This is a genomic window from Puniceibacterium sp. IMCC21224, from assembly GCF_001038505.1.
GTDB lineage: Bacteria > Pseudomonadota > Alphaproteobacteria > Rhodobacterales > Rhodobacteraceae > Puniceibacterium.
Genome location: NZ_LDPY01000007.1, coordinates 1 through 56,868 on the forward strand (window position 1 = coordinate 1; position 56,868 = coordinate 56,868).

The 56,868-nt window shown below is 60.6% G+C and carries 49 protein-coding genes and 6 pseudogenes; 30 read left to right on the forward strand and 25 right to left on the reverse strand.

Annotated features, from left to right (window positions below; translation table 11 throughout):
- Positions 1–285 precede the first annotated feature (285 nt).
- From IMCC21224_RS25490 to IMCC21224_RS25525, 8 genes are all read right to left on the reverse strand, one after another.
- Positions 286–792 (reverse strand): hypothetical protein, encoded by a 507-nt coding sequence (locus tag IMCC21224_RS25490; protein ID WP_156178442.1) that lies wholly within the window; start codon positions 790–792, stop codon positions 286–288.
- A 67-nt stretch (positions 793–859) separates the two neighbouring features.
- Positions 860–2,614, reverse strand: coding sequence for a hypothetical protein (locus IMCC21224_RS25495; protein WP_231582238.1), 1,755 nt, complete (start codon positions 2,612–2,614; stop codon positions 860–862).
- Entirely contained in the window at positions 2,611–4,032 is a 1,422-nt protein-coding gene (locus IMCC21224_RS25500) for a tyrosine-type recombinase/integrase (RefSeq protein ID WP_047998105.1), read from the reverse strand. Before IMCC21224_RS25500 ends, IMCC21224_RS25495 begins: the two co-directional genes overlap by 4 nt.
- A 340-nt stretch (positions 4,033–4,372) precedes the next feature.
- Positions 4,373–4,756: a DUF6878 family protein gene (locus IMCC21224_RS25505; protein ID WP_047998372.1), complete on the reverse strand. Its 384-nt coding sequence runs from the start codon at positions 4,754–4,756 to the stop codon at positions 4,373–4,375.
- Positions 4,757–4,832: 76 nt separating this feature from the next.
- Entirely contained in the window at positions 4,833–5,129 is a 297-nt protein-coding gene (locus IMCC21224_RS25510) for a hypothetical protein (RefSeq protein WP_047998373.1), read from the reverse strand.
- A gap of 114 nt (positions 5,130–5,243) precedes the next feature.
- A complete protein-coding gene (locus IMCC21224_RS25515; protein WP_047998374.1) occupies positions 5,244–5,624 on the reverse strand; it encodes a DUF3768 domain-containing protein in 381 nt (126 codons plus the stop codon).
- Between the two features lie 125 nt (positions 5,625–5,749).
- Positions 5,750–7,921, reverse strand: a complete 2,172-nt coding sequence (locus tag IMCC21224_RS25520) for a ParB/RepB/Spo0J family partition protein (protein WP_047998375.1) — start codon at positions 7,919–7,921, stop codon at positions 5,750–5,752.
- A gap of 242 nt (positions 7,922–8,163) precedes the next feature.
- Complete coding sequence (locus IMCC21224_RS25525) at positions 8,164–8,754, reverse strand: NADPH-dependent F420 reductase (RefSeq protein WP_047998376.1); 591 nt, start codon at positions 8,752–8,754, stop codon at positions 8,164–8,166.
- 110 nt (positions 8,755–8,864) lie between these two features.
- On the opposite strand from IMCC21224_RS25525, the gene IMCC21224_RS25530 reads away from it, so the two are divergent.
- Together IMCC21224_RS25530 and IMCC21224_RS25535 are read left to right on the forward strand one after the other, a co-directional pair.
- Complete coding sequence (locus IMCC21224_RS25530; protein WP_047998377.1) at positions 8,865–9,638, forward strand: helix-turn-helix domain-containing protein; 774 nt, start codon at positions 8,865–8,867, stop codon at positions 9,636–9,638.
- Positions 9,639–9,727: 89 nt separating this feature from the next.
- Positions 9,728–10,756 (forward strand): IS110 family transposase, encoded by a 1,029-nt coding sequence (locus tag IMCC21224_RS25535; protein ID WP_047998378.1) that lies wholly within the window; start codon positions 9,728–9,730, stop codon positions 10,754–10,756.
- A 282-nt stretch (positions 10,757–11,038) separates the two neighbouring features.
- Here the strand turns inward: IMCC21224_RS25535 and IMCC21224_RS25540 are convergent.
- A pseudogene (locus IMCC21224_RS25540) lies at positions 11,039–11,650 on the reverse strand (IS3 family transposase); the annotation flags it as partial.
- Between IMCC21224_RS25540 and IMCC21224_RS25545 the strand changes: the two are divergent.
- Positions 11,649–12,340: pseudogene (locus IMCC21224_RS25545) on the forward strand (IS110 family transposase); the annotation flags it as partial. The pseudogenes IMCC21224_RS25540 and IMCC21224_RS25545 overlap by 2 nt on opposite strands.
- A gap of 390 nt (positions 12,341–12,730) precedes the next feature.
- On the opposite strand, the gene IMCC21224_RS25550 reads toward IMCC21224_RS25545, so the two are convergent.
- The 6 genes from IMCC21224_RS25550 to IMCC21224_RS25575 all read right to left on the reverse strand — a co-directional run bounded on the left by IMCC21224_RS25550 (position 12,731) and on the right by IMCC21224_RS25575 (position 19,377).
- Entirely contained in the window at positions 12,731–13,459 is a 729-nt protein-coding gene (locus IMCC21224_RS25550; RefSeq protein WP_047998379.1) for an ABC transporter ATP-binding protein, read from the reverse strand.
- Positions 13,404–14,180: an ABC transporter ATP-binding protein gene (locus tag IMCC21224_RS25555; RefSeq protein WP_047998380.1), complete on the reverse strand. Its 777-nt coding sequence runs from the start codon at positions 14,178–14,180 to the stop codon at positions 13,404–13,406. Before IMCC21224_RS25555 ends, IMCC21224_RS25550 begins: the two co-directional genes overlap by 56 nt.
- Positions 14,180–15,412, reverse strand: a complete 1,233-nt coding sequence (locus IMCC21224_RS25560) for an ABC transporter substrate-binding protein (RefSeq protein WP_047998381.1) — start codon at positions 15,410–15,412, stop codon at positions 14,180–14,182. The genes IMCC21224_RS25555 and IMCC21224_RS25560 overlap by 1 nt, the downstream gene beginning before the upstream one ends.
- Positions 15,413–15,414: 2 nt before the next feature.
- Positions 15,415–16,416, reverse strand: coding sequence for a branched-chain amino acid ABC transporter permease (locus IMCC21224_RS25565; RefSeq protein ID WP_053079229.1), 1,002 nt, complete (start codon positions 16,414–16,416; stop codon positions 15,415–15,417).
- Positions 16,413–17,273 carry a branched-chain amino acid ABC transporter permease gene (locus IMCC21224_RS25570; RefSeq protein ID WP_047998382.1) on the reverse strand — a complete coding sequence of 287 codons (861 nt, stop codon included), beginning with the start codon at positions 17,271–17,273 and terminating at the stop codon, positions 16,413–16,415. The genes IMCC21224_RS25565 and IMCC21224_RS25570 overlap by 4 nt, the downstream gene beginning before the upstream one ends.
- 85 nt (positions 17,274–17,358) lie before the next feature.
- Positions 17,359–19,377: an FAD-dependent oxidoreductase gene (locus IMCC21224_RS25575; RefSeq protein ID WP_047998383.1), complete on the reverse strand. Its 2,019-nt coding sequence runs from the start codon at positions 19,375–19,377 to the stop codon at positions 17,359–17,361.
- A gap of 391 nt (positions 19,378–19,768) precedes the next feature.
- Here IMCC21224_RS25575 and IMCC21224_RS25580 point away from each other — a divergent pair, with 391 nt between their 5' ends.
- Positions 19,769–20,743 (forward strand): fumarylacetoacetate hydrolase family protein, encoded by a 975-nt coding sequence (locus tag IMCC21224_RS25580; RefSeq protein ID WP_053079230.1) that lies wholly within the window; start codon positions 19,769–19,771, stop codon positions 20,741–20,743.
- A 125-nt stretch (positions 20,744–20,868) separates the two neighbouring features.
- Positions 20,869–21,621 carry a FadR/GntR family transcriptional regulator gene (locus IMCC21224_RS25585; RefSeq protein ID WP_047998384.1) on the forward strand — a complete coding sequence of 251 codons (753 nt, stop codon included), beginning with the start codon at positions 20,869–20,871 and terminating at the stop codon, positions 21,619–21,621.
- Between the two features lie 183 nt (positions 21,622–21,804).
- Here the strand turns inward: IMCC21224_RS25585 and IMCC21224_RS28765 are convergent.
- Positions 21,805–22,013, reverse strand: a pseudogene (locus IMCC21224_RS28765) (IS6 family transposase); the annotation flags it as partial.
- 85 nt (positions 22,014–22,098) lie between these two features.
- Here IMCC21224_RS28765 and IMCC21224_RS25590 point away from each other — a divergent pair.
- The gene (locus IMCC21224_RS25590) at positions 22,099–23,127 is read left to right on the forward strand and encodes an IS110 family transposase (RefSeq protein WP_047998385.1); all 1,029 of its coding nucleotides are present in this window, start codon (positions 22,099–22,101) and stop codon (positions 23,125–23,127) included.
- A 276-nt stretch (positions 23,128–23,403) separates the two neighbouring features.
- Here the strand turns inward: IMCC21224_RS25590 and IMCC21224_RS25595 are convergent.
- The 5 genes and pseudogenes from IMCC21224_RS25595 to IMCC21224_RS25615 form a co-directional block, all read right to left on the reverse strand.
- Positions 23,404–23,655, reverse strand: a pseudogene (locus IMCC21224_RS25595) (DDE-type integrase/transposase/recombinase); the annotation flags it as partial.
- Between the two features lie 6 nt (positions 23,656–23,661).
- Positions 23,662–24,141, reverse strand: a complete 480-nt coding sequence (locus IMCC21224_RS28870; RefSeq protein ID WP_369796076.1) for an IS630 family transposase — start codon at positions 24,139–24,141, stop codon at positions 23,662–23,664.
- 87 nt (positions 24,142–24,228) lie between these two features.
- The gene (locus tag IMCC21224_RS28875; protein ID WP_047998386.1) at positions 24,229–24,609 is read right to left on the reverse strand and encodes an IS630 transposase-related protein; all 381 of its coding nucleotides are present in this window, start codon (positions 24,607–24,609) and stop codon (positions 24,229–24,231) included.
- A gap of 413 nt (positions 24,610–25,022) precedes the next feature.
- Positions 25,023–25,940 (reverse strand): annotated as a pseudogene (locus IMCC21224_RS25610) (IS91 family transposase); the annotation flags it as partial.
- Positions 25,941–25,972: 32 nt separating this feature from the next.
- Positions 25,973–28,870, reverse strand: a complete 2,898-nt coding sequence (locus tag IMCC21224_RS25615) for a Tn3 family transposase (protein ID WP_047998387.1) — start codon at positions 28,868–28,870, stop codon at positions 25,973–25,975.
- A gap of 120 nt (positions 28,871–28,990) precedes the next feature.
- On the opposite strand from IMCC21224_RS25615, the gene IMCC21224_RS25620 reads away from it, so the two are divergent.
- On the forward strand, positions 28,991–29,602 hold the full coding sequence (locus tag IMCC21224_RS25620) for a recombinase family protein (RefSeq protein WP_047998388.1): 612 nt from the start codon (positions 28,991–28,993) through the stop codon (positions 29,600–29,602).
- Between the two features lie 27 nt (positions 29,603–29,629).
- Here IMCC21224_RS25620 and IMCC21224_RS25625 read toward each other — a convergent pair.
- The 3 genes and pseudogenes from IMCC21224_RS25625 to IMCC21224_RS25635 all read right to left on the reverse strand — a co-directional run.
- Positions 29,630–29,905, reverse strand: a pseudogene (locus IMCC21224_RS25625) (transposase zinc-binding domain-containing protein); the annotation flags it as partial.
- Between the two features lie 12 nt (positions 29,906–29,917).
- Positions 29,918–30,787: a tyrosine-type recombinase/integrase gene (locus IMCC21224_RS25630; protein ID WP_047998390.1), complete on the reverse strand. Its 870-nt coding sequence runs from the start codon at positions 30,785–30,787 to the stop codon at positions 29,918–29,920.
- Between the two features lie 520 nt (positions 30,788–31,307).
- On the reverse strand, positions 31,308–31,775 hold the full coding sequence (locus IMCC21224_RS25635; protein WP_047998391.1) for an Lrp/AsnC family transcriptional regulator: 468 nt from the start codon (positions 31,773–31,775) through the stop codon (positions 31,308–31,310).
- A gap of 131 nt (positions 31,776–31,906) precedes the next feature.
- On the opposite strand from IMCC21224_RS25635, the gene mdeB reads away from it, so the two are divergent.
- The 5 genes from mdeB to IMCC21224_RS25660 all read left to right on the forward strand — a co-directional run bounded on the left by mdeB (position 31,907) and on the right by IMCC21224_RS25660 (position 38,419).
- Complete coding sequence (gene mdeB / locus IMCC21224_RS25640; protein ID WP_047998392.1) at positions 31,907–34,585, forward strand: alpha-ketoglutarate dehydrogenase; 2,679 nt, start codon at positions 31,907–31,909, stop codon at positions 34,583–34,585.
- A 12-nt stretch (positions 34,586–34,597) separates the two neighbouring features.
- The gene (locus tag IMCC21224_RS25645) at positions 34,598–35,914 is read left to right on the forward strand and encodes a 2-oxo acid dehydrogenase subunit E2 (protein WP_047998393.1); all 1,317 of its coding nucleotides are present in this window, start codon (positions 34,598–34,600) and stop codon (positions 35,912–35,914) included.
- A gap of 9 nt (positions 35,915–35,923) precedes the next feature.
- Positions 35,924–37,618 carry a dihydrolipoyl dehydrogenase gene (lpdA, locus tag IMCC21224_RS25650; protein WP_047998394.1) on the forward strand — a complete coding sequence of 565 codons (1,695 nt, stop codon included), beginning with the start codon at positions 35,924–35,926 and terminating at the stop codon, positions 37,616–37,618.
- Between the two features lie 314 nt (positions 37,619–37,932).
- Positions 37,933–38,142 (forward strand): helix-turn-helix domain-containing protein, encoded by a 210-nt coding sequence (locus IMCC21224_RS27585; RefSeq protein WP_082135474.1) that lies wholly within the window; start codon positions 37,933–37,935, stop codon positions 38,140–38,142.
- Positions 38,143–38,218: 76 nt separating this feature from the next.
- The gene (locus tag IMCC21224_RS25660) at positions 38,219–38,419 is read left to right on the forward strand and encodes a hypothetical protein (protein WP_047998396.1); all 201 of its coding nucleotides are present in this window, start codon (positions 38,219–38,221) and stop codon (positions 38,417–38,419) included.
- On the opposite strand, the gene IMCC21224_RS25665 is transcribed toward IMCC21224_RS25660, so the two are convergent.
- Positions 38,413–38,991 (reverse strand): hypothetical protein, encoded by a 579-nt coding sequence (locus IMCC21224_RS25665; RefSeq protein ID WP_047998397.1) that lies wholly within the window; start codon positions 38,989–38,991, stop codon positions 38,413–38,415. The two genes, IMCC21224_RS25660 and IMCC21224_RS25665, sit on opposite strands and share 7 nt — an antisense overlap.
- Positions 38,992–39,121: 130 nt before the next feature.
- On the opposite strand from IMCC21224_RS25665, the gene IMCC21224_RS25670 reads away from it, so the two are divergent.
- The 18 genes from IMCC21224_RS25670 (at position 39,122) to IMCC21224_RS25755 (ending at position 56,866) form a co-directional block, all read left to right on the forward strand.
- Positions 39,122–39,436: a hypothetical protein gene (locus IMCC21224_RS25670; RefSeq protein ID WP_047998398.1), complete on the forward strand. Its 315-nt coding sequence runs from the start codon at positions 39,122–39,124 to the stop codon at positions 39,434–39,436.
- Positions 39,396–40,073 carry a lytic transglycosylase domain-containing protein gene (locus IMCC21224_RS25675; protein ID WP_231582240.1) on the forward strand — a complete coding sequence of 226 codons (678 nt, stop codon included), beginning with the start codon at positions 39,396–39,398 and terminating at the stop codon, positions 40,071–40,073. Before IMCC21224_RS25670 ends, IMCC21224_RS25675 begins: the two co-directional genes overlap by 41 nt.
- Before the next feature lie 16 nt (positions 40,074–40,089).
- Entirely contained in the window at positions 40,090–40,371 is a 282-nt protein-coding gene (locus IMCC21224_RS25680) for a TrbC/VirB2 family protein (protein WP_047998399.1), read from the forward strand.
- Between the two features lie 130 nt (positions 40,372–40,501).
- A complete protein-coding gene (locus tag IMCC21224_RS25685; protein ID WP_047998400.1) occupies positions 40,502–40,780 on the forward strand; it encodes a type IV secretion system protein VirB3 in 279 nt (92 codons plus the stop codon).
- Entirely contained in the window at positions 40,755–43,148 is a 2,394-nt protein-coding gene (locus tag IMCC21224_RS25690; protein ID WP_197089339.1) for a type IV secretion system protein B4, read from the forward strand. Before IMCC21224_RS25685 ends, IMCC21224_RS25690 begins: the two co-directional genes overlap by 26 nt.
- Complete coding sequence (locus IMCC21224_RS27590; protein ID WP_082135475.1) at positions 43,145–43,354, forward strand: hypothetical protein; 210 nt, start codon at positions 43,145–43,147, stop codon at positions 43,352–43,354. The genes IMCC21224_RS25690 and IMCC21224_RS27590 overlap by 4 nt, the downstream gene beginning before the upstream one ends.
- Positions 43,351–44,463 (forward strand): transglycosylase SLT domain-containing protein, encoded by a 1,113-nt coding sequence (locus IMCC21224_RS25695; protein WP_047998401.1) that lies wholly within the window; start codon positions 43,351–43,353, stop codon positions 44,461–44,463. The genes IMCC21224_RS27590 and IMCC21224_RS25695 overlap by 4 nt, the downstream gene beginning before the upstream one ends.
- Positions 44,460–45,227 (forward strand): type IV secretion system protein, encoded by a 768-nt coding sequence (locus tag IMCC21224_RS25700; RefSeq protein WP_047998402.1) that lies wholly within the window; start codon positions 44,460–44,462, stop codon positions 45,225–45,227. The genes IMCC21224_RS25695 and IMCC21224_RS25700 overlap by 4 nt, the downstream gene beginning before the upstream one ends.
- On the forward strand, positions 45,224–45,676 hold the full coding sequence (locus IMCC21224_RS25705) for a hypothetical protein (RefSeq protein WP_231582241.1): 453 nt from the start codon (positions 45,224–45,226) through the stop codon (positions 45,674–45,676). The genes IMCC21224_RS25700 and IMCC21224_RS25705 overlap by 4 nt, the downstream gene beginning before the upstream one ends.
- Complete coding sequence (locus tag IMCC21224_RS25710) at positions 45,677–46,690, forward strand: type IV secretion system protein (RefSeq protein ID WP_047998403.1); 1,014 nt, start codon at positions 45,677–45,679, stop codon at positions 46,688–46,690. It abuts the gene before it with no gap.
- A gap of 17 nt (positions 46,691–46,707) precedes the next feature.
- On the forward strand, positions 46,708–47,388 hold the full coding sequence (locus IMCC21224_RS25715; protein WP_047998404.1) for a virB8 family protein: 681 nt from the start codon (positions 46,708–46,710) through the stop codon (positions 47,386–47,388).
- A 5-nt stretch (positions 47,389–47,393) separates the two neighbouring features.
- Positions 47,394–48,116 (forward strand): TrbG/VirB9 family P-type conjugative transfer protein, encoded by a 723-nt coding sequence (locus tag IMCC21224_RS25720; protein WP_047998405.1) that lies wholly within the window; start codon positions 47,394–47,396, stop codon positions 48,114–48,116.
- 2 nt (positions 48,117–48,118) lie between these two features.
- A complete protein-coding gene (locus IMCC21224_RS25725; protein WP_047998406.1) occupies positions 48,119–49,543 on the forward strand; it encodes a TrbI/VirB10 family protein in 1,425 nt (474 codons plus the stop codon).
- Positions 49,543–50,565, forward strand: coding sequence for a P-type DNA transfer ATPase VirB11 (virB11, locus tag IMCC21224_RS25730; RefSeq protein WP_047998407.1), 1,023 nt, complete (start codon positions 49,543–49,545; stop codon positions 50,563–50,565). The genes IMCC21224_RS25725 and virB11 overlap by 1 nt, the downstream gene beginning before the upstream one ends.
- A gap of 81 nt (positions 50,566–50,646) precedes the next feature.
- The gene (locus tag IMCC21224_RS25735; RefSeq protein WP_047998408.1) at positions 50,647–52,938 is read left to right on the forward strand and encodes a sensor histidine kinase; all 2,292 of its coding nucleotides are present in this window, start codon (positions 50,647–50,649) and stop codon (positions 52,936–52,938) included.
- Positions 52,939–52,941: 3 nt separating this feature from the next.
- Positions 52,942–54,048 (forward strand): hypothetical protein, encoded by a 1,107-nt coding sequence (locus tag IMCC21224_RS25740; protein WP_047998409.1) that lies wholly within the window; start codon positions 52,942–52,944, stop codon positions 54,046–54,048.
- Positions 54,048–54,734, forward strand: coding sequence for a hypothetical protein (locus tag IMCC21224_RS25745; RefSeq protein ID WP_047998410.1), 687 nt, complete (start codon positions 54,048–54,050; stop codon positions 54,732–54,734). Before IMCC21224_RS25740 ends, IMCC21224_RS25745 begins: the two co-directional genes overlap by 1 nt.
- Positions 54,735–55,204: 470 nt before the next feature.
- Positions 55,205–56,866, forward strand: coding sequence for an N-6 DNA methylase (locus IMCC21224_RS25755; RefSeq protein WP_047998412.1), 1,662 nt, complete (start codon positions 55,205–55,207; stop codon positions 56,864–56,866).
- The last annotated feature ends 2 nt before the right edge of the window (positions 56,867–56,868 follow it).

A 56,868-nucleotide genomic window follows, 5' to 3' on the forward strand; every position in this document is an offset into this window, starting at 1 on the left:
GGCCTCGAGCCAGGTGCGAAGACGGTAGCGAAACCGTTCGTGGCGGGTCTGGCGCGCATCCTCGGCAATAATCTGGGCAGCGCGGGCTTTAAGGCGATCCAGCTCTTCGCCGCCGCGAGGATATCGGAGCGAAGACATCGACGTATCGCATCGACCAGTGGAGCAGTGCGCCGATGACCGGTTCGGGGATGCGCGGCGTGGTGTTCTCCGAGCTCGTCCGGCTCCGACCGCTGACATTGCTTGCCGTGCGCCCACCCCAGGGCAGGAAGGGAATGCCGCCCCCGGTCACCCATGGGCCAAAATGATGGAGGTCGATGGGGACATCGACATAGAGGCGGATCTGTTGCGATGAACGTGCGCCGTCTGCCCCAGATGCGCCAGATACGCGTCCAGCACTTGCTGGTCGACGCGCGCCAGTTCGACGGAACCGATACGATCGTGCAGGAACTCTCCGAAATGGCGCAGGAACAGCAATGTGCCCTTGGCGGTCGAGGGGCCGCAAGGGCCCGGTAGCTGCGCAGAGGCGCCTGAAGGCGGGCAAGCATATACTCCTTGGCGAGCCGTCGAAGCGCGGGTCTTCGATGGCGCGAAGTCCACGCGAAACGCTGCCGGACGCGCGTTGGCGCGAAACATCGCTGGACTGAGATCCCAGACATCGTCGCCGAAGCGGGACAGCATCGACCGCTCCGATCCCGGTCTGAGCGGTCTGCCTGCGAGGATGTCGGTGTCGTCGGGATGGATTGCCGATGGCAGCGATGGCCTTGCGGTCGTGCAGTCTGGATTTGCTCTCATGCGAGACCCGCCTCCGGGGGAAGGTAGATCTGTGCCGATTGACTGGCCGTGAGGGCACGCGCGGCGGCTAAATCGGGCTCAGAGAATTGCGGCAATATCTGCGCAGAGATCCTGTGGTGGACCCGCCGAACTTCGCCTGCCAATCTGCTTCGGACAAAACCTTGCGCTGGTCCACCACGAAATCCAGAAACGCCATCAGCGCGGGAAGCTTGCGAGTGGTGATGACGCCGTTGCGGCATTCGAGGCAGCCCCAGAACGGCACCGGGCAGGCCTCTCCCGACGTGGCGAACGGGCTGCTGTAGAAGCCGGAACAGCTTGCCAGCCATACATCCTGTTCGCCTGCCAGCAATGCCGGAACATCGGTCGCCAAGCCCTCCGGAAAACCGGGCTGAGCCGAAGACGGAGCTGCCAAGACTTCGACCTCGGCCTCCGGGGTCAACACGGTAGGCTGCAACGCATCTTCGACAGCGTCCATCAGCGCCTCGGCGATGGTAGCTTCGTGTATCGGCCGCAAGGCGGGAATGTCCCCATAGTGGTTCGCAGCAACCTCGACGGTATGTCCAACCGCAAACCGGCGCAGCTGACCGCCGGTCTTGCGATACCACGCAGCCTTGTGGGTCTTGCGCAAACGCGAGAGGCAGAGCTTCAACGGCTTCCCGTAATCATCCTGCAACCCGTGATGTTTGACCCAGACCTTTCTAGCGGATTGCATCGGCAGAACGACATCGGTCAGGCGCCCGCGGCAGTAAAACGTGAAAAGCTGCTCGCTCTTGAGATGACCGCGCGCCGTTGCGGTCCACTGAATTGCGAGGCGCAGGAGGCCGCCCGGGGTGCCTGACCCTCCGTCCCGAACCCGCAGCCGCTTCCACTCGGCATGACGGGCGCGGCGCTTGCAATACTCGATCTCGACATATCCGCTGGACGGGTTCTTGAGGCAGTCGGCACGCAGGGTCTTGATCGCTTCGATCTCGAGACCGGTCTCCAGCGACAGCAAAACAAAAAGGGCAATCAGATCGCCAAGAAGCAGATGCCGCGTGCCATGCATCCTGTCGCTCAGCCCCTCATTCGAAATCCCTGCATAGTTCCGTGCCCCGTAGAGTTGACGAAAAAGGTCGTTCTTGACGGTAATGAAACCGACACGGTCGATCTCCGCGAAGGCGTCCATCTCCAGCCGGTCGATGCGTGTCTCGCACTCCTGTTCAAGCGCCGGACGGAATCGCTGCATGATCGCTGCAACATCGGCACGTGCGGCCACCTTCAAGGCCACCCGGACACTGTCGCTGTAGGCATCGCGCGGGCGCGGTGGAACACCCGGGCGCGTACTGACATAGAATAATCGGCGGGAAGCCTCTTCGGAAAGGCGGCCTGGTTCGCCCGCATCCGCCAACCGCAGCAGCATCACTACATCTCCCATCTGGTGGCGGCGATGGTTGGGATGCTGCCCGCGCTCATCCATCCAGGCGTCGAAGCCTTCGATGGTAGCAACATCAATCTCGGCAAGCGCCTGTACGGATGAGTCTGTCGCATCGAGATAGCGCCAGAACCGATGGATGGCTTCGGCCAATGACATGGCGGTGCGGACGGTGCCGGCAGGGCCACCGACCTGACATGCCTGCCAGAGTGCCAGCGTGAAGGCCCGTGCAAGCGAATTGCGACCCGGCAAACGCGTCAGGTCCATCGTCGCAGTCTGTCCGGCCAAGGCAATCTCGAAACGGCGGGCGGTGATGGCAATGGCGGCCGCGGGACCGGGATCGGAAAGATTGTCAGGAAAACTCGCGCGTCGCCCTGGGCGGGGCTGTGAGACGCGGGCTCTGCCGGTCATCGATCCTCCGCCATGAGTTCGTCGGTCCAGCGATCCGCCGCCGCATCGACGAGTTCCTGCGCCTCGGCAAGGCTGTCGAGATAGATGTAGGTGCTAGCGATGTTCGCGTGGCCGAGGAGGTGCTGGAGATGGCGGAGCGGATCGCCAAGCATCTGCCGATAGGCAGCACCGTGCGCATCGGTCGGGTTGAAGATCCTGCCCACCTGTTCGCGGATCAGCATCGACAACATGTTGACCGCAAAGGTGTGCCGCAACATGTGCGGTGTGACGATGATATTGAGGCCGAAGGCCTGGCACCGCTGGCTTGCCCTACGAAACGCTACCTCCCAAGTACCCGACGACACGGGCTGGCCGCGTTCCGTGAGCCAGAGCGATGCGTGTTCAGGCATCCCATCAGGCGATCGCAGCAGCCGTTGGCGGTCTTGCGCAAGGAGCCTGGTCAGCGCGATGCGCCGACCACTGTCATCAATGGCGTTGCGGCCATCGGGTGACAATACAAAGGGGACGGCCGGACGAGGCGGCGCCTTGGCGGCGGCAATCCGGCGCTCGATATCGACGTAATCCCCGATCTGCTTGAGCACCCGGCGCGGCAACCGGATGCGTCGCGGGCGTTCGCCCTTGGTGATCACGGCCGGCAGATCGAAAGGAAGTATCCGTGGGCTGTCGGAGATCAGCCGGGGCAGTTCGTCTATGATCAGGCTACCGGCCTCGCCGAGGCGCATGCCTGTCGTGACGAGCAGTTCCGCGAAAACGGCATTCCGCTCGCCATTGCGGCAGCGCCAGGCTGGGTCCTCGGACCCGTCCGGCAATTTACCCCTCAGGCCGATATCCCGGAATACGAGGTAGCGCCCGAGATCGACGAATTGCATGTCATGCGGGCGCGCGGCACGTTCCCGCGCCCTGTTCCCCTCAACCACCTTCGGCGTTCCTCGCCCATGACCATGGCGAAAGGACAGGTCATATCGAAACGGCGAGGATGCGATCAGTCCCTCTTCAAGCGCCCACCGATACAGTTTGTCGAGCGCCGCGATCGCCCTGTTCCAACTGGATGCCGAAATCCGGAACGGTGCATCCGACAAACGCCGTGCATGGTGAAACGCGATGACATCGTTGTAATCGGCACGCCAAAGCTGCTTTCCACCACGCCGTTCTTCCAGAAACCGCATCCAGACGAAGATGTCATGGGCGTAGGCGCGCAAACTGTGCCGCGAACGCACCCCCATGGTCGGACAGGCGCGAAAGAACCGGTTCACGTCATGCAAGTAGCTTCCGTCCCGATCCAGTAAGAAGGGCATGCCATCCATCAGGTCGATCTTGCCAGCGGCCTCCGTCAGGGACACGGAAAGATCGGCCGGAACGCCTTCGACCGAAACGGGCGCGCGCAGCGCCGATCCGTCGGTGAAATAAAGCTGCGTCATCCATCCTCCAAAGGCGTTCGCGTCCAGAAAACGACGCCCGCGACTCCAGTCGCGCTAAAACCGAAGCGCCGCCAGCCCCGTCCCTACGGCCCTTTTGATGGAGAGCGGGCCGGGGCTGGCTCATCTCTCAATCCTAAGGTTCCGCATAACCCGCACCATGCACAGGAATAAGACGCTTCCATAGAGTCAGGATAAGGTATGATGTTTTTGGGCTCTGTGAACAAAGAGACTTAGGTGCTCTTTGGATGAATCAAACCAGTCATGCACATGTTGGTAATCATCTGGAACTCCGCCGAATTTTCGGGCCGAGCTTTCCGCGTGATGGAGGGGATGTGCCATGTCAGAGCCCCTCGTGTTCGGTGGTGTCGGTCTCGATATACCGGTTCGAGTGGCTGACATCGATCCTGTCCGCCTCGAGCGCCCAGGTCAGAGCGCCATAGCCGCCCTCGTTGTTCTCGAAACCGGGACTCAGCGCATAGGCGAAGTCCCAGCCGAAGTCTTCAACCCGGCGCCGCAACTCGTCCGTCAGGGTGACCGTGTCAGGGGTCACGACGACCTCCTCGACATTGCCGGAATCGCCGTAGCCTTCATATTGCAGCTCGATGCTGGTTACGCCGAGGGCGCGCAGCTCGGTGAGAAGTGCCGCGCGGGTTTCGACCCGCTGTTCGGAAGCGCGCCTCTGGGAGTCGAGCATCTGCGCGAAGAAATCATTCGCTTGTGTCATGTCTTTGGTCCTTTGGAATTGTGGGAAGGGGAGGGCGACCGCTGCGCGAGGCCGCCCCGGAAGTTTTTGGCGGGCTTCAAGCTGCTGCGTCGCTGTGTTTCTCAGCCGTGCGATCAACCAAGTTGAAATAGAGGTTCTCGGTCGCGCGCTTGAACCCCGGCGGTTTGCGCGGGGCGAGACAACGCACCGAAGCGCTGCAGCTCTCGCCATGCTCCATTGCAAACTGCGTCACCTTGTCGATCAGGTCGTCCATGCCCGCGGCCTGGATGCGCTTTTCGGGGTAGCTTCCCAGCATCTGGAACTGGGTGACGACGAAGGCGCCATCACGATGCGCGGGATAGAGGGTGATCTGATACTCGAGTGTCTTGGCCATCTCTGGTCTCCTGCGGCAGGCAAGGCGCGATCATCGCGCCCCTTGAAACCCGCCAGCGCGAAAGGACCGCCCTTTGTGCAAGGGCGGACCGGGGCGGTTATTGGGGATGAGGCGTCAGTATTCCGACGGCAGAAGCAGGGTCAGTACGCGGCGCGTCTGATCGGGGTCGGAGGGCTCGGGCGAGCCGTACGTGTAGTCGACGTCGTACAAGTCGAGTTTGAACCAGATCGTCGTGCCATTGAATTCGATGACGCCCATCTCGTGCCATCCCTGCGGATCACTGTCGGCATTGAACCCGTCGAAGGCGGCAACACGGCGGGTGAGTTCCAGCTGAGCGTCGGGCCCAAGCGCCGCGACGCCACGTGTCATCACAAACTGGCCCTGCGGAGCATCGGCAACCGGGGTGGTGCCAAGGATGGAACGTCGAAACGCGTCATTCTGCGCAGCGATCAGTGCGGCTTCCTTGACGGGATCGAGATCGAGTGTGGTGGACATGGGATATCTCCGGGACGGGCCCGCCGATCCGATATCGGCTGCGTGGAACCCGTCAGCGGGAAAGGGCCGCCCTCAATGAGAGGACGGCCCAGGGCTTGGTTCGTGACTGAATCGTCTTCGCCGCGTCAGGCCGCATCCTCGCTGAGGAAGGCGGGCAAGGACGACGGTTCATCATTCTCGTCATCGGTCGAAGTTTCCGCGGCATGCACGTCGCCATCCTCGGCCTCCGGCGCATCGCTACCCATGTCGGGACCGGCCTCCGTCGCACCGGCAAACACCATCCCGTCAGGCAGCCAGCGCGTCGTCTTCGTAACAGTCGCCGCGTCGAAACCTTCCGTCTCGCCGGCTATTTCCGCGAAAGCCCGCTCCATCGCCGCCGCAATATCGCCCTTGCGCTCGCGATTGCGATCTTCGGCATAATGGTCACCGATCAGCTTGCGCGACGTGGCAACCGCGTGGCCCTTATTGACCCGGCCCCAGTAGTTTTGGGCGGTCGGGCGCCAGCAGGCCGCCACATCGACATCGAGCCGCGCGCCGATTTCCTCGATGATCGGCGAGGGGCGATTGTCGGAGGAGAGCTGCGGCTTGACCGCCAGACCCGTCGCCCAGGCGAAGAGCGCCTTTTTGTCCGCGATGGACAGCGCCGACATCGCCCGAATGTCTTCGGGTTTCTCAAGGGTCATCCAGTCGGTGGCGAGGTCCTGTTCCAGTACCTCGAGCATCTTCTGGGCGACGGTATCCGCATGCAACACTTCACGGTTTTGCGCCTGGAAGGGTCGGATCGAGATGTCGAGGGCCTCGGTGTTGTAGGACCGTCCCAGTGCCTGTTCGCAGAGCGCGTAGAGCATCGCATCAAACGCCACCTCAAAATCCGCCGCCAGATGCGCCCGCAGGATGTGCTGGCGCGTGGCCCGGAGATCGTCGGCCAAACTCGCCGAAATGCCGTCCGCCTTGCGCAAAGTCGCGGCGGGATCGGAGGCCGGAACCGGCGTCGAGGAAGTCGGCGGCGTCACGTGGGGGCGGGCAGGGGAAGGAGCGCCATCCGCATCAGCGGTGGTCTCGTCGGGCTCGGGCGCGGCTGGAATATCCTCGGGACGCACGAGGCCCTTCTCGACGCGCAACGCCCCGTCATGACCGATGGTCAGTACAACGCCAGCAATTGCACGATCCTCGTCGGCATAGGGCTGGCGTTCCCGCTGCAAGGCTTCGATCTCGCGGAGGCGCGGCTCGATGGCGTAATATTCTTCCGTCTCCGCGTCAGTCCAGTCCTCACCGTCATTCTGCGCCGCCAGTTCTTCTTCGCGTGCGATGAGTCGCTCTTCTTCGGCAAGCAGGTCCGGATCGGGTTCGATGTCCTGCGGATAGGCGCGCCCAAAACTGCGAAACGCGCCGTAGTCCACCGAGAGATGCACCTCGACCCATTTCCACGTCCCTTCGAGAGGTTTGGCCGCAGCCTGCAGCTTCTCGATGGCGAGGCGCTCCAGGAGCTCAGGGTTTTCCATATGAGCGCTGGCACGATCGTCGAAGAGATCGCGCAGCAATACACCGCCCGCCGCCTCATAGGCTTCGATGCCGACAAAGCGCCCGAGGGCGGAATTCGCCGAATGGGCCGTCTCGGTCAGCTGGCGTTTGATGCTCTGCGGATGGATATGGTAGCCGCCCTTCACCGCGTTCCAGACCGCCAGTTGCCGATCATGGTCGTCGGTCAGCGTGAAAGCCATCACGCATTCGAGGGTCAGATTACCGGCACGAAAATGCTCAATGATCTCGGGCGCAACACGAGCGAGTTTGAGACGACGGCGTACCAGGTCGACGGAGACGCCGAACTTCAGTGAAATTTCATCCTCGCTTCGCCCCTCGGCGATCATCGCCTCAAAAGCCTCGAACTGATCGGCCGGATGCATCGCAGCGCGCTGGAGGTTTTCTGTCGCGGAGGTGAGGATAGCATTGCGCTCGGCCTCGACGAGACAGGGAACAGGATAATCGGCAGGAATGACGTCGTCTTCGGCTAGCTGCTTCAACGCCTTGAGGCGACGGCCACCCGCGTCGACAGCAAAATGTGTCTCAGACAGCGCATGAACTACTAGGTTCTGCTTGAGGCCGATCTCTCGAATACTGGCGAGAAGCTCGGCGTCGTCACTGGTGCTGGCGGCCACCTTGCGGACGTTGAGCGGGCTTGGTTCCAGTTGGTCGAGCGGGATCAGGCGGATGTCGGCAGCGCCGTCAGGCGTTGCCGTTCCGGCGGCTTCGGTCTTCTTCGCGGAGGCGGGTTTCGGGCGGGTTGTGGTCTTGGCCATGGTCAGGGTCCTTGTCACGCCGGACCCGGAAGAGGCTCTCTCTATCCTTTCAAGCCCGGCATCCGGGCTTCCCTTTCTCTGGCTCTTTTTTGAGGTAATTGGGCAGGTATGAACTGATGCGGTGGATGCACCCACCCCAACGGCATCTCGTATGCCATGATGGTCTCATCGGGCGCTCGAAACCGCCGATCCCGGCAGGGGGTAACAGGGATCGTTCTGTCCTTCCCTGTCACCCAGTTCGATCAGGCGGCCTTCACCAGTGCGAAACCGATGTCCGCGCCATGGCCCAGCCCATAGCCGAGCTGGATCATCATCTCTGCCATCGGTTCGAGATATCGGGCGTTGCCCAGAGGCCCGCTTTCGATGGCCACCATGCCCACATCCTCGACAAAAGCGACGACCTGCGCGCGTGCATCGGCATCGTCCCCGGCGACATAAACCGGAACCGGGGCGTCCTTACCGCTCGCCTGGTTCTTCAGTAGGTCGGCAAAAACGGTGTTGAACGCCTTGACGACCCTTGTGCCGGGGACAAGCGCCGCCAGCGTCTCGCCCGCGGAACTCTCGTGCCCGACTGTGAGGCTCATGTAGTCGGGTGCCAGCGGGTTGGTCACGTCGATGAGCAGCTTGCCGTCAAGCGCGTCACAAACGCCCGTATTCGACAGCAGTGCTTTTGCCGGCTCAAAGTGCAGGGCGAGCACGACCAGATCGGCGTCCTTGATTGCGGTCGCAGCATTGCCGTCCTGACCGACGACAGTCACTTCATGCCCTGCTTTGCGGCTCAGTTCCGCAAGCGGTGCGCCCATGTTGCCGCGCCCCAGAATTGTTATCTTCATCACATGTCTCCTGTTTCGATGGTGATGATGGCTATCTAGCAACGAGTGCCTTGGCGGACTTTCCATTATGTGACAAAGAATACTGATTCCATGCCAAAAGCTGACGGACCATGAAAACGCGGATCGACCCAGACCAAACACCGATGCCGCTTTTTGCATTGAAGGAGCGGTACGCGCACATCCATGTGCCGTTTCACAGGCATCGCCGCGCACAGCTCATCCATGTGAACGACGGCACGCTCACCGTCGCCACGCGGGATCGCCGTTGGGTCATTCCCCCGCAACGGGGCGTCTGGATTGCACCCGGCGTGGACCATCGGATCGCATCTTCCATGCCTTTCACGCTGACGACCTGCTACATCGAACCTGACCGTTTCGATGTTCCTGCGCAGGGGATCGTTGCTGTCGATGCGCTGACGCACGCCTTGTTGCCCGAAGTAGCTGACCTTGGCGCGAACTGGAACACGCCGGACGCCGAGCGGCTGGTTGCAGTGCTCTTCGATCGGTTAGCGATGTTGCCAACTCCGGGATGTGGCCTGCCGCTTGCGTCGGACGGGCCTTTAAAACGGTTGACTGACATTCTGTTGAACGACCCGGCAAGCCAGGAATCACTGTCGGCCCTAGCACCCCGCGCAGGCCTGAGCGAACGGACGGCCACACGATATTTCCTGACCAGGCTTGGGATTTCCTTCGGCGCCTGGCGTCGTCAGTTGCGCCTCCAGACTGCACTGGCGCAACTGGGGGCCGGAGCCACCGTCACGGTAGTTGCGTTCGATGTCGGCTACAGAGACGTGTCATCCTTCATAACGGCGTTCCGCGCCGAATACGGAAGCTCACCGGGACGGATGTTTAGGAGGAAGCTGTCTGACAATGTGAAAGGCTAAACGCTAGGAAGTGTGAGCTAATGGGATGAACTGCCTTCCCGCCAAACCGCTGCTACTGTGGCGGGTATAGGTGGAGAGAGGAGCATCTGATGGACATCAAGGTTTTGGGAATAGATTTGGGTAAGACCGTTTGCAGTCTGGCCGGGCTGGATGAAGCTGGCGCGGTCGTGTTTCGCAAACGCCTCCAGCGGCATCGGCTGCTGGACTTTCTTGATACGCTTCCGCCCTGCGTGGTTGCGATGGAAGCCTGCGGCGGGGCGCATCACATCGGGCGCTATTGTCTTGAGAAGGGACATGAACCTCGGTTGATGTCGCCGCTCTATGTCCGGCCCTATGTGAAGGTTCACAAGAACGACGACCGTGATGCGGAGGCCATTGCCGAAGCCGCGACCCGTCCGACGATGTCCTTCGTTGCAATCAAGTCCGAAGAGCAGCTTGATCTCCAGGCCCTGCACCGTGCGCGGGAGCGTTTGGTTTCAGAGAGGACGCGCTTGATCAACCAAGGCCGCGGTTTCCTGATGGAGCGCGGCATTCGAGTAGGAACAGGGCGCCATGTCTTCCAAAAGGAACTGGCCAGATTAGCCGCAGAGGGTGCTGCTGATCTTTCACCCCGAATGCTCCTGCTCGTAACTGACATGGCGTCCGAACTGAAAGTGATCAATGATCGGGTCGCAGCCATCGATGCCGAGATCAAGGCGCTGGCCAGGACGGATGCTGATATGCAGAGGCTGATGGAGATCCCCGGCATCGGTCCCACGATTGCGACGGCGCTTGTGGCTGCCGTCGGCACAGGCAGCAGCTTTGGAAAGGGGCGTGATCTTGCCGCATGGCTTGGTCTGGTGCCACGGCAGGTCACGACAGGTGGCAAGGCCAAACTGATCGGCATCTCGAAACACGGCAATCGATATTTGCGTAAGCTCTTCATCCACGGAGCTCGAACGGTGCTGCATCTCGTGCGTGACAGGACGTCGCCAATAACGGCTTGGGCAGACGCTCTGAAGGAGCGAGCGCATGTAAACGTCGCGGCGGTCGCCATGGCCAACAAGATGGCACGTATCGCCTGGGCTGTTCTGACGAAGGGTGAGAGATATCGACCGAATGCCATGAGCGGCCTGTAGTCGAGCAAACGCGCAACCGAACGAAGGAATCTGCGAGCGAGGAGGAGATGGACCAACGACCAATCGGCGTCTTGCAAGTCTGACGGGGGGCATGGCCCTTGAGTGCCGATGAGCTAACGAGACACAGGACGCGCGACTTCCCATCTTGGTCAGGGGCAAATCGAATGGCCCGGAAGAAAGACCGAATACATAGAAGCAGGGTCAGCGGCGCATCGACAAATCACTTGCAGGGGAAGGCAGTTCATACATACTCCCCATCGTTTGGACAGTTTCTGGCGTAAATTAAGCTACTCTTTGCACCTGCTGATCGGGTTGGGTTTCGTCTTTTCTCAGCCAATAGACCACGGCTGGTGGTCTGCCGCCAAGGGCCGAGTGCGGGCGTTGGTGGTTGTAGAAGGTCATCCATTTGCGGCTGCCGGCCCTGGCTTCCGATCCGGTTTCCCAGGCATGCAGGTAAACGCATTCATATTTCAGGGTCCGCCACAGCCGCTCGATGAAGATGTTGTCGAGGAAGCGGCCTTTCCCATCCATTGAGATGCGCACGCCGGTCCGGCGCAAGCGGTCCGTCCAGGCAAAAGACGTGAACTGGCTGCCTTGATCGGTATTCATGATCTCGGGCGGGCCGAACTTGTGAATGGCCTCGTTCAGCGCTTCGACGCAGAAGTCGGCCTCCAGCGTGTTCGAGATGCGCCAGGCCAGAACCTTGCGGGTGTGCCAATCCATAATCGCCACCAGGTCGAGGAAGCCGCGCCGCATTGGCAGGTAGGTGATGTCCGAGCACCAGACCTGGTTCGGGCGATCCACACGCAACCCTTTCAGCAGGTAGGGGTAGGTCTTGTGGCCTTTCGCCGGCCTGCTGGTATTGGGCTTCTGGTAGATCGGCATCAGTCCCATAAAGACCGTCGAACAGCAAAGCATCCTGATGGCGCACCGGACCCGGTCGCTGCTCGTCCGCCAGCGGACCATGGCCGCGAACGCCCTTCGCGCGCACTTGGCCGAATTCGGCGAGGTCGCGAACCCGGGCATCGCCAATCTGGTGAAGCTGGCCGACAAGGCCTTCGCCAATGAAGCTCTCCCGGGATATGCTCATCGAGCGCTTGATATCCTGATCCGCCGGATTGCTGAATTGACCGAAGAAGTCGGTGCGCTGAACCAGGAGCTGAAGGCCTGGCACGCCGAGAACGAAGCAAGCCGCAGGCTCGCGGCCATTCCAGGCATCGGTGTGATCACCGCGACTGCCATTGCAGCCACCGTGACCGACCCCGACCAGTTCCGCTCCGGCAGGCAGTTCGCCGCCTGGCTCGGGCTGACGCCGCAGCAGCAATCAACCGGCGGAAAGACCCGGCTCGGCGGCATCTCGAAACAGGGTGACCGATACCTGCGGCGCTTGCTGGTCGTCGGAGCCACCGCTGTCATGCGTCATGCCAGGCGAAACCCGACACCAATGACGGATTGGGTGAACGGCTTGCTGGAGAAGAAACCGTTCCGCTTGGTCTCTGTCGCTCTTGCCAACAAGCTTGCCCGCATCGCCTGGGCGGCCTCACACGCGGAGAAACCTACAGACCCTACGGGTTGCCTTCCTGACGGCAAGCGACCCGAACCGAATTGGCAAAGGCAGTCGATGATGTGTAGCGATCGAGCCAAAGGCGAAGCAAACCCGTCTGATTCAACGCGCCTTAAAAGCGCGCCAGCTTGATCAGGGACCTCGCCGGCGGATTTCCATCAGGGCCAGCGGCAAATGAAAGCCGCACAAACAGGCCGGACATATGAAAGCAACCGATCTCCGCAGCACGACAAAATCAGCCCTTGCCAAAGGCGGCGTCCACATATGAATCAAGATCGCGCGGAGACCGCAACCAAATCAATGGGTCCAGAGCCTAACCTCAAATCGAAGACGCCTCAGGCGAGCAGGTCAACGCTTCCGTATGACCAATTGAAGAGCCGCAAGATTGCGGTCGTATTCGTCACGGCCGATCAGCCTGCGACGCCTAGATAGGTCTTTTGAACGTCTGCGTCTTCCATTGCCGATTTTGTGGAAAGGCGGGCGACCGAGCGGCCATTGACAAGAATTATCGCCTCGTCAGCAAGACGGGCAGCGACAGAGAGGTTCTGCTCGACCAGCAGTAACCCGATGCCCTCGCACACGAGGTCATGGATCGTGGCGATCAAACCTTCGATGTAGGCGGGAGCAAGACCTTCTGTCGGCTCGTCCATCACGAGGAACGATGGCCCGCCACGCAGGGCACGCGCGATCGCCAGCATCTGCTGCTCTCCACCGGAAAGCAGGCCCGAGGCCGTGGCGCGACGCTCGTAAAGACGAGGGAACATCGACCAGAGACGCTCAAGAGGGAATGCCCCAACGGTCCGTGGCCCGCATGCAACGAGCGTTTCTTCTACCGTGAGCGATGGGAACAATCGTCTCCCCTGCGGAACATAGCCGATGCCGCGTCGGGCGATGACATGAGGCGATGGATGAAGAGGGCCGCCAAAGCTTATCTCGCCGCCCGAGATCGGCGCGAGGCCGGTAATGGCATTACAAAGCGTAGTCTTCCCCATACCGTTCCGGCCCAGGATCGCCAGCGGTGCTTGACCGACGTCGAATGTCACGCCGTCGAGAACACGGCTACCCGCCAGTTCCACTGTCAGATCACGCACCGACAGGCGCGCGGCGGCTGGTTTCGTAGCTTCCGAGGTAGATGTCATGAACACGTTCATCCTTTGCTATATCGTCCGGTCGGCCGGTGGCAATCAGGCGTCCGGCGTGCATCACGCTCAGCCTGTCGGTCAGTCCCAGCGCAAAAGTCATGTCGTGCTCGATCATCACCAATGCCGCCTCCCGTCCAAGGTCCGAGAGTCGTCGAAAAAGCAGGTCGCGCTCGCGCGCCGACAGTCCGGCGGCCGGCTCGTCGAGAAGGATTACCTTTGGTTCGCCGACGAAGGCACCGGCCAGCTCCAATTGCCGCCGCTCGCCATGCGACAACCGCATCGCCAGTTCATCCCCCCGCCCGCCGAGACCGACGAAGTCGAGCACCCTTCGCGCCTCGTCACGCACCTTGCGCGCCCGTCCTCGAAGGGGCGACAGGCGCCCGTTCGACAGTCCCAAGATGGCCAAGCTGACGTTCTCGACCAACGTGAGGTCGGGCACGATCTGCGAGGTCTGGAAGGTCCGCCGCATCCCGGCCCGAATGCGCTGGTGCGGCGGCTGTTCGGTCACGTCGCGTCCGTCCAGAACGATCCGGCCCTCGGTCGGCTGCACCGTCCCCGCGACGAGAGCGAAGAGCGTGGATTTCCCCGCGCCATTCGCCCCGATCAGGCCGTGCCGTTCACCTGGCGCAATCGCAAGGTTGAAGCCGTCGACCGCCCGCAGCGCGCCGTAGGTTCGGACTGCGCCGCGGATCTGCAGGATGTGGCCCGTTGGTTCCATCACGGACACGACGGATTGTCCCGACTGACCGGGCCCAATGCCAGGAACGCATCGCGCGACATGCCAAGCGTCTGGTCGATCTGCTCGGCCTGCGCGACCACCTTGTTGTAAAGGTGACCGTCCGCGTCCTCTGCCACCTCAGTCACGAAGTTGTCCGAGATCGCCTGGCGTTTATCGTCCAGCCGGATCGTGCCGCCCATCGGGCTGGTGAAGCTGATCTTGGACAGAATGGCGTTCAGCCTTTCATGATCCTGGCCAAGGTCTCCGCCTGCCTCTTTCAGCGCAAGAAGAAGCGCCTTGGTGTTCACATAATAGGTGTAGGCCGCAAGCGAGGGGCCGGGGAAGCCGTCGGGGAACTGCTTCTGGTAAGCCGCGACGAATGCCTGCCACTCGGGCCCGTCCCAGCTGTCGGCGGTCGGTCCGGCTGACGGCGTGCCGATCAGGTAATCCTTGAACCGGCCTTTCGAAGACAGAATGGTCTGGTCCGCGGTAAAGGTGCTGGCGATGATCGGCTTGTCGCCGCCGGCCTGTGCATATTGCGTCAGGAAGTTAACCGCATCCGCACCACTCAGGCCCACGAAAATGCCGTCGATACTATCCGGGATCGAGGCGACGACTGACGAGTAGTCTTTCTGCCCGATCGGCACCCAGAACTTCTCGGGCACATGACCGCCGGCCGCGCAGAACTCATGCATGAAGCCGAAGACCTGAGTGTAGGGGAACGAGTAATCCTCGGCCACGACCGCCACGGATTTGTAACCCTTGGTGTCGTGGCTGTAGGTGCCAAGACCCGCCATCCATTGCGCGCCATCCGTCGAAAAGCGAAAGAAGTTCGGCGCGGGCTCGCGCAAGGTCGTGTCCTGTGCGGCCGAGGTGCCATTGACAAAGGTCGTGCCCGGCTGGCTCTTGGCATAGTCCTTGACCGCCCGGCCCTCGTCGCCAGACAGCGGGCCCACGACGAAGCGTAGACCGTCATTTTCGACCAGCTTTCTGGTTGCCGCGACGGCGGATGCCGGGGTCGCGTCTGAGGATGCTGTGGTCAGGATGATCTTCTCGCCTAGCGTGTCACCGAACTCGGCGACCGCCATCTGCACGCCACGCACGCCGTCCTCGCCCAAGGCGGTGAACGCGCCTTCCAACGTTGCGACGACGCCGATCTTGATATCTTCGGCGCTTGCGTGTCCGGCCATAGCCAAGAACGCGAGCGCTGCTGTCGTTAACCTTTTGGTCATGGTCAATCTCCTCTTTCTTTGTGATTGGTCGTTTGGATTGGCTTCCGTCCAATGCGTGCCTTTGCACGGCTCAACGGCTTCTTGATCGCAGCGCCGATTCCGTCACGGGACACCAGCAGGATCGCGATGAAGGTCAGGCCGATCACCGTGTTGAAGCGGTCGGTTTGGAACAAGTCGATTGCGAAGGTCTTGACGAGCAGGAACAGGACGGCCCCGATATAAGCGCCAAAGGGCGTCCGGATCCCACCAATCACCGCAATGATGAGGATGTCGATGATCCGGGTGACGTCGATCCGACCGGGAGATATTCCCTTCTCGGACCAGACCAACAGCAGGCCGCCGGCCGCCGCGATCATGCCGGCAAGAACGAAGGCGACGAGGCGCAGGGTCAGCGGGTTGTGGCCCCAAGCCGCCACCCGCGCCGGAGCCTCGCCCACCGCGCGCATGGCAAGGCCAAGCGGTGAGCCCGAGACAGCCCAGCCCAGGCCCGCGGCAAGCGCCGCCACGCTGAGCGACAGGTAATAGAAAGCGACGGGTCCCTCGAAACCATGGGCACCGAATTGCGGACGGGGCACCCCGGCGATGCCGCCGAAGCCACCAAAGACGGTGTAATTCTGCCGCGCCAGAAGGAAAACGGCCACCGCCAAGGACAGCGTCACCATCAGACAATAAATGCCATCGGTCCGCACCGCGAGCGCCGCAACGACAAGACTGAACAGCGTGGCAATCGCGAACGCGGCCAGGGCCGCCGGCAGAATCGGCCAACCGGGTCCGATGTCGGCGCCATTCGGGCCGAGGAAGGCGACCATGTAGGCGGCAATTCCAGCGATGCTGAGCTGTGCCAGTGAAAGCTGACCGCTGTGGCGGAAAAGGAAGGCAAGGCTCTGCGCCACCGTACCTAGGATCAGCGCCTGCGTGGCGATCTGACCCAGCAGGAACGGGCTGGACATGCCGGGCAACGCGATGAGCGCAAGCAGAACCGCGATCGTCGGGGCCGTCTTCATGTTCCGACCTTCCGCAGCCCCTGCGGGCGTAGCGCCAGCATCACGGCCATCAACAGGAACGTCAGAACCACGCTGTAGGTCGGGAAATAGACTGAGCCATATTGCTCGATCAACGCCACCAGCACCGCCCCCAGCGCCGCACCCGAGACGCTGCCCATGCCGCCGACGATGACGACGATCAGCGAGGCCAGAAGGAAATGCACATCTTCGCCCGGCGAAAGAGACAGGATCGTCGCCGCGACGACACCGGCCGCCCCGGCCAGCGCACTACCCACGATCACCACGCCGAGGAACAGCTGTGGCACATCTACGCCCATGGCCGAGAGCATCTGGCGATCCTCGACCCCTGCCCGGATCCGAAGCCCGAAGCGGGTGCGGTTAAGGAGAAGCCACAGCGCCACGCCGACGATCAGCGCCGCCAGCAGCATCGAGAGCCGCAAGAACGGATAGGCGCGCACCAGAGGCAGAGGCAGAAGGACGTCGATTCCCTCAGGCGGGTCTATCTGATAGGTCTGCCCACCCCAGACTGCCAGTATCTGGTCGGCCAGCACGATCGACACGCCGATCGATAGCAGCGCCTGCTGCAGAACGTCTCCGGCATGACGGCCCAGAAGCAGCAGGTAGACTGCCGTTCCCACCGCCGCCGAGGCAAGGCTGCCGCCCACAAGCGCCAGCGTCCAAGAACCCGTCACTTCGGCGACCGAGAACCCGATATAGCCGCCCAGCAGGAAGATCGCCCCATGCGCCAGATTGAGGGTACGCAACAATCCGAAGATCAGCGTGAAGCCCGAGGCGACAAGAAAATACAGCCCCGCCAGCGTCAAGCCATTCAATGTTACCAGTACGAAAAGTTTCACAGGCCAGCTCCTTCTTCGGTCGTGCAGTCTCCCGTCGCGCGCCCCGTAAGGGCGCGCGCTGCAGGTTTCCACAGGTGGGGAGGGTTCAGATGCGGCGGGCGGCGCGGTGGCCTTCGAAGACCGCTTCGTAAGTACCCCTGGGCGCAGTGGCATCACCGATGGTTTCGACGGGAAGATCCCGCGCCGCGAACTTATCGGTCAGGTCGTTCACCGACTGGCGACCGGTCACCATGATGATCGTGTCGGCCCTGAGCGAGGCCTTGTGCTCGCCATACTGGACGTTGAAGACATCGATGGTGTCGCCCCGGATTTCGCGGACGAAATGGTTGGGCATCAGGTTGACGCCTGCCTCGAACACCTTCGGCATGATCCAATCGTGATAGACGTCGTTCATGGTTTCCATACCCACCATCGGCCAGCGGGTGACGATCGTCACCTTTTCGGTCGACGCCTGCCGCAGCTTCACGGCGGTCAGCGGGGCCCAGGCATTCGAGATGTCGTCAATGATGACAACCTCACCCTTCGCCTCGGCCTTTCCAGTCATTATGTCGTCCCAGCCCATACAATTGCCGGTGGCGTGGCCATCGAGCGGCGCGGCCGTCCAGCCCTGAAAGCCGTCGTTGCAGTTCCGCGATCCGGTCGCGATCACGACGTGCTCGGGCTTCAGTTCGGCGACCAGCGCATCGATGTTTTCGTCGGTCACGCACACGCCGGTGCGCACCTCGGCGCCGTTCTTGCGCGCCTGTCCGTCAAGCCATGTCCAGGCCGAGGAAAACTCGCCCCGGTCGGGCATCTTCGACTGGACGCGGATATGCCCGCCGGTCTCGGCCTCGGCTTCCAGAACGGTAACCTTATGGCCCCGCGCGGCGGCGATGCGGGCATATTCCAGCCCCGAGGGCCCACCCCCGACGACGAGAATCGATTTCGGATCCGCAACACGAATCACCGACCCGGCGCCCCATTTTCCCTCGCGCCCGACGGTCGGGTTGTAGACACATTGCACACGCTGTCCGCTCGACGCGTTCCGCCAGCAAAGGTTGGCGGCGACGCAGCGGCGGATGTCGTCTTCGCGGCCCTCCTCGGCCTTTACCGCCCATTCAGGGTCGGCAAAAAGCTGGCGCGCCAGGCAGATCGCGTCGCCATCACCGGCTTCCAGCAGGCTTTCGGCCACATCAGGCGTGGTTACCCGGCCGACCAGCAGAACCGGCTTGGTCGTCGCCTCGCGGATATCGCGGGCATAGGCTTTTTCCCATCCGCCTTCGAAATGCATCGGCGTGTGGATGAAGGAATGGTGAACCCCTGCCGAGACGCTGACATAGTCGTTGTCGATTCGCGACTCGAGGTCGGCGCAGATTTTCTTGACATCCTCGATCTCCAGATCGCCCGGCCAGAACGAGGTCGAGTTGATCCGGTAACCCATGAACATCTGGTCGCCGATGGCCGAACGGATCGACTTCATGCATTCAACCGCGAAACGCATCCGATTCTCGTAGGAACCGCCCCATTGGTCGGTGCGTTTATTGTAAAGCGGCGAGAGGAACTGCCAGGGCAGGTAGCCGTGGCTCAAGTGGAACTCGACCCCGTCAAGTCCGGCCTGCTTCGCCCTGCGCGCGGCACTGCCAAAGGCCTCGATCAGTTCCATGATCTCGTCTTCGGACATCGCCTTCGGTGTCCAGCCGCCGGGAGCCTCGCCAAGCGGGACCTGGCTTGGCGAAAGCGTATACCACGAGGCGTCGATATCGGCGGAGGGGTTCTGTTTGGGGAAAGGAACGCCGCGCACGCCCGAATGCCAGAGTTGAATTGACAGCTTCGTGCCATGCGCATGGACGGCATCGGCTATCTTCGACAGGGGTTCTATATTGTCATCATTGAAAAGCTGCGGCGTCAGAAGCGGTGCGGCGAGCGAGTCGGGGTGCACATGTGTAGCACCGATGATGATCAGGCCAACGCCGCCCTTGGCGCGTTCGGCGTAATAGTTGGTCGCCATGTCAGTCAAAACACCCCCCTCTACCCAAGTCGGGCAGGTTGGCGGAAACACGACGCGGTTTCGGATTTCGGTCTCTCGCAACGTCCACGGCGAAAAAAGTCGCGGGTATTTCGACATTTGGCAGTCCTCCCAGATCTCGTCGAGGTGATTTCTCGAAGGATCTGCCTGTTCACGGCCGATCTCGAATCACCTTCTCCCATGCGATCACATGGCATATTGGCGAACATAAAGTCAATCATTTATCTACAACTTTGAACATAATAGTAGTATCAGCACGTCCATTCGACAGCGACATTTTAGCCTGCCAACTTCGAAAGACATATAAGTATCAGTTTTATAACGAAAAAATAATGCATTCGGAAGCGGTAATATCAACTAGGCCGATGATTTGATCGAACACTACACCTTATTTGATTACTTTTGTGCGTTGACTATGCAGACCAAAAGTGGAGTATTGCTGTCGTAGCCCGGCGTGTGTTTCGGGCCCGGAATCAATGGAGTTACGACAATGAAGATCGTCAGAATGGCCACAAAGGACGGCCCATGTATCGGGCTTCTTTATGAAGGTGCAGTCTATGACCTGCGCGACATCCAAGCGGCAGAACCGCATCTCCCTGCTGATATGATCGTTTCGGCGCCAGACCTGGCCGCACTCCTTGCGTACGATAGCCTACCCGCCTTGCTCGCCACCTCACTCAAGATCGCCCTGTCGCGCGGCCTTGCGTCCACACCCTACGCCGAAGCACGCCTGCTCTCGCCGATCGACCCGCCGATCATCCTTTGCGGCGGAAGTAACTACTCGGATCACAATAAGGAAAAGGCCGAGTCTCCCCTGCGAGGTCGCGAACCGGAGTTTTTCCTGAAGTCGCCCACAGTCGTCGCAGGCCCACGGGACTCGATCTTCCTCGACCCGCTCGTCACCCGGAAGCTCGACTACGAAGTCGAACTTGGCGTCGTCATCGGAAAGCCGGGCAGGAACATCCCGGAAACCGAGGCGATGCGCCATGTTTTTGGCTATACTGTGGTCAATGACCTCACAGCACGCGATCGGCAGGTCCGGATCGAGCCGAACGGATTTGCTTGGTACGAACTGGCGAAAAGCAAAAATTTCGACCGGTCAGCGCCAATGGGGCCCTGCATTGTAACCGCCGACGAGATCGCCGATCCGAACAACCTGCCATTGCGCACGACAGTGAACGGAGAGGTTCGACAGAACGGCTCGACCGCGTCGATGATCCATTCAGTGGCCTCGCTGGTAAGTCATTTTTCGTCCTGCATGACGCTGCATCCCGGCACCGTCATCATCACCGGAACCCCCGGAGGTACGGCCTGGGCCGCTGACCCGGACTTGGGCGGCAGCCGATATCCCCGCGACGACATCGTCCGCGCTTCGGGCTATCTGCGCGATGGCGACCTGGTCGTCTGCAGCATCGATGGAATTGGAGCACTGGAGAACCGCGTCGAACTAAGACCGCCCGCCTGATCCATTGGTGACTGATTGCATCGTCTTTTTGGCGGCATTTCGCGGAGAAAAGGTTCGGCAATGGTGCTTTCGCCGCGGACATGCGATGATGCTTCGAGGGGACCAATCACGAGATACCGAACAGTATGCCCACCGAACCGAAACGACTGAACGCCGAAATTGACCCCACCTCGCGGACGTCCAACGTTCGCTCGCGCGCTCGCGAGGTTGCGCGGCAGATGCGCGAGGCGCTTGAGGAAATGATTCAAAGCGGCGCGATGGCACCGGGCGCGAAGCTTCCGACCGAGGTTGAGCTGGTCGACCGCTTCGGGGCCAGCCGCAGCACGGTGCGTAAGATGCTGGCAACGATGGAGACCGACGGCCTGATCGTTCGCCGCGTTGGCAGCGGAACTTTCGTCGCTGATTCCCCCCGGCCGGTTGGCGACGATGTGCTCCAGAGTGTCCTCGACAATGTAGCACTGCACGCCAGCCCCGCCGAGATCATGGAATTCCGCCTGATCGTCGAGCCGCCAGCCATGAGCCTTGTCACCCGCAAGGCCACGGCGAGCGATATTTTCGAGATGCAGAACTGCCTGGCCCAGTCCGAACGGGCGCAAGACCTGGCCGCTTTCGAGCATTGGGATTGCGAACTGCACACCGTCTTCGGCCGCACCACACGCAATGTCATGTTCGAGAATGCCTATGCGATGATTACCGCCGCTCGGAACCGGGCCGAGTGGGGACGGTTGAAATCCAAGACATTGACCAGCGACATGCGTGCGCTCCACATGGCCGAGCACGTGCGCATCGTCGCGGCGATACGCGACCGTGACCCCGAGAAGGCCGAGGCCGAGATGCTGGCGCATCTGTCGAAGATCAACCGCAGCATGTTCCCGTGAAGCCACCCAAATTGACGAGGCGGTTGGCGTCGATCCTGCGCCGCCCGAAGTAGAACCGTGTACCTTCTCGACGACGCTGAATCGTGACGGTGCCGACATGCCAGTAAAGGTAGCTGATGATGCCGGTCTGGGGTGTTGTCACGTTAACTCGCCGAGTTTGCAAGTTGGCATGCCGTTCGTTGATCAAGCGGTATGTGCCGCGGATTTCCACGCCTCGAATGCTTCGAGCGGATGGTGAGGGCAGAGCGGCGGTGGGCTGGGACAGAGAAACAATTGCGGGTTGCGGACTGCATAGATACGAAGCGTTGTAATCCACCCGGCGATCGGAAGCCTTGCATCACCCGCTCTCGCTTTCGGAAGGGCAAGTGGCTGTTCTCGGTGCGGTTATTGAGATGGGGTGGTTGCCGTCCTCCCCAAACGGCATCGCAATGTGCCAAGGTCGTGGTGTTCAAAGCCACAAGAAGGAAAGGACGGCAAATGAAAGATACAATGATCGGAGTGGACCTGGCAAAGAACGTTTTCCAGCTTCACGCGGCCAGCATGACTGGGCAGTTGAAGTTTCGCAAGAAGCTGTCCCGGCCACAGTTTCGCGCGTTTCTTTCTACGCAACCGCCTGCCGTGATCGTCATGGAGGCCTGCGGCAGTGCCAGCTACTGGGCGCGAGTGTTGTCCGGGATGGGTCACGAGGTGAAACTGATCGCGCCGCAGTATGTGAAACCATTTGTGAAACGCCAGAAGAATGATGCTGCGGATGCTGAAGCTATCGTCATCGCCGCGCAGCGGCCGGAGATGAGGTTTGTTCCGCCCAAGACCAAGGAACAACAGGCCCGTGCGATCCTGTTCCGGAACCGGGAGCGTTTGGTGAACCAGCGCACCGAGCTGGTAAACAGTCTACGATCAATCCTCTACGAGTTCGGACACACTATCCCGCAGGGCATCGGGAATGTGAGCCGCGGGTATGAGATCCTTGAGGACCCAAATTGTGATCTTCCGGACCTGGTCCGCCAGGAATGTCGAGACCTTTTGGAACTGATCGAAGAGACCACGGTACGGATCGCGGCCAAGTTAAAGCGGATCAAAGCGTTGTCCACAGAGACGGAAACGGCCAAACGTCTTCAGACGATGCCGGGGGTTGGCCCTCTAAGCGCCCTCGCCATTGAGGCGTTTGCTCCACCACTGGAGACATTCGCCCGGGGCCGCGACTTTGCGGCCTGGTTGGGCCTCGTGCCGCGACAGCATTCATCAGGCGGCAAACCCCGTCTGGGGCGCATGTCGAAGGCAGGACAGTCTGACATCAGGCGCCTTCTGATCATCGGCGCGATGTCACGCTTGAGCAGGTTAGGCCGCAAATCCATACCCAAAGGATCCTGGCTGGAACGCATGCTTGCGCGCAAGCCAAAAATGCTGGTCGCGGTTGCGCTGGCCAACAAGATGGCCCGCGCCCTCTGGGCAATGCAAATGACGAAGGAGAGTTATCGGGATCCGACGCAGACTGTCGCTGCATGACCAAGCTGTAGCACAGGGCTGAGCTACGTCGGTGAAGGAGGTGTAAGAAGTCAACGACCTGAATGGGCAAAATGATCGAACAGATCTGGATCGGGAAAACCAGGATAAGGGGAAGAGCGTCAAAGCTCGTTGTTTAGGTCTGGCCTCGATCCGCAGATCACCATCCCGGCCAGCGGCTTCTGGTAACGCCGCACTCAAAGGCCTGACAGAAGCTCGCACTCGATCACCAACTCACGCAGATTGAAAAACTTCTTGCATCACGGACGGCAACCACAGAAGCCCCTTGTGTGACCAATGATCAAGGCCAGGCGCGATCTCGCGCTTGGCGGCCCCATATGAACGCAGTTTGTCCGTAATGATCCTTTTGGGCACGAAATCCCAACGCTTCATCAGCTTGACCAAAAGCCGCTTTGCGGCGCGCTTGTCTCGCCTCGATTGAAGGATTTCTTCAAGAACAACGCCGTTTTGGTCGACTGCGCGCCAGAGTCAGTATGACCGGCCCGCGATCTTCACAACGACTTCGTCTAGAGCGTTTCAGGTTTTCACGGAAGCGTAGCCTGCGTTTTCGAAGTAGTTTGCGCACTCAGCGGGCGTGAACTGGTCGAGGACCGAGCCGACCGTCCGCCACAAGGTCTCTCGTGTGCGGGCAGCGGCGTTTCGCATCCAGTGCTTGAGTTTCGAGAAGGCCTGTTCAATCGGGTTCAGGTCGGGGCTATAAGGCGGCAGGAACAACAGATGCGCGCCGGCCGCCCGGATGGCGTGGCGGACGGCGTGGCTTTTGTGGCTGCCGAGGTTGTCCATCACAACGATGTCGCCCGGAGCGAGGGTTGGACCCAGGACGCGCTCGACGTAAGTGCGGAAGATGTCGCCGTTCACAGGGCCGTCGAAGACCCACGGCGCGTCGATCCGGTCATGGCGCAGCGCGGCGATGAAGGTGGACGTTCCAGTGGCCAAACGGGGCCGCGCCAGGCAGGCGATCCCCTTTCGGCCCCCAGCCTCGGAGCGGGGCCATATTGGTCTTCACCCATGTCTCATCAATGAACACGAGACGGGTTGGATCGATCCTGCCCTGGTATCGCTGCCATCTCTCACGGCGGCGCTTCACATCCGGGCGTTCGCGCTCATCGGCGACCAGCGTCTTTTTTTGAAACTGAACCCGCAGCCACGCAGGAAGCGCCAGACCGTGTCGTGGCTGACGACAACGCCCCGCTCCGCCAGCAGGTCCTGAAGGACGGCAAGGGTCACATGGGGGCAGTTGCGCACCTGCTCCAGCAGCCAGACCCGGTGCGGCTCAAGCAGCGGGCGGCGATACCCACCTATCTTTGCCGGGCTGACCGAACCGGTCCGCCGCGCCCGATCGGCCCACTTCACAGCGCTCGACGGCGCAACACCGAACCTCGCCGCCACACTGCGGCAGCTCTCGCCCGACCGCATCGCGGCCACAACACGCTTTCTGAGGTCATTCGAATAGGCTCTCGTCATCCATGCTGGCCTCCCTCACCAGTATGGACTCTGAATCACAATCAAACCCCAATGGGAATCTGGAGGGTTCTGTGAGGTCCGCGGTCGTGCGGTCGATGGCGGACGGTGTCGCGGACCTCATTGAAGCCGGATTGAACGAAGCCGCGGGTCGGTTTGGCGCTATGGGGATTTGGGCTTTGGCGTCGGCTTTGAGTGGTGGGCGCGAGAGCCGATACGCGGACCGATGGTGCCGGCTGGAGTGCGGATGGTACTGGCGTCGGCTCCCACGGAGCACTGCGGCGGTGCGATCTGGCGGTCGATTGCCGCGTGGATCGGTCGTGGCCACCGCATCGGGTGTTCTGGTCCATAGGCAAGCCGCCCGGTCCTCGTGGGGGCCGGTCGCAGGGTGCGTGATGGCAGTTTGTCGCGTGCGCTCATGAACTGTCGTTCCAGAATGGCCAGTTGGGCGGTTGCTGACCATGATACCAGACGGTGATCGTCGCCATCGGGCGGCCGCAACAGGGGCAAGGGCGCGGAACGGGCGTCGGCTTCGTCGCGGGTGTGGCGTGGACCGCGGTCTGCGAGGCCCGGTCGGCCAGCAGTGCCCTGCAGGCCGCGAGGCGGGCGGCACGCTGTCCGTTGGCGAGGAAGCCGTAATGGCGGATGCGGTGAACGCCGTCCGGCAGGGTGTGCAGCAGGAAGCGGCGGATAAATTCACCGGCGTCCAGCGTCATGTGCCTCGGCCTGCGACCATGTCGGTAGTCGCGCCAGCGGAACGTCACCTTGCCGCCCTCCGTGCTGACCAGACGGGAATTGGCAATAGCGACACGATGGGTGTACCGGCTCAGATAGGCCAGCACCTGCTCGGGGCCGCCGAAGGGCGGCTTGGCGTAAACGACCCAGTCGCGACGATCGGCTGCGATGAGATGCCGGGCGAAGGCCTGCGGCTCGGCCAGCCCTGCGATGTCGCCGAAGAAGTGCAGCTGTCCGGCTTCGAAGGCGGCGCGCAGCGCCTGCAAGAACAGCCGCCGGTACAGGCGCGACAGCACCCGGACCGGCAGAAAGAAATTGGGACGGCAGGCGATCCAGCGGGTGCCGTCGGGCGATGGGCCGCCACCGGGCACGATACAATGGAGGTGGGGATGGTAACTCAGGGTCTGACCCCAGCTGTGCAGGACCGCGACGAGGCCGATCCCGGCGCCGAGATGCCGGGGATCGGCGGCGATGATGCGCAGCGTCTCGGCGGCGGACTTGAACAGGATGCCGTAGACGACCGTTTTGTTCTGGAAGGCGATCGCTGCGATCTCGGCGGGCAGTGTGAAGACCACGTGGAAATAAGGGACCGGCAGCAGGGGTCTGATGCCGGAGAGTGCAGAATCCTACGCTAAGGCGATTTGATCACTTTTTTTGACCACCTGTATTCGCCGGTCAGAAGGATGTGGGCCCATCCGAGTGGCGAGATGTGCGCTAGCAGATCTGGTGAACAATCCAGACGGTCGCGTTGGCGCGCCGTGACAGCTTGGCCAAGGTGCTTGGTGTTCCAGTAAATGATGATAGCGGCGAGCAGGTTCAGCCCGGCCATTCGGAAGTGCTGGCCTTGGACTGTTCGATCACGGATTTCACCTTGGCGACCAATGCGCAGGGCGTTTTTCAGCGCATGATGCGCTTCGCCCTTATTCAGGCTGATTTGGGCACGGCGCTGCATGTCGGCATCCAGCAGCCAATCGATGATGAACAGCGTCCGTTCGATCCGACCGATTTCGCGCAATGCTACCGCAAGTTCATGCTGTCGGGGATATGCAGCGAATTTTCGCAAGAGTTGGCTTGGCGGCATCGCGCCCGCAACCATGGTGGCCGCCGCGCGTAGGATGTCGGGCCAGTTCGAGCTGATGACAGGTTCCCTGACCTTGCCGCCTATCAAGCCCGTCAGCTCTTTCGGGCAGGATGCCGGATTGAAGAGGTAGAGGCGCTTGGATGGCAGATCCCGGATGCGGGGGATGAACTGAAAGCCCAGAAGGGCGGTGACGGCGAAGACGTGGTCGGTGAAGCCGCCCGTGTCGGCATACTGTTCGCGGATTTTCTGGCCTGCGTCTGTCATCAACAGGCCGTCCAGGATGTAAGGGGCCTCGTTCACTGTGGCCGGGATGGTCTGGGTGGCGAAAGGGCCGAACTGATCGGAGACATGGGTATAGGCCTTCAGACCGGGTTCATGGCCGTATTTGGCGTTGATCAGATTCATCGCTTCGCCCTGGCGCGTGGTGGGGAAGAATTGCCCGTCGCTCGAAGCGGCCTGCCCTGCGCCCCAAAACTGGGCCATCGGCAAGGCAGATTGACCTTCGATCACCATGGCCAAGGCGCGTGTCATCGCCTCGCTTTCCACATGCCAGCGCGACAAGCGTGAGAGCTGGAAATAATCATGGGTGTTCGTGGCCCCAGCCATTTTGCTGAGGCCAAGGTTCAGCCCTTCAGCCAGCAGCACGTTCAACATGCCGACCCTGTCTTTGCATGGAACGCCGGTGCGCAGATGGGTGAAGGCCTCGGTAAAGCCGATCTCGTCATCCACTTCGAGCAGCAGGTCGGTGATCCTGATCTCTGGCAGGCGTTTGTAAAGATCGAGCACCATGGCATCGGCCTCCTCGGGGACAGCGGCAGTCAAGCGGTCGATCTTGAGCACGCCGCCTTCGATGGAACCTCCCGGAATGGCACCCGCCCTGGCGGCGCGGGCCAGTCGCTGCAAGCCATCAGCCAAACGAGATTTTCGATCCGCGAGCCAGAGCTCCGGTTCAAACGGCATGGCCAGTTTTGGCGTGGCCCTGGCAACTTCTTTCGGAACCAGCGCATCCTTGAGATCGCCATACCGACGGGAATGTGTGAGCCAGATGTCGCCGGCACGGAATGCGTCGCGCAGGTGGCACAGGACCGCCACCTCCCAAAGCCGGTTCCCATCGTCGTGATTCAAGTGTCGATGCCATTTCGAAGCCCGGCGCAGAAAGGTCAGTGGCCGGGTAGTCGTCGTTTCCGTACCCGCGACGATGTCGGCGGCGGCAAGCAACGGTTCGGCCACCGGCGCCGCCTGAATATCGAGCGCCCGCAGCATGCGCGGCGCATAGCGTCGGAAGCGATGATACCCGTGAACAACATGTGCCAGTGGATCAGCCGCCAATGTGTCGGTCAGTTGGGCGGCGGTGGAAACAAGCCCCCTCAGCGATGACCAGCCTCCGGCGTTTTGAATGGCCTCGATCAGGGAGGCCTGATCTTCATGTGCTTCCAGCAGAGCTGATCCAAAATTTGAGAAGCCCTGCAAGGTGTCTTTCAAAGCGGCCTTGGCGTCATCTGCCCGAGCATCGCATACGCGTTTCGCCTCGCGCCACGTCTTCCCCACAATCCGGTCATGGCTTTCGACCACGGCATCGGCAATGGCACTGCTCCATTCCAGAGCGCAGACCGCGAGGATGGCAAGGCGGCGGTCACCGGAGATATCCCGCAGATCTCCGGCGAAGTAACGTTCACCCTGCCGTCGGAGGCGCGCGATACGGTGGGGCGGCACACCCGACAGGACGGTTCGGTCCACGGCCATGGTCTGCAAGAATTCCAACCGGTCGAGCAGCCGGTTCATGTCGGCCGAGTTCTGGCCCACCTCAAACTGGCGCAGCCAGACAAAGCAGGTGACAGAACCGTCCGCCATTTCCGTCAGCAAGGCGTCAAGTCGGCTGCACATCTCATCATCCAGCCGGTCGGCAATCCGAGCGTCGATCCGTCGCTCTGCAGCAACGAGTGCATCCGCGCAAAGGCGTTCGATAACCGTGATCCCCGGGAGAATGGTCTGGGTCGCCCGGCATTGTTCCACGAAACGCCGCGCCAAGTCCTCGTTCGACCGGGCAGTTTCGGCTGTTCTCTCAAGCCAGACCTTCAGGTCTCTCGACCCTCGGCCAGTGAACATCTTGTAGCTATAGAGATCCCGCAGGGCCGCCAGATGTTCATGACGCGTTTCTTCGCGGCTTGCATATCCAGCCAGATCGTCTGACTTCAGCCCAAGCTGCGCAGCCAGGAAGCGCGTGATCTCCATTGGAATGACCTCGCCCGGGGTCAACAACCGACCGGGATAGCGCAATGCGCAAAGCTGGAGAGCAAACCCAAAACGATTGTGGGGGCGGCGGCGGGCGCGGATGATTTCAAGATCGTCGTCCGCAAGGGTGTAGTGGCGCAACATCGCCGTTTCATCGGTCGGAAGATCAAAAAGTACTGAGCGCTGACGCTCGGTGAGGATAGTACGATGCGCCATGTTTCTTTTGTTTTCTGCATATGGTTTGCGTATTGATGATTAAGATATTGAATAAGGAATTGTTCGGATGACTGAAAACGCGTCGTTTTCCAGATCGTCTCAAACGAACGTTTGTGAAACATGCTGATCGGCTATGCACGGGTCTCGAAAGCCGACGGCAGCCAGTCCCTCGATTTACAGCGAGATGCATTGATCGGATCAGGGGTCGAAGAAGGCCAGATCTATTCGGACCTAGCATCTGGAAAGAAGGATGACCGATCCGGTCTTGAGGCCTGCCTCAAGGCATTGCGCAAGGGCGATGTCCTGGTTGTGTGGAAGCTCGACCGTATGGGGCGTAGCCTCCACCACCTTGTCAAAACCGTCAGCATGCTGTCCGAGCGTGGCGTCGGTCTCAAGGTTCTCACCGGGCAAGGGGCGCAGATTGATACAACGACTGCGGCTGGAAGGCTGTCATTCGGCATCTTTGCAGCGCTGGCCGAATTTGAAACCGAGTTGATCCGCGAACGCACAATGGCCGGGCTCCAAGCCGCCCGCGCGCGCGGCCGAAAGGGGGGAAGGAAGTTTGCTCTGACAAAAGCGCAGGTGCGAATGGCGCAGGCCGCTATGGCCAGTCGCGATACGTCGGTTTCAGAACTCTGCAAAGAGCTCGGGGTGAAACCAGTCACGCTCTACAGATATGTCGACCCGAACGGCAATCTACGCGATTACGGGAAACGGGTTCTCAGCGCTTAGCGTAGGATACTGCACTCTCCGGCATCAGACCCCCAGCAGGTCGTCCGCACGTGCCGCCAGCCAGTCGCGCGCGGCCGCGCCCTGGCACTTCGGGCAGTGCCGGTTGCGGCAGGTATTATAGGCGACATGAACCGTACCGCAGGCCTGGCAACCCTCGACATGGCCGCCGAGCGCGGACGTGCGGCACAGCTCGATTGCGGATATCACGCGGCGCTCCACCCGACCGAGATGGCCGCCGTGGGCCTGAACATAGGCAGGGCCATGGCGGCGGAAGATGTCCGCCACCTCCAGCGCGGGGCGCATGAAGCCGCCCCCTCAGCCGGGCGGCACCACCTCCAGGCTCAGTCGATCGAGCGGGCTCTGCGTCTTTGCGATCGTCGTCGTGGCAACCTGCGTGTAGCGGGCCGTGGTCGACAGACTATTATGCCCAAGCAGCACCTGAATGATGCGGATATCGACGCCGCTCTCCAGCAGATGGGTGGCGAAGCTGTGCCGGAGCGTGTGCACGCTGACCCTCTTGGTCAGTCCTGCCGCCTTGGTCGCCGACCGGCAGGCGGAATGGAGCACCTGCACGTCGACCGGCTTGGCGCCGCGCCCGGGGAACAGCCAGTCCGTCGGTCGCGCCAGGCGCCAGTAGGTCCGCAGGATACCAAGAAGCTGCGGCGAGAGCATGAGGGTTCGGTCCTTGGCCCCCTTGCCGTGACGAACCTGGATCAGCATGCGATCGCTATCAATATCCGCGACCCTCAGGCTGACGGCTTCCGAGGCGCGCAACCCCGCGGCATAAGCGGTCGTCAGGGCCGTGCGCGCCTTCAGGGACGGCACTGCCTCGAGGAAACGCACGACCTCATCGGCGCTCAGGATCGTCGGCAGCTTGCGGGGCGTGCGCGCATAGGCAATCCGTTCGGGGATCTCTGCCCGGTTCAGCGTCACGCCATAGAAGAAGCGCAAGGCGCAGACCGTCTGGTTCAGCGCCGGCCAGGAAATGCTCTGCGATACCAGATAGACTTGGAAGGCGCGAACGTCCTCCAGTCCCAGCCGATCCGGCGAACGGTCGCAATACCGGCTGAACTTCGCGACGGCATGAAGATAGGATCGCTGCGTGGCTGGCGACAGGTTGCGAAGCGTCATGTCGTCGATCATACGGCGGCGCAGCGGGCTTACCGCTGGTGTGGCATCAGCCATGGGGTGGTCTCCCGATAAAAGGTTGGTTTTGAGCAACCAAACCTTCCCATCAGGAGGCCATTCCCGCCAACACCGACACCACTCCCGCGTCAGCGGGTTCGTTCAATCCAAATTCGATTCAGTGAAAGACTGAGCCGCTCTAGATGCCAGACATCGCCAGGGCGCGGCTGCCGTCGTCGTAGAACGTGGGCGATCAGGGGGCCTGAACTTAACGGTCCAGCGCCGGATCGCCTCATACGAAACGTCCACGCCACGTTCCAGCATCAGCTCCTCTACCTCCCGCAGGCTCAAGTTGAACCGGACGTAGAGCCAGACAACATGAGCGATGATCTGAGGCGGAAACCGATGGCGTTTGCAGCTGATCCTCTGTGTCTGCATCGACACCGCCTACGCCCAGATCAATGAACCAGCAACCTCAGGTCCGTTAACGTGACAACACCCTCGGGGCAGACTCCCAATTTAACCAATCGCCGGAATTTTTCGCCGAGGGTGGTTTAACTTACGTGGTGGCGCCAAGATATTATGCAAGACGTGAAAAGGCACGTTTAACGCGGCGGATCGGAATTGACGATTCAATCGCCGCGACACCGGGTACCTTGGTCAGCCGTCGTGTCAGAAAGTGCTCAAATTCAACCAAGTCGGCAACTGCAACCCTGAGCAGGTAGTCCCGGCTGCCAGTCATCAGCCAGCAGTCCAACACTTCCTCGTATTTTGCGACCGCCTGCTCAAACGCCTGCAGGCGGTCGTCTACTTGGTGGTCAAGTTTGACGGAAACAAACACGCTAAACGGAAAGCCCATGCGGGCCTCATCAACTTCGGCGTGGTAGCCCCGGATAAACCCGTTTTCCTCAAGGATCCGAACCCGACGCGCACAAGGAGACGGCGACAGGTTCACGCGACCGCTCAGTTCCTGGAGAGTTAAGCGAGCATCATGCTGCAACTCCCGAATGATAGAGTGATCGATTGAATCGAGATCGCTTGAGTTCATGGCGGAAATCTCATCCTTTTGGCAAAACCTTGGCTATTATCGCCACCGGAATCCATAATTCCTAGTCACTTTAGTGAGAATTTTTAGCCAAAGCACGATAAAGTCCCGTGAAAGCAAAGAGCCCCGAGATCATGACCCGCACCATGCCGAAAATCACCCACCAAGATGCAGACCCGACTGAAACCGCCGAATGGATCGACGCCCTTCAGGGCCTCACGGATCACGCTGGGCCGGAGCGGGCGAACTTCGTCCTCAACGAACTGCTCGACCATGCGCGGCACCTCGGCGTGACGACCCGCGGTCTGCCATATTCGTCCTACCGCAACTCGATCCCTCCCTCGCGGCAGCCCGCCTATCCGGGCGATCTCGAGATGGAAGAGCGGCTCACATCGATCATCCGATGGAATGCGCTGGCAATGGTCGTGCGCGCCAACCGCGCCTATGGCGAACTCGGCGGCCACATTGCGTCCTACGCGTCGGCGGCGGAGATCTTTGAAGTCGGTTTCAACCATTTCTTCCGTGCCCGCAGCGCCGAGCATGCGGGCGATCTGGTCTATTTCCAGCCGCACTCGGCACCCGGCGTCTATGCGCGCGCCTTCCTTGAAGGGCGGCTGTCCGAAGAGGATATCGCCAATTACCGGCAGGAGGTTCCCGGCAAGGGCTTGTGCTCCTATCCACATCCCTGGCTGATGAAGGACTTCTGGCAGGTGCCGACCGGTTCGATGGGGATCGGGCCGCTCAGCGCCGTCTACCAGGCGCGATTCATGCGCTATCTTCAGGCGCGAGGCCTGGCCGTGACCGAGCAGCGCCATGTCTGGGGCGTCTTCGGGGACGGCGAGATGGACGAACCGGAATCCATCGCCGGCCTGACCCTTGCCGCGCGTGAGAACCTGGACAACCTGACCTTCATCGTGAACTGCAACTTGCAACGGTTGGACGGGCCAGTGCGGGGCAACGGGCAGATCATCCAGGAACTCGAGTCGCTGTTTGTCGGTGCCGGATGGAACGTGATCAAGGTGCTCTGGGGCTCCGAGTGGGACAGCCTCTTTGCCGCCGACACCAAGCATGTGCTGCTGCGCCGCTTCGCCGAAACGGTCGATGGCGCATATCAGGACCTCGGCTCTAAAGCGGGCGATTACAACCGCGCCAAGTTCTTCGACGTCGATCCCGAAAGCGGCGCGCTTGTCCGCCATATGAGCGATGATGACATCCACAAGCTCAAGCGTGGCGGCCACGACCTGCGCAAGCTTCATGCCGCCTTTGCCGCCGCCCAGGCCCACAAGGGCCGCCCCACCGTAATTCTGACCAAGACCAAGAAGGGCTATGGGATGGGCGGCGCCGGGGAGTCGCGGATGACCGCGCACCAGGCCAAGAAGCTGGATGTCGAAGCCCTGCTCGCCTTCCGCAACCGGTTCAACCTGCCGCTGTCCGACAAGGCCGTCGAGAACCTGGATTTCTACAAGCCTGCGGACGACAGCCCGGAAATCCGCTATCTGCAGGACCGCCGCGCCGCGCTTGGAGGCTACCTGCCCAAGCGCACCGCCAATGCCACGACCCCGGCCCCGGCACGTCCGGATACCGCGACCTACGCCTCCTTCGCGCTGAATGCGGAAGGCAAGGAAATGTCGACCACGATGGCGGCGGTGCGCATGATGGGCAACCTTCTGAGGGACAAGGACTTCGGGCCGCGTATCGTCCCCATCGTCGCCGACGAGGCGCGCACCTTCGGCATGGACAACCTGTTCCGCCAGATCGGGATCTATGCCCCACAGGGGCAGCTTTACGATCCCGAGGACAAGGGCTCCATGATGTTCTACAAGGAGGCAGCCAACGGCCAGCTTCTGGAAGAAGGCATCACCGAGGCTGGTGCGCTGAGTTCATGGACGGCGGCCGGAACCGCCTATTCGGTGCATGATACCGAGCTTCTACCGATCTTCATCTACTACTCCATGTTTGGCTTCCAGCGGGTCGGTGACCTGATCTGGGCCGCCGCCGATCAGCGCACGCGCGGTTTCCTTCTGGGCGCGACCGCGGGGAGGACGACCCTTTCCGGCGAGGGCCTTCAGCACCAGGACGGTTCCAGCCATACCGCCGCCGCCGCGATTCCCAACTGCAGAGCCTATGACCCTGCCTTCGCCTATGAGCTAGCGATCATCATGGACCACGGCATGACGCGGATGCTGGACGAAAAGCGAGACGAATTCTTCTACGTCACTGTGATGAACGAAAACTACGCCCACCCGAGCATGCCGAGTGGTGTCGAACAGGACATTATTCGCGGCCTTTACAAGTTGTCATCGACCGAGCCCAAGTCAAAGGCACGGGCACGTCTGGTCGGGTCGGGCACGATCCTACTTGAGGTTTTGGACGCGGCACAGATCCTTGAGAAAGACTTTGGGATCGCAACCGATGTCTTTTCGGCAACGTCGTTCACCGAACTGGCGCGTGACGCGATGGCTGTCGAGCGCCGCAACCGCTTCCTCGCTGTGGCGGACCATGAAACGAGCCATCTGGACCGGATGCTTGCAGGCGATCAGCCGGTGATTGCGGCCAGCGACTATGTCCGCGCCTTCCCCGGCCAGATCGCGCCGTATCTGCGGGCACCGATCACCGTCCTGGGCACGGACGGCTTCGGCCGGTCGGCCAACCGCAAGGCGCTGCGCCGCTTCTTCGAGGTGGACCGCCAGCACATCGTCATCGCCGCGATCCAGTCGCTGATCCAGCGCGGGGATGCCAAGCCCGACCTGCTTACCAAAGCCATCGCGGACTTCGGGATCTCGGCGGATGCCGATGCGCCCTGGACCCTGTGATCGGAGACCGAGATGAGCACAGTTATCGACATTCGTGTCCCCGACATCGGCGACTTCAAAGACGTTCCGGTCGTCGAAATTCCGATTTCGGTCGGTGACACGGTTCAAATGGACGACACGCTGATCGTCGTGGAATCCGACAAGGCCACGCTCGATGTGCCGAGTTCACATGCAGGTCGTATCCTGGAACTCCTCGTCACCGAAGGATCGCCGGTCAGCGAGGGCACCGTCGTGGCCCGCCTCGAAATCGCGGCCGCCCTGGATGCAGGCACACCGACCGCAGCGCCGGCGGCGGTTCCGGCCGCACCTTCCCCGGCCCCCGTTGCAGCAACCACTACAGCGTTTGAGGCCCAGAAGCCGACTCCGGCCACGACCGGCGCTATTCCGCCGGTCGGTGCACTGGCGCCCAATCGATCGGTCTATGCGTCGCCGTCGATCCGCCACTATGCCCGCAAGCTGGGCGTCAGCCTTGCCGAAGTGACCGGCACCGGGCCGAAGGCGCGCATCCAGCGCGAGGATGTCGAAGCCTTTGTGAAGGCACGTATGTCGGGCGCGACCTCGAACTCGGCGGCGGCCGGCACATCCATGACACCCCTCGCGGGCCTGCCGGGCTGGCCAAAAGAGAACTTCGAGAAGTTCGGCGCCGTCGAACGCGTGTCCCTCAGCCGGATCGTCAAGATTTCCGGTCCCGCTTTGGCGCGCAATTCGATTACCATTCCGCATGTCTGCAACTTTGACAAGGCAGACGTCACGGACCTTGAGGATTTCCGCAAGCGCCTGAACGCAGAGGGGACCAAGGACAATCCCAAGATCACCCTTCTCGCCTTTACGGTTAAGGCCGTGGTTTCAGCCCTTAAGGCGTATCCCAAGTTCAACTCTTCGCTCGAAGGGGACGAGATCGTGTTGAAGCGCTACTGGAACATCGGCGTCGCCGCTGATACTCCCGAAGGGCTGGTTGTGCCGGTGGTGAAGGCAGCCGATCAGAAAAGCGTGGTCGAAATCGCCGACGAAATGGCTGAACTGGCAGCACAGGCGCGCGCGGGCAAGCTGAAGCCCGACTCAATGCAGGGCGCGACCTTCACCATCTCGTCGCTTGGTGGGATCGGCGGCACCGGCTTCACGCCGATCATCAACGCGCCGCAGGTCGCAATCCTGGGCATGACACGGGCCGAGGTGCAGCCAGTCTGGCGTGACAACGCTGTGCAGCCACGCCTGATCCAGCCGGTCAGCCTGAGCTGGGACCACCGCGTGGTGGACGGCGTCGCCGCCGCCAGGTTCCTTCAGCATGTCTGCCGCGTCCTTTCCGATTTCCGGCGTGTCGCAATTTGAAGGGTTAGTATGATCACCGAAATCCGCATCCCCGAGATCGGCGACTTTTCCGATGTGCCGGTCATCGAAATCCTTGTCTCGCACGGCGACACGATTGCCGAGGATGACACGATCCTGACGCTGGAAAGCGACAAGGCAACGCTGGATGTCCCGAGCCCGGTCGCGGGCACGGTGCGCGAGTTGCTGGTCAAGATCGGCGACCGCGTCAGCGAAGGCCATGTCGTGCTGCGGCTGGAAACTGGCTCGGCTGGGGCAGGGGCGGCGACACCTGTACCGACGCCTTCCGCCGCCTCGGCGGCCACTCCTGTCGCGGCATCGGGCGATCACGCGTCAGTCGTGGTGATCGGGGCCGGGCCGGGGGGCTATACGGCGGCGTTCCGCGCGGCCGACCTGGGGCGTGACGTGACGCTAATCGACCCGCAGGCGACCTTGGGCGGCGTCTGTCTGAATGTCGGCTGCATCCCGTCCAAGGCCCTTTTGCACATCGCCAAGGTCATCGACGAGGCCGAAGACGCGCAGGCACAAGGTCTTGGCTTCGGGGCGCCCACGATCGACCTAGAGCAGATCCGCAGCTTCAAGGACAGCGTGATCGGGAAACTGACGGGTGGGCTGAACGGGCTGGCCAAGCGGCGCAAAGTCAAGGTGATCCGCGGCACCGCATCATTTACCGGCCTGAACAGCCTGACGGTGCAGTCCGAGGACAGTGCCCGCAATCTGACCTTCGATCAGGCGATCATCGCCATCGGGTCCGAACCCGTTCGCCTGCCCTTCTTGCCCGACGATCCGCGGATCATCGACAGCACCGGCGCGCTTGCCCTGACCGATATCCCACAGCGGATGCTAGTCGTCGGGGGCGGCATCATCGGCCTTGAGATGGCGCAGGTCTATAACGCTCTAGGCGCAAAGATCGACATTGTCGAGGCGACAAGCCAGATCATTCCCGGCGCCGACAAGGACATCGTGGCGCCCCTGGACAAGCGTTTGCAGGGCAGGGGCCTGACCGTCCGCACCGACACTCGCATCACCGGCGTTGTTGCGGGCGAAAAGCTGGTCGCAAGCTTCGAGGGGGCCAACGGCAGCGACAGCGAAAGCTATGACCGCATTCTCGTCGCCGTCGGCCGCACGCCGAACGGGCGCAAGATCGACGCGGCGCAGGCGGGGATCGAGGTGACGGCGCAGGGCTTTATCACTGTCGATGGCCAGATGCGCACCGCGCAACCGCATATCTTCGCCATCGGCGATGTCGTCGGCCAGCCGATGCTGGCGCACAAGGCCGTGCACGAGGCCAAGGTCGCCGCCGAGGCCGCCTGCGGCGAGAAGGCGGCGTTCGAGCCGGCCTGCATCCCTTCGGTCGCCTATACCGATCCCGAAATCGCCTGGGTCGGCCTGACCGAGGTGCAGGCCAAAAAGGACGACATCAAGGTCAAGAGGGCGAGCTTTCCCTGGATGGCATCGGGCCGCGCACTTTCGATGGGACGCGATGACGGGATGACCAAGCTGGTCTTCGATCCCGATACCGGGCGTGTGCTGGGCGGCGCGATCGTCGGGGTCAATGCCGGCGACCTGATCGCCGAGATTGCGCTCGCGATCGAAATGGGCGCCGATGCCGAGGATATCGGCCTGACGATTCACCCGCACCCGACACTTTCGGAAAGCGTCGGTTTTGCCGCTGAAGCATTTATGGGGACTCTCACTGATCTATGAAACAGAGTGAGTCAATTTTGACATAAGTTTGCTTATGAGATTTTTGGCCGGCTCCAAATTTCCCCGTAGAATTCGTCCTCTACAACCTCCCTGTGGACGACCGACTGGCGGCACCGGTATTGCCGGTGCCGCCCTTTTCCGAAAGAACGATTGAACGGCCCAGAATGTTTGAGATACGGATCATCCCGTGACCTGCGTATCGGCAGGCATCCCATTCCGGCGATCTCGCGCCGCTCCAAGATTTCTTCTCTGCACCTCCAAATGTAACATATATCGCGTGGCGATATCTCGCGCATCATGTCCGTCTTGCGGGCATGAACTTGCGGGACCGTGTAGCACTGAACATCCAGGACTTGAGACGCGCCCGCGGCCTCAGCCAGGAGGAGCTTGCTCATCGGGCCGATGTGAGCCGCGGCCATATGGGCAAGGTCGAGAACGCAAGGTTCGCGGCGTCGCTCGATCTGCTCGAACGCATCGCGAAGGCCCTGAAGGTCGACCCCGCCGAACTCTTTACAAAACGCTAGCTGCTTCCTGCCAGCCATTGATCGGTTCGGTCCCGATACGCCGCAATCGCTAGTCTAACGGTATGGCAGGAGTTCTATGCGCAAGAAAAAAACAGGCTGGCCCTTTCAGGAAGGGTTTATCATCGACGGAACGCAGGAAACCCACGTGTTCACCGACTACCGCTGGAACGATGGATCCGTGAGTCGCCGCCAGTTAGTCGATCCGGAAAGTTACGACGTCAGACTTGTCATCGTGCGGCCGTTTTCAGTCAAGCTGCCGGGTGGCGAGGATCAGTAAGAGAACCACTCCGAGTGACCCATGTTCCCCTCGTAGTCGCCGTATTCGACCATGATGCTGCGGGAATAGAAGTGCCAAAGGCCTCCATTGGTCGGGTAGGCGATCTCTTGTCCACTTTCCGAGACGAATGCCGCGGGCCAGGGCGTGTGGGATCCATAGACTCGCTGAATGTAGCGGCAGGTCCGGTTTTCACGGTCACAGGAGCGGATCGACCAGTCCCACTGCCTCGGATCGTCGCGGGTTCTGTAAGATCGCCCGGTGAACCAGATCACATGGGTGCGGTTCAGCCATTCGTATTCCGGCAGATTGGTGTCGAGTTCACCCTCGCCACCAGGGCCACCCAGATCAACCGGCACATGGGCAAAGGTACAGACCCCGAAGGGTGGCAGGCTCGGCCAGGGTGTGATCCGACGAATCATGGTGCGATAGGCCCGTGCGCAGACAGCACTCGGGGGGAAGCCGCCCGCCATGCAGAGCATGATGGCGCAGTCGATGTCATAGGCTTGCGCTTTCTCGGGCACCCCAAGAGCTCCCAACACTCCGATTATCGCCGCCAAGACCTGTCGTTTCATGCCGCTCTCCCGCAAAAGTTGGATTGACTATCCCACAAATTGTATTTTTCTGCAATATGTCGTATTGACTCTATATGTCTTTATGGCCTTAGTGCAGTGAAGTAGAAGGACTCTCACGGGGAGAGTCCAAATGCCGATAGCGCGTAATCAGATCTTGATCACACTCGATGGGGTCAAAGACCTTCAGAAAAAGAAGGTTGCGTTCCGCTGCAGGTATGAACTCGTGGGGTTCACGGACGATGGCAAGCCGCGCTACCAGTGCATCTATCTGCGCACGGGCGAGCCGGAAGCCATTCTGGTCTCGACCCGGATTACCCCACATGGGCCAGAACCGCGGTATTTCAACATATGGCCGGGGCTCTTCAAACATCATCTCGAGTTCGGTGACGGGCACGATCTGCGCTTTGGTCCTGATTACAGCATCACCCTCGAGGAGCGCGGCTGACGTCATCGCCTTCGGTCGTGACGGCACGGCCCGGACATCCGGCTGGATCTTTCATGGCGAACCACCTGCCTGGGCGGGGCTGGGTGATAGTGCTGAGGCGGAAGTCGTTCTGGCCTCGTTGGACGCCACGCCGCCTTCCGGTCGCGACGGCATCCTCTCCCTGATCGACGCCACGGCAGATCGCCACAAGGGAAACCGCGCCCTGCGGCAGGTCGACCTCGATGCGGACGCCTGGCAGATCCTCTTCCGCGCCCTGGTCGAGGCCGAAAGCAGCTACAATCCGACCGCCGTCAGCCCCAAGGGCGCCTATGGTTTGGGCCAGCTGATGCCGGACACGGCGCGCGCACTCGGGGTCGACCCGCGCGATCCCTCCCAGAACCTCGATGGCGCGGCGCGCTACCTGCTCGCCCAGCTCGCCACGTTCAAGGACATCGACCTGGCGCTGGCAGCCTATAATGCCGGGCCGCACAGGGTGGTCGAGTATTCCGGCATCCCGCCTTTCACCGAGACCCGCGACTACATCGCGCGCATTCACCGGATCCGGTCCCGGCTGGCAGGCCCTCCCGCTTCCGCTCCGGACATCCGCGTCGCAGAAGGGGTTCCAGCCCGCGCGCCCGTCCTCATCGATCTTCAGTAAAACAAGGGAACTTCGCATGCTCAGACATCGCCTCAGCCGCCTCTTGCCTGCCACCACAACCCTGGCGGCTTTCGCAACGCCCGCTTTCGCGCAGGACTTGTCACCGATCCAGACCATGCTGGAAACCGTCGAGGCCGCGCTGACCGGTCCGATCGGAATCGCGGTCGCGACGCTTGCGGTCATCGGCACCGGTTTCATGTGCATGATGGGACGGCTCAACTGGGGCTGGTTCGCCTCGGTCATCATCGGGATCGTGCTGATTTTCTCGGCTGGCACCATCGTCGACGGCTTCTCCTGAGAAGAGGGCCGATTGATGACTTCCCTGCAATCTTGCATCCTCCAGTCGCCTCGAACTCGTTCTGCTTCGGAAACGCTGCCTCGAGCCGACCTGCGGATTCATTTTCATCGCTAAGCAGGGAAGCATCGAAGTGGCAGAACGATCCCCCCTCTTTCTGGGCCTCGCCCGTCCGCCCAAGTATCTGGGTCTCCCTGTCGGGTACCTCGTGGTGCTGGCGACCGGGGTCGTTCTGCCGTTCATCTGGACGAAGTCGATGGTCTTCTTCCTGGTCGGGCTCGTCGCCTATCCAATCCTCTGGTTCGTCGCTGACCGCGAGCCGCATTTCTTCGAGGTGCTGCGCGTCTCCTATGGATCGGTGCGCCCGACGAAAAACCGCAGCCTGCATGGAGGCGACAGCTTTGGCGCTTGATGCGGGCACACTTTCCACTCACGGAACCGCTCTGCTTCAGGCCGGCGGCGGGGAGTTCGCGCGGGAGAGTTATCTCGCGGAGCACCTGCCGTACTTCGCGCTGGCGGATGACGATGTCATGGTGCTTCGCGAGGGCGACCTCATGGCGACCCTGCGCCTTGATGGTTTGAACCCGATGACCACGGAAGATGCCCGGCTCGACGCGCTCAAACGCGCGGTCGCCGCCATCGTCGCCCAGACCGGCAATGCCTTCGGCTTCTACATCCACCGCATCTCCGTGCCGCAGGATCTCGGAATGCGCCCCATCGAGGGGGACAGCTTTGCCGCCGCTATCGACACGCGCTGGCAGGCCCATGTCAAAGACCTGCGCCCGGCCAATCGTCAGCTCTATCTCAGCGTCATCCGGCGCCCCGATATCTCGGCCCGCATTCCATTCCTACGGGCGCTGGCCCGCAAGGCCTGGGTCAAGGACCGCGCGACGCGCATGCAGGAGCTGAATGAGGTCATGGGATTCTTCGAGGTGGCGCTTGCCTCGGCCAACCCGGTCCGGCTAACCCGCAAGGGCGGCGAATGGCTTGGCTATCTCAACACGCTGAACGCTGGGGCATTCTCCCCCATCGCCTTCGGGCAAAATGCCCTGCCCCTTTCACATACCTTGAGCAATTGCCGCGCCACCTTTGACGGCGACGTCGTCACCTTGACCGACGCCGTGACTGGGCGGGTAAAATACGGCGCGCTCTTTTCGATGAAAACCTATCCGGCCCTCACGGACGTCACGCTGCTCGACGCGCTCGACCTGCCTCTCGACATCGTGCTGACGAACTCCTTCAGCCCGATCCCGAACAACATCATGGCCGAACGCATCCAGCGCATCATCCGCCAGATGCATGCCTCCGACGACGCGGCTGTCTCCTTGCGCGAACAGCTCGGTCAAGCTGCCGACGATCAGGAAGCAGGCCGCATCGCCTTTGGCGACCATCACCTGTCGATCGCGGTCTATGCGCCAGACCGTGACACGCTCGAGCGCGCCGCCGCCCAGATCAAGCGCGTCGGCCAGGAAATCATGTCGGTGATTGTGCGCGAAAACATGGCGCTGAAAGCCACCTACTTCGCGCAATCCCCCGGTAACTTCGGCTACCGCGCCCGCAAGACGCCGATCTCCTCGATCAACTTCGCCGACTTCGCGGCCCTCCATGGCAGCGTCGAGGGACGTCGCCCGGACCAGTCGCCCTGGGGTCAGACCATCTCGGTGCTGCCGACAGTCGGCACCTCGGGCTACCGCTTCAATTTCCATGAGGCGGGAAGCCCCGGCAAGGAACCGACCGTCGGCCATACGCTCGTTCTGGGACGCACCGGCACAGGCAAGACGTTGACCACCGCCTTCCTCGCGGCCCAAGCGCAGCGGGTCGGCGCGCGGCTTTTCTTCTTCGACAAGGATCGCGGCCTCGAGATGGCCGTTCGCGCGCTTGGCGGCCGCTACAACGAAATCCGTGCCGGCGTGCCGTCCGGCTTGAACCCTCTCGATACCGAAATCGATGAACGTGGCCGCGCCTGGCTCTCCGACTGGCTTTCAACCCTTCTTACCCGGGGCGGAACCCTCACCGGCGAGCAATCTCGCCACATCCAGAGCGCGGTTTCGCAAAATGCCCATGCAGAGGGTTCGCTCAGGCGCTTCGCGAGTTTCGAGACCCTGTTCCAGTCCCTCGATGATGACGGCGAGCTGCAATCCCGCGTCGCCGAATGGGCTCCGGGCGGGCGCTACGGCTGGGTCTTCGATGAGCCTGAGCACGGGCGCGGTCTCAAGATGTCCGGCGACATCATCGGATTCGACATGACCGAGATCCTCGACATGACCACCGAGCGCATGGCGGTGCTTTCGTACATTTTCCGCCAGATCGAACGGCTGGTGGAAGATCGGCGCCCCACAATCATCGTGCTCGACGAGGCCTGGAAGCTTCTCGACGATCCCTATTTCGGGGTGCGGTTGGAAAACTGGCTGGTCACGCTTCGGAAGATGAACTGCGTCGTTATCATGATGACGCAGTATCCGAGCCAGCTGCGCGACAGCCGCGTCGGCAAGACCATCGTCGAGACGGTACCCACGCAAATCCTCTTCCCGAACGATCGCGCCACCGTCTCGGACTATGACTTCCTGCGCGTGAATGCCAAGGAGGCGGCCCTTCTCGTCCAGCCCACCATCGGCCAGCGTATCGCGCTCGTTCGCTCGGCGGGCGAAAGTATCTTTGTCGATGCGGACCTCTCCGCGCTTGGCGATCTCCTTCCCATCCTTGGCGGCGGCGTCACTGGCGAAGCCCGCGTGTCCGCCGATTGGCGCGCCAATCCTGATTTCTGGAGACATGTGATATGAATTCAAAACCCCTCCTCGCGCTTTGCGCTACCGTGGGCCTTCTCTCGGCTTGCGAGAAATACACCGAGAAAACCTCTCCCTGCTTCGGACGCAATGGTGAGCCGCAGGTGACGCGGTCCGCGCTCGCCTTCTCGACCATGGGCGCACCGGTTCAGGAAACTGCCAAAGCCGACTGCACCTTCGAGACCCTGCCCCGTCCGGAATGAGCCGCGCCGCGATCATATCCGCTGGGCTCTGCCTCGGCCTCGGCACCCTACCCGCGCTTGCCCAGGGCGTGCCGACCCAGGACAACTCCGCCATTGGCCGCGCCATCGCGCGGGTGACAGCACTCGCCGAGGATCTGGGCGTCCAGCAGGACAAGGACCGCATCGAGACGACGTTGGCCGATGTGCAGGCCGACCAGCTGCGCGTCCTTGAGGAGATGACGGCGGCCATCACCGGGCCCGGCTTCGATATCCGCGCGCTCGAGGGCAATGCGGATTTCGGCGTGGCGGCGGTCTATCCAAATACCGATGCAAGCCCCATGAACAGCCGCCTCTTCGGTGAGGGGCGCGAGACGGTAGAAATGATGATCGTCGAGGTCGCGGGCGAGTTCGCAGGCGCCCCCGGCGTGGCCCGCGCCGGTCTCTCGGCCACCCAGTGGCGCTGCCTCTTCCAGGCCCTGATCAAGCAGGAAAGCCGCTTCAACGTCACAGCACAAAGCCCGGTCGGTGCCTATGGCCTGACCCAGCTCATGCCCGGCACGGCTTCCGATCTTGGCGTCGACCGCTATGACGTGAAGGACAACTTGCGCGGCGGCGCGCGCTATATCACCACCCAGCTTAACCGCTTCGGCAATATCCCCCATGCGCTCGCCGCCTATAACGCGGGCCCTGGCCGGGTCATCGAATATGGCGGCGTGCCTCCCTTTGCCGAGACCCAAGGCTACGTGCGCAACATCTCCAAATTCTACAACGAATACCTGGCCGTGGTGGGCGGCGCCGACGCGCTTGGCACGCTCTCGCCCTCGGACTTTACGCTGGCCGAATATGCCAGCATCTCCGAGGCCGGCGTCTATTACGCCGCCGACAGTTCCGCCACGACCGAACAGGTCATCAATCGGCTCCGCGCCATCATCCTGCAGATCGACGCGCAGCCCAATGCCAAGGCGGCCTGGGAGCTCAACACCTACGCCAAGGCCGAGATCGGCCGCATCCTCAATCTCCGCGTCCGGCTGATGGCCGCCAACCAGCAACGCGAGGCGGCCTATGCGCAGCACCTCGTCGCCGACCGGCTGGCCGAGCGCGACTTCATGCAGATGGGAGTTCCCGAATGAGACAGCTTCTCCTGACCGTGGCTGCGGTCACCACGCTTGGGTTTTCCTTGCCCGCCACGGCCCAAGGCGTGCCGACCTTTGATGGCTCACAGCTTGGCCAGCTCGTGGCCCAGCTCGAACACATGGCCGAGGACCTGAACGTCCAGATGCAGCAGCTCGCCACCATGCGGCTGGAGTTGGAAACCCAGCTGTCGCAATTGACGAACCTTGAGGCGCAGCTGACTTCGCTAATCGAAGGCAGCGGTCTTGGCGAGCTCTTCGCCACGGTCGAGGAATTCCGCGCGCTGCGAGGCAAGCTGGTGGCCCCCCTCAACACCGCGCAGTCCTTGGCCAGCGGGGACTTTCTGAGCGGCTTCAATCCCGGCGCTGAGCTTTCGGCCTCGGTCGAGCGGGTGCTGTCTGGCAGCGGGTTTACTTCGGAACGATTGGGGACACTCTCAAGCTCCGAGCAGCCTGCCGACAACCGCATCGCCACCTCGGCCGGGGCCAGCGCCATGTTGTCGGTCGCCGCACAAGAAAGCCACGAAGAAGCGGGGCAGAGCCTCGAACGGTTAGAGACCATGGTGGGGCTCATCGACGATCAGGACGGGCTGAAAGCCGCCGTCGATCTCAACACCCGCGTCACCGCCGAGCTCGGCATCATCCTGACGCAGATCTGGCGGCTGGAAGCGGCCCAGGGCGTGAGCGCAGGCCAGCTTGGCGTCGTCGATGCCGCAACGCTCGCGGATGAGCGCAAGTTCCGCTCGATGGCGGTGGATCCATGAAGATGAGATTGTTCTGCCAACTCCCCGAGTTTCGGTCACTTGGTCTCGCAGCTCTTGTCGTGAGCGCCCTTCCCTATGCCGCGCTGGCCGAGACACCAAACACGAACCCGTCCAGCGACACGCCCTTTAGCTCGATGGCCATTGCGCGGGACGAGGCCGAGGACTGCCGGGTCCCGAAACCCCCCGCCGATCTGGCCGAGACCGCATACTTGCGCAATGGTTACCGCGCGATCCTGCGCATCCTGATCGCCGAAGAGGCACTGGCCACAGAGAACTGCACCTGCCTGCTGGACGACTTCACCTGGCATCAGGCGCTTGCCGCCCTGCCCCGGTTCCAGACTTCGGACAACCCGCGCCTGCCCTTCAAGGTGCTGGATCTCTACGCCAAGGCCGATGCGCTGGAAGCCCAGGTCATGGAGGCTTGCCCACCGATACAGGGTGGTGGGTAGATGGGGGTCATCCGCGACATCCTGGGCCAGGTCGACGCCGCCGTGAACACCGTGGCGCAGGACGGCTTTGTCTCCTCCGCTGGCGCGGTCGGCAATGTCATCTCGGCAGGGGCCACCCTCCTCCTCGTGCTCCTCGGGATCAACGCGGTGATGCAACTCCGCCCCCTGCCCTTCGGCACCGGCTTTGCCTTCGGGATGAAGGTCGCACTGGTCGGGATATTCGCGCAGAGCTGGGACAATTTCAGCGTGATCTATGGCATCGTCACGCAGGTCCCCGACTCTATCGGCGCCTCCATCTTGGCCCTCACCGGGTCGGGCGACGAGGCCGGGGTCTATGAAAGCCTCGACAATATGGTCGCCCGCATCACCGCCTATGGTGACACGATCGGCGACCGGGCGGGCTGGGTTTTCGGGGCGGTCCTCGGCGCGATCTTCTTCGTGCTCTCCGCCGTCTTCGCCGCCGTCACCGCCGGAATCATCGCCTTCGCCCGCATCGTCTTCGCGCTGATGATCGTCATCGCCCCCTTCATGATCGTCACTTCGCTTTTCAAGCCAACCCAGTCCCTCTTCGAGGCCTGGACCCGCGCCACCATCGGCTATGCGCTTATGCCCGTCGCTGCCGCAGGCGCTGCGGGCATCATCGTCGCCATCGCCGAGGCCATCGGCGACGCCTCTGCCGACCCGGGCGATGTCGAAACTGTGAGTCTCATCCTGCCCTTCCTCGTGATCCTGATCCTCAGCGCCGGGATCATGGCCTCGGTGCCCTACATCGCCTCCAACCTGACCGGTGTTGTCGGCATCGCCTCAAACGCCATGGGTCTGACGGGCCTCGCGCGCCAGGGGTTCGTTAACACGCGGGAGTATGGCACCGGCGCAACCTCGCGCCTTGTCACCGGAAAATCCCCGCACGAGCTGAACCAGATGGCCAATGCGGGCGTTGTGAAAACCGGCGAGATGATCCGCCAAAGTCCCGGCGCGCTTCTCTCCGCCGCAAAGGCCTTCCGCAAACCCTGATGTGAAAGACGACTGACTTGAAGACAACCGCAACCCCTTCCGCGAACCACGACCGCGACGCTTTCGAGGCGGATTTCATCTACGGGCCAAGGCGGCGCGAGCGCTTCGCCTGGTTCGTCGCGGCCGCGGGCGTGCTGGTCGGCGTCGCCGGCATGGTCGCGGGCGCAAGCCTCTTTCCGCTAAAATCCACCGAGACCTTCGTGGTCGTGGTCGACAAGGAGACCGGCGAGATGGACCGGGTTGCGGCTGTCCAGGCCCTGACGCTCTCGGAAAGCGACGCGATCATCCAGGCCAACCTCGTGGCCTATGTCGATGACCGAGAGACCTATGACCTGACCGACGGCGAGCAGCGCATCAACTCGGTCCTCGACCGCTCGGATGGGGATGCCGCGCGCACGCTGCGCGATCTGTGGTCTTCCACAAATGAAGACTACCCGATCACCGTCTATGGGCGCGACGCCAAGATCGAAGTCGTGATAAAATCGGTGAACCAGATCGAGCGCGGGGTGGCGCAGGTCCGTTTCACCAGAACGCTCCGCCGCCCGCGCGACACCCGCACCGTGACCCGGTCCTACGTCGCCACCGTCGGCTACGACTTCCAACCCGAAACCCGCCAGCGCCTTCAGGACGTCTGGGCCAACCCCTTGGGCTTCGTGGTGACCTCCTACCGCGTCGACGCCGAGACCCTGGAGAACTGACGAAGATGAAATTCCTGCCCGCGCTCCTCCTGGCGCTTGCCATGCCCGTTGCCGCATCCGCCGAAGCCACGCCGCAAGGCGGCCCGCTCGACATCCGCATCCGCACCGCCGTCTATAACGAAAACCAGGTCTACCGGATCGAGACGGATCTGAGGCATTCGACCACGATTCATTTCGGGGCTGGCGAGCGGTTTGAAGCAGTGATCGTCGGCGACACCGAAAGCTTCCAGGTCGATCCGATCCCGGAGCTAGGTAATGTGCTGACGATCAAACCGCATGTGGCCAATGCCTCGACCAACATGACGGTGATCACCAACCGCCGCACCTATTCCTTCCATCTGCGCGAAGGCTCGATCCCGAACCGCACCGGCATGTTCTTCGAGGTCCGCTTCCGGTACCCCGATGAGGAACGCCGCGCGGCAGGTGCTACCCAGCCCAAAGGCTTCGAAGCGCCGAGGAACTACAATTACCGCGTCTCGGGCGATGGCGACTTCCGCCCCAGCCATGTCTACGACGACGGACGTTACACGTATTTCGTCTTCCCGGAAAACGGCCGCCAGCCCGCCCTCTTCAAGGCCGATGACCAGGGCCGTGAGCGCACGGTGAACTGGACCCAGCAAGACAACACCGTCCGGGTGCTCGGGGTGAACACCTACTGGACGCTGCGCATTGGCGATGAGGCGATCTGTGCGATGCGCGACGAGAGCGCCATCTACGTGAGCAACTGACCATGGCCGAGCAAACCCCTCCTGACCTTCAAAACCGACTCGATCAATTCAGCCAGCGCGGCAAATCCAAACGCCGGGGCAACAGCCTCGGGGTCGGCGCGCTCGCCGCTGCCCTCGCCCTTGGCGGCGCCGGGGTCGCGTATTTCCTGGCGACCGGTCTGCAGGAGGGCGATAGTGCGCTTGAGACTTCCGATGTCGAGACCTTCCAGGACCGCCGCCCCGGTACCGGTGGACGGTTGGAGTTCCCTCCCGACGATACTGAGCAGCGGGTGAACGACGCGCTGATCGCCGTCGAAGAAGCGCTCGATGTGCCTGCCGCCCCGGCTCCCGAGCCAAGCGCCGAGGTGCTGGCCGAGATCGCCAAGCTGCGCGAGGCCCTCGCCGCCAGCCAGGCCGCGCGCAACTCGGAAATCCAGTCCGCGGTAGCGGATCTGCGCGAGGCCTTCGACGAACAGAAGACAGCATTGGAAGCACTTATCGCGGAGAAGGAGGCTGAGCTTGCCAACCTGCAGCGCCAGACCGAAACGCGCATCGCCGGATTGCAAGCCATGCTCGATGCCGAACGGGCGCAGCGGGAAGGGCTAGAAGCCGAGCTCGACCGTGAGGGGCTGATCGCCGATCAGCGCCTGCTCGAAGAACGCCGCAGGCAGGAAGAGGAACAGCGTCAGCGCGAGGCCGAGCGGGTCGCCGAGGAGCTTCTGACCGCGCAGATCAAATCCCCCGCCGTGGTCTATGCCGACGGGCCGCGCGGTGGCCAAATTGGCGCGGCGGCCGCCGATCCGGCAGCCGCTGGCACCGGGGGACCGGTGCTTTCCGGCAATGAGCAGTTCCTGCAGACCGCCCGCCCGCTCGAGGTGCAGGAGGCCGCCCGCCTCGCTTACCCCGAGCGCACCCTGACGCAAGGGTCCGTCATCCAGGCTGCGCTCCAGACAGCCATCAACAGCGATCTGCCTGGGTCTGTCGTGGCGGTCGTCTCCGAACCGGTCCCGGCGTTTTCCGGGGACCGGATCCTGATCCCCCGGGGCTCGCGCCTTTTTGGCCAATACCGATCCGGGATCGACATGCACCAGAAACGCATTTTGATCGTCTGGACACGCGTCCTAACGCCGGACGGGACCTCGATGGAAATCGCCGCCGTGGGCGGGGACCAACTCGGCCGCTCGGGCCTCACCGGTCTTGTCGATACCAAATTCGCCGAACGCTTCGGCGGAGCTGCGCTGATTTCCGTGATCGGGGCGGCACCGGCCGTGGCGGCGGAAAGTACCAACAATGAAACCACGAGCATCGTCCTGGGCGATGTCGGCAGCGATCTGCAGGACGCGGTCGGTTCGGTCATTGCCGATCAGGTCTCGATCGCCCCGACGATCTATGTCGATCAGGGGGCCTCGGTCACTGTGCTCGTTGACAGGGATGTGGTGATTTACTGATGGAGCAGGCGTCACCAGCGTCATACCTCGAGCGTTATCTCGACCCGTTCCGCGACCTGCTGAGACGCGATGACGTGGTCGAGATCGCGATCAACCCGGATGGCAAGGTCTGGCTCGAGGTCGCGGGGGACGCCACCATGCGCCACGAAGGTCAGACCGTGGACCGGACCACCGCGCTCAACATGGCCCAGACCATCGTCGGCAATGCCAAGGCCCGCGTTTCTGAAAAGAACCCCCTCGTCTCCGGCAAGGTGGAATATGCGGGCCGCCCTCTTCGGGTCCAGGTCGCAGTGCCGCCCGCCATCGATCGCGGTGCCTCGATCACAATCCGGCTCTTCGCCTCTGGAAGCGTCCGGGAGTACGCCCCGGCCTATCTCTTCGGCAAGGCCGTCTCGCTCGATACGCTACGCTCCGAGAAGATGAAGAACATCGCCCAACTTGCCGAAGAGAACCTTGAGGCCGCGCTGCAAACCCTGGTCGAGGCGCGGCTCAACGTCCTGATCAGCGGTGGCACATCGACCGGCAAGACCACCTTCGCCCGCCACCTTCTGACTCACGTCAGCGAGCACGAGCGGCTGATTACCATCGAAGACGCCTTTGAGCTTTTCCCCGGCCAGCCGAACACCGTCGCCCTTCTGGCCGACCGCGGTGTCGGTTCACAACGCAGCGCCAACGCCCTCCTTCAGGCTTCCCTCCGCATGCGCCCCGACCGGATTATCGTCGGCGAGCTGCGCGGCGCCGAGGCCCTGACCTATCTCGAAGCCATAAACACAGGCCATGGCGGATCGGTCTCCACCATCCACGCCGAAACCGCGGAACTCGCCATCGACCGGCTGGCAATCATGGTGCTGCAGGCCGGCACACCGCTGACATTCGCCGAGGTGCGCGAATACATCCGGAAATCCATCGATGTGATCGTCCAGCTCGGGCGGGCCGAGGGGAAGCGGGGGATCACGGAGTTTTATCTGCCGGGTGGACAACAAGCCAGAACTGTCTCATCAAGCAGCGGCATACTCCAATAGACGCTCTGATTCATCAACCGGTACGAACCATCATTGCCCGGCCGCTTTGTTACAAGTAACGTCGAAAAAAAGGGGCAAGGTTTGAAAAATACGAAAGAAATCCAGACTGCGCTGTCTCAGGAGCTCGCGAAAAGCCAACCTGACCCGAAGAGGATTGCGCAGCTTAGTGATGCTTTACTGGACACCGCAGAAGATGCCGTCCGCTTCACCGTCGACGCTCAGCACATCAACCGCCTGGGTTTGGAACTGGTCGGAAAGCAGGAAACCGCTCTTTCTGAATTGATAAAAAACGCATACGACGCCGATGCTACAGAGGTAGCCATCCAATTCGAAAGATACGACGAGCCGGGAGGCGAGTTAGTCATTTCTGACAATGGTGTCGGAATGGACCTTGAGACAATTCGCAACGCTTGGATGCGCCTTTCCACCAACGATAAAGGCGACAACCCTGTCTCGGAGATCTATAAGCGGAGACGGGCGGGTCGCAAAGGAATTGGGAGATTTGCGGTACAGAGGCTCGGCAAGTCTCTAACTTTGGAAACCGCACAAAAGGGCGAGGCAACCGGACTTCGCGTTTCTTTCCAATGGGATAAGAATTTCCAAGCCGGAGTAGATCTCAACCAAGTCTGGCACCAGGTTGAAACTTTTGAGAAGGATCCAGGTGATTTCGGCACAACCCTAAAAATAGGTGACCTTAGAGACCGCTGGACAAAGGCAACCATAACACGCGTTTGGAAGTCAGTACTATTCTTGCAACCGCCATTCCAAGCGGATGATGATAGGCAGAGAAGCAACGGCTTCAACGTGACCATAAATGGTATCTCAAGTCGCCAACAGAGAATTGAACTGAACATTGAGGAGAATTTCCTCAACAACGCCGTAGCAAAAGTAATCGGATCCATTGATGAAGATGGGGTCGCCACTTTCCGCGTGACATCCGAAAAACTAGGCATCGATGAAACACATCGATCAGAAAAAAAATATCTTGTCGTCGGCCCGGTATGTTTGGACGCTTCATACTTTATTTATCTATCCACCTTCATGTCAGGAATGTCCGTGAAGATTGCTCAGGAAATGGGCCATAAGTATGGAGGGGTACGAGTTTACAGAAACGGCTTTCGTGTTTTGCCTTATGGCGAGCCGAACGACGATTGGTTGACGTTATCGTACGATTCAGCTCGTCGTAATCTTCTTGTGCCGGCAAACAACTTTAACTTTTTCGGCCATGTAAGCGTTGGTGAAGAAGGGAACCCGTTCCTCGAGGAAACAAGTTCTCGGGAAGGGTTCGTCGAAAACGAGGCCTTTGAAGAGCTCCAACTTTTCAGTCGCCGCTGCGTTGAGTGGGCCGCGACACGCGTGGCTTCCGTCCGTAAACGCAAAACTACCGCATCCCAACAGGACTTTGAGCCGACTTACACCCGAAAGCCCTCAGAGTTCGTACTTGAGAGGCTCGCAAACGAAAAAAAAGGCAAAGGGCCTGATCTCATCGGACAGGAAGCCGATGAAGCAGGCTCCGACGATCAAAGTGATGATGACCTTGCCGGAAGCAACGCCGCATTTCTGGAAGAGTTGTACCGAAAGCAAAAAGAATACGAAGATCGAACGGACGAAAAGATCGAACTATCGCTAGAGTACGAAAACATGCTTCGGATATTAGCCTCCCTTGGCATATCCATCAGTCTATTTGGTCATGAGATAAAGAGCGCGACAAATGCTGTAGACAACAGTTTGGCAGTTGCTGAGATCGACGCCGAAGGACTGAAAGACGACACTGAGCGCCAACAGCTGGAAGCGGACTTGAGATCCCTGAAGTCTGCAACAGATCGCATGTTTGACCTAGGCAGTTACGTAGAGGCTCTGGTTTCAAAAACTCGATCCAGGGAACTAACAGAAGTCCACATTGACACGGCTGTCAGACGGTTCCTGGGACAATTCCAATCCTACCTCCAGAAAAGGCATATTGAGTTTGAAATAGACATAGACCCCATAGACATTCGGGCGCCAAAGATGCACGCGTCTGAACTCGATTCCGTCCTATTTAACTTCCTTACGAACTCGGTAAAAGCGCTAGAAAAGACAAATTCGAAGAAGCCTAAGATACGTGTTGAGGGACGTGAGGAAGACGGCTTTGTGAAATTATCATTTGAGGACAATGGCGCTGGAATTGATCCCAAGATCGGCAATAGAGTTTTTGATGCCTTCTTCACTACGACCGAGACTGACGGCGATAGTATTTCAGGTATTGGAACAGGTTTAGGTCTAAAAATCGTTAGTGATATTGCGTTGGCGTACGGGGGAGAAGCTACGCTATCCGACGACGTAACGGCCGGATATTCGACGAGATTTGAGATTACGCTCAATAGGGGTGGATGATTTATGATTGGTTTCTTCATCGACGACAACGCCGAAGATCGCACGCGAATTGCGCGCCTCTTGGAGCAAAAAGAACTGCAAATAGACGGTAGATTTGAACCAATTGAACCGATAAAATTGCGCGATGAAATTTTAGCCGTAAGACCTGATCTGGTCGCTCTTGATTTCAGGCTTGATGACGAGGACCTTCCAGAGAACAATTACAAGGGCGGCGCCCTAGCGCAGATCCTAAGAGAGGCTCTCTTGGAAACTCCAGACTTGGATTTCCCAATTGTCCTGGTTTCCACCGAGGAAAACATCAAGCAAATCTATAGTATAGATAAGACTTCACACGACCTGTTTGACCAGAAATACATGAAGGGACAGCTAAGCGATCGCAAATACCGTACGACCTGCCAGCGGGAATTGCTAGGCCTCGCCAAGGGCTATAAGCGCATTGCGGCCGGGCTGGAGGCTGGGAATGCTGCGGGCAACTTGCTTTCTTTGACAGAAGATGAACTTGAGATAGTACCACTTCATGGCTTTGCCACAGATCTGAGGAACGCGAACTCAGTCACACATGTCGCGGCTCGAATATTACTCAGACAATTGATTGAGCGAGCTGGGCCACTCCTATCAAGCGAGGACGTCGCAGCCCGTCTAGGGATTGCGACCGAGCCGGGGCAGATCGCACGTATCATGTCCTATCTATTCGAGTCCGGATTTGGCTACGAAGGGGTTTTTGGGGATGGCTGGCCACGCATTTGGCGACACCGCCTCGAAGCATGGGCGAAGGAGCAGTTGAAGGTGCCCTTGACCTCGCTTTCTGGAGCCGAACGGGCAAACCAGCTCGCAAAGGCAATCGGTTTCGAACTGCAACCTGCCGTTTCCAAGTGGACAAATAGCTCAGATGAACTGTTTGCATTCGCTTGCACGACCTGCCGAGAGCCGACAGAGCGGCGCAATTCTCTTTCTTTATACGATAAGTACCTTTTACCATACTCCGAAAAGAAACGCATTTGCTTCGATTGCTTTATCCGAGGAGAGATGGAACGCTTTCCCCACCTCTCGATCGACGAGGGCGATATAGAGGTAGCAAACGATATTCGAGAAGGCAGGATCACGCGATAATGGCTACGATTAGTGCGCGTGAGATGGCTTCGGCGCTTGAAACATCCGTGAGAAAATATGTCGAAGTAGGTATTCTTGAAGGTGAAAGCTGTAATGCTATTGCTCCAGCTGTAGCACAGCTTCGCAAAGAAAGAACAAAAACAGCGTGGGAATACAGTGTCTCCAAGGGCGAGCCCATCAGATTTACAGAATGCACTGACAAGCAGGACGGGAGCAAGTTTAACCCCCTGATTATGGTTGAAAAAATTTGCGTAAGAACTGGGGAAGAGTTCCCCTATGATGAATGGGTGACGGTGTTAGTACTTGAATACAAGGACAGAACAAGAGAGTGTCCGAGATGGCACTTCGACCTTGGCAACGATGGTCAATCCGGTCCGAGGCTACACATGCAGTATGGCGGACACTATCATGCTGATAGGCGACTAGACCCTTCCTTCAAAGTTCCCAGATGGTCTGCGTTCCCCCTGGACACCATTCTGCTGCTCGAAGTTGTGGCAGCCAATTTCTTTGAGGAGCAATGGAAGTCAGCCCTACGTGACGACCGTACAATATTGAAGCACGTCAAAGTTAGCGAAGAACTCTGCTACAAGCCGCTGTCTGATAAGCTTCAGCACTACTTGACCGATCCAGCTATCGGAAGGAACGCTACGTTTCTGCGTAGTTGTTGGAATGACGACTGGCATTGACCCACCACCTGCTCAAAATCGAGCGGTCATTTATCTCTAAAGGTCCACTACAGTAAAGGCCCACTACAGTGGCTTCCCCTTTTACACATCTTAAGGAACCCTGATGGAGCTACCGATTAACATTCTGCCAGATGATCAATGGCGCGCAATTCTAACCAAGTATGGACACGGGCAGGTAGCCCTAAGGTTTCGGTATCAAGAGTGCGACGCCGAAGATCCCCGTTTTCAGGGGCATACTGTTGTTCACGGGAGGAATACCCGAACCGGTGACCTTACGTCCACCGGCTTCTTACAAGACCACAACCGAGAGATCATAGCGGGCATTGATAACATTCCGATCTAGCTCCCAACAACCCGGAACCGTTCGCACTGGAGTTCCAGATCACCGGCCGAGAGGTAGGAATCTGCTTTGATTTTCCCTGGCTTGACGCTACAGTCCGCCCAACAAACAGAAAGTCTGGGGGCTACGAGTGGTTCAACAAGATGCCCGCCGCAAGAAAGATCTTGGGGCGTTTTACACGCATAAGGCTCTTTCCGATTTGATTTGTGCGTGGGCAATTCAAACACCTCAGTCGACGGTCCTTGAGCCCAGCTTTGGTGGGTGTGGCTTTCTCCGATCAGCGCTAGATCGGCTAACCTCTTTTAATGCAAATGCCTCTCTGAGCCAGTTGTACGGATGTGACATCGATCCCCTGGCGTTCTCACATCTTTCGACGGTGTTTGAACAGTTGGTAGACTTGGATCGCTTTCACGAAGGCGATTTCTTGGATCAATCGTTCCCTTCCTCGTGGCCGAGCGCTTTCGACTCGGTAGTTGGGAATCCGCCATATCTGCCATATCGGAAGCTGCGGGTTGCACGGCGCGAAGCTGTCTTAAGCCAACTTCAGAGCTCCGGGCTGGAGTTAGATCGACGCGCAAGCCTCTGGGCATACTTCGTAGCCCTGGGCGTTCTGTATACTGCGGAAGGTGGTAGAAACGCGTGGGTGCTTCCCAGCAGCTTTCTCTACGCAAACTACTCCACTTCTCTTCGACTCTTTTTATCCGCAAACTTTGAGGACTGCTGCGCTTTTGAGCTGAAAGAACGACAGTTCTTGCTCGAAGGCACAGAAGAAAAGTCAATTGTTCTTCTCTGCAAAAGCAAAACCATAATACAGGACACACGGCAAAAGCGTGATATCCCACTGATTCAATGTAATGGCGTCAAAGATGTGGAATTGGCCATAAAAGAGTGGGAGCAAAGGAAGAAGCCTTACGTTTCTTTTTGCGGGACATCCGTTTATGATAGCCTATCTAAAGGACCCAAAGGGGTAATTCAGAAATTGCAAAAGGAATCTTGCCTGCGCTCGCTGGGGGATTTCTTATCTATTCGAATTGGTATCGTCACTGGTAATAATCGCTTCTTTTTGCTGGGCGAAGACGACCGAAAAGCCGCCAATCTCGCGGAGGGCGAACTTGACCGGATTCTGCCAAGATTTCACTTTGCGCCAGGTTTATCCTATGAATCCGCCGACCATGAGAATTTGCTTTCAGGTGGTGGGAAGGGCTTCCTCGTAAGTGTAAAAGACCAACGCTCCGTTTCTCAAGCAATGTCGAATTACCTTGCAAGGTATCCTGTTGCTGATGTTGAAACCTGTTCAACGTTCAAGAAGCGTTCGATCTGGAGCCATACGAACGATGGTTCTATCCCAGATGCGTTTTTTCCAGTTATGCAACACCACGGGCCGCGCCTTATCCTTAACGAAAGTGTAATGAACTGCACCAATTCGATCCACCGAGCGTATTTTAACGACAAGCTCTCGAAAACCGAGCAGAAGCTCCTTTCACTGTCCCTTCTTTCGACCTTTTCGCAGATTTCTGCCGAGATTTGCGGCCGCTCATATGGATCCGGGGCGCTAAAACACGAACCAAGAGAAGCAGAAAAAATCCATGTTCTGATGCCGCGCATACATCCGAAAACAGTCTCGGCCGCTTTCTGCCGTGTAGACCGACTTTTGCGAAATGGGAATCTCAGCGAGGCTCGGCAGTTCGTGGATCTACTTTTACTTGATACATTGAAAGTCGATGATGTTCATACAGATGCAGCATTGCTGGAATCTGGACTAACGCAATTAAAGGCTCACAGACATCGCTGACA

Bases quoted from the DNA above. Each gene is read 5' to 3' on its own strand.
- IMCC21224_RS25525 (WP_047998376.1), bottom strand. From the start codon at position 8,754: ATGAAGATAACAATTCTGGGGCGCGGCAACATGGGCGCACCGCTTGCG.
- IMCC21224_RS25495 (WP_231582238.1), bottom strand. From the start codon at position 2,614: ATGACCGGCAGAGCCCGCGTCTCACAGCCCCGCCCAGGGCGACGCGCG.
- IMCC21224_RS25520 (WP_047998375.1), bottom strand. From the start codon at position 7,921: ATGGCCAAGACCACAACCCGCCCGAAACCCGCCTCCGCGAAGAAGACC.
- IMCC21224_RS25720 (WP_047998405.1), top strand. From the start codon at position 47,394: ATGAAATTCCTGCCCGCGCTCCTCCTGGCGCTTGCCATGCCCGTTGCC.
- IMCC21224_RS25530 (WP_047998377.1), top strand. From the start codon at position 8,865: ATGAAAACGCGGATCGACCCAGACCAAACACCGATGCCGCTTTTTGCA.
- IMCC21224_RS25710 (WP_047998403.1), top strand. From the start codon at position 45,677: ATGGGGGTCATCCGCGACATCCTGGGCCAGGTCGACGCCGCCGTGAAC.
- IMCC21224_RS28875 (WP_047998386.1), bottom strand. From the start codon at position 24,609: ATGACGAGAGCCTATTCGAATGACCTCAGAAAGCGTGTTGTGGCCGCG.
- mdeB (WP_047998392.1), top strand. From the start codon at position 31,907: ATGACCCGCACCATGCCGAAAATCACCCACCAAGATGCAGACCCGACT.
- IMCC21224_RS25660 (WP_047998396.1), top strand. From the start codon at position 38,219: ATGCGCAAGAAAAAAACAGGCTGGCCCTTTCAGGAAGGGTTTATCATC.
- IMCC21224_RS25695 (WP_047998401.1), top strand. From the start codon at position 43,351: ATGAGCCGCGCCGCGATCATATCCGCTGGGCTCTGCCTCGGCCTCGGC.
- IMCC21224_RS25505 (WP_047998372.1), bottom strand. From the start codon at position 4,756: ATGACACAAGCGAATGATTTCTTCGCGCAGATGCTCGACTCCCAGAGG.
- IMCC21224_RS25630 (WP_047998390.1), bottom strand. From the start codon at position 30,787: ATGGCTGATGCCACACCAGCGGTAAGCCCGCTGCGCCGCCGTATGATC.
- IMCC21224_RS25560 (WP_047998381.1), bottom strand. From the start codon at position 15,412: ATGACCAAAAGGTTAACGACAGCAGCGCTCGCGTTCTTGGCTATGGCC.
- IMCC21224_RS25575 (WP_047998383.1), bottom strand. From the start codon at position 19,377: ATGTCGAAATACCCGCGACTTTTTTCGCCGTGGACGTTGCGAGAGACC.
- IMCC21224_RS25510 (WP_047998373.1), bottom strand. From the start codon at position 5,129: ATGGCCAAGACACTCGAGTATCAGATCACCCTCTATCCCGCGCATCGT.
- IMCC21224_RS25585 (WP_047998384.1), top strand. From the start codon at position 20,869: ATGCCCACCGAACCGAAACGACTGAACGCCGAAATTGACCCCACCTCG.
- IMCC21224_RS25580 (WP_053079230.1), top strand. From the start codon at position 19,769: ATGAAGATCGTCAGAATGGCCACAAAGGACGGCCCATGTATCGGGCTT.
- lpdA (WP_047998394.1), top strand. From the start codon at position 35,924: ATGATCACCGAAATCCGCATCCCCGAGATCGGCGACTTTTCCGATGTG.
- IMCC21224_RS25615 (WP_047998387.1), bottom strand. From the start codon at position 28,870: ATGGCGCATCGTACTATCCTCACCGAGCGTCAGCGCTCAGTACTTTTT.
- IMCC21224_RS25490 (WP_156178442.1), bottom strand. From the start codon at position 792: ATGAGAGCAAATCCAGACTGCACGACCGCAAGGCCATCGCTGCCATCG.
- IMCC21224_RS25725 (WP_047998406.1), top strand. From the start codon at position 48,119: ATGGCCGAGCAAACCCCTCCTGACCTTCAAAACCGACTCGATCAATTC.
- IMCC21224_RS27585 (WP_082135474.1), top strand. From the start codon at position 37,933: ATGAACTTGCGGGACCGTGTAGCACTGAACATCCAGGACTTGAGACGC.
- IMCC21224_RS25745 (WP_047998410.1), top strand. From the start codon at position 54,048: ATGGCTACGATTAGTGCGCGTGAGATGGCTTCGGCGCTTGAAACATCC.
- IMCC21224_RS25705 (WP_231582241.1), top strand. From the start codon at position 45,224: ATGAAGATGAGATTGTTCTGCCAACTCCCCGAGTTTCGGTCACTTGGT.
- IMCC21224_RS25500 (WP_047998105.1), bottom strand. From the start codon at position 4,032: ATGACGCAGCTTTATTTCACCGACGGATCGGCGCTGCGCGCGCCCGTT.
- IMCC21224_RS25740 (WP_047998409.1), top strand. From the start codon at position 52,942: ATGATTGGTTTCTTCATCGACGACAACGCCGAAGATCGCACGCGAATT.
- IMCC21224_RS25680 (WP_047998399.1), top strand. From the start codon at position 40,090: ATGCTCAGACATCGCCTCAGCCGCCTCTTGCCTGCCACCACAACCCTG.
- IMCC21224_RS25690 (WP_197089339.1), top strand. From the start codon at position 40,755: ATGGAGGCGACAGCTTTGGCGCTTGATGCGGGCACACTTTCCACTCAC.
- IMCC21224_RS25700 (WP_047998402.1), top strand. From the start codon at position 44,460: ATGAGACAGCTTCTCCTGACCGTGGCTGCGGTCACCACGCTTGGGTTT.
- IMCC21224_RS25635 (WP_047998391.1), bottom strand. From the start codon at position 31,775: ATGAACTCAAGCGATCTCGATTCAATCGATCACTCTATCATTCGGGAG.
- IMCC21224_RS25665 (WP_047998397.1), bottom strand. From the start codon at position 38,991: ATGAAACGACAGGTCTTGGCGGCGATAATCGGAGTGTTGGGAGCTCTT.
- IMCC21224_RS25670 (WP_047998398.1), top strand. From the start codon at position 39,122: ATGCCGATAGCGCGTAATCAGATCTTGATCACACTCGATGGGGTCAAA.
- IMCC21224_RS25645 (WP_047998393.1), top strand. From the start codon at position 34,598: ATGAGCACAGTTATCGACATTCGTGTCCCCGACATCGGCGACTTCAAA.
- IMCC21224_RS25590 (WP_047998385.1), top strand. From the start codon at position 22,099: ATGAAAGATACAATGATCGGAGTGGACCTGGCAAAGAACGTTTTCCAG.
- IMCC21224_RS25535 (WP_047998378.1), top strand. From the start codon at position 9,728: ATGGACATCAAGGTTTTGGGAATAGATTTGGGTAAGACCGTTTGCAGT.
- IMCC21224_RS25565 (WP_053079229.1), bottom strand. From the start codon at position 16,416: ATGAAGACGGCCCCGACGATCGCGGTTCTGCTTGCGCTCATCGCGTTG.
- IMCC21224_RS27590 (WP_082135475.1), top strand. From the start codon at position 43,145: ATGAATTCAAAACCCCTCCTCGCGCTTTGCGCTACCGTGGGCCTTCTC.
- IMCC21224_RS25550 (WP_047998379.1), bottom strand. From the start codon at position 13,459: ATGACATCTACCTCGGAAGCTACGAAACCAGCCGCCGCGCGCCTGTCG.
- IMCC21224_RS25555 (WP_047998380.1), bottom strand. From the start codon at position 14,180: ATGGAACCAACGGGCCACATCCTGCAGATCCGCGGCGCAGTCCGAACC.
- IMCC21224_RS25620 (WP_047998388.1), top strand. From the start codon at position 28,991: ATGCTGATCGGCTATGCACGGGTCTCGAAAGCCGACGGCAGCCAGTCC.
- virB11 (WP_047998407.1), top strand. From the start codon at position 49,543: ATGGAGCAGGCGTCACCAGCGTCATACCTCGAGCGTTATCTCGACCCG.
- IMCC21224_RS25515 (WP_047998374.1), bottom strand. From the start codon at position 5,624: ATGTCCACCACACTCGATCTCGATCCCGTCAAGGAAGCCGCACTGATC.